This is a genomic window from Cohnella suwonensis, assembly GCF_042655365.1.
GTDB classification, from domain to species: domain Bacteria; phylum Bacillota; class Bacilli; order Paenibacillales; family Paenibacillaceae; genus Cohnella; species Cohnella suwonensis.
This window is the reverse complement of sequence record NZ_JBHSMH010000030.1, coordinates 57672-115342: the sequence shown is the minus strand read 5'-3', so window position 1 is coordinate 115342 and position 57671 is coordinate 57672. Positions and strand designations below refer to the sequence as shown.

Sequence of the window (57671 nt, the reverse complement as noted above, 5' to 3'; positions counted from 1 at the left end):
CTCCCTGCTGTCCGTCGTCGGCGACGACCAAGCCGGTCAATGGGTGCTGAAGGAAACGACCCGGGCGGGCGTCGACGCCGCCCTCTGCCAAGTGCTTCCCCAGGAGAAAACGGGAACGTATACCGCCTTCCTCGACGTCACCGGGGAGATGTACGTCGCCTTCGCCGACATGGACATCTACGATAAGTTCGACGCGCGTCTCATTCAAGAGAAATGGCCGCATATCGCCGCTTCGAAGCTGGCGATCGCGGACGCCAATCTCGCCGCCGACGGCCTGAACGAGCTCGTCGCCCGTTGCCGGGACAACTCGCTTCCGTTGTTCATCGATCCCGTCTCGTCGGAGAAAGCGAAGAAACTGCCCGCCGATCTGACCGGCGTCACCGCGATCTTCCCGAATCTGGAGGAAGCGGTCGAGCTCGCCGGCTTCAAGAACGCTCCGACCGAAGCCGCAACCGCCGATTACGCCGCCCTGGCCCGTGCGATTCGCGACCGAGGCGTCAGACACGTTTTTATTACCGCCGGAAGCGCTGGCGTCTTCTATTCCGGCGACGAGGGCGAGAAGCTCGTTCCCCCGATCCCGACGGACGTCGTCGAAGTGACCGGCGCCGGAGACGCTTTCGTCGCGGGCGTCGCCTACGGCATTTTGCAAGACGCGTCTTACCTCGAGGCCTGCCAATACGGCTTGGCCGCCGCGCACCTGACGTTGCAAACCGCCGAGTCCGTATCCGCCAGCTTAAGCGAGCAATCGCTACAACTTACAGCCAAGGAGAGATTATGATGAACAAAATCGCAAACGAACTTTCCAGCCGATACTTGACCTTTACCGACGAAGTCCGGGAAGCGCTCGAGAACGGCCGCCCCGTCGTCGCCCTCGAGACGACGATCATTTCCCACGGCATGCCGTATCCTCAGAACATCGAGATGGCGAAGACGGTCGAGCGGATCATCCGCGAGCAAGGCGCCGTGCCGGCCACGATCGGCATCATGGACGGCAAAATCAAGATCGGCCTGAACGAGCAAGAGCTCGAAGCGTTCGGCACGACGAAGAACGTCGAGAAAGTGAGCCGCCGCGACTTCCCTTATATTCTCTCCTCCGGCAAAATCGGCGCGACGACGGTCGCCGCCACGATGATCGGCGCGGCGCTCGCGGGCATCGAAGTGTTCGCCACCGGCGGCATCGGCGGCGTGCATCGCGAAGGCGAGACGACAATGGACGTCTCCGCGGACTTGACCGAGCTCGCTCGCACGAACGTCGCCGTCGTCTGCGCCGGCGCAAAATCGATTCTCGACATCGGCCGCACGCTAGAATTCCTGGAGACGCACGGCGTTCCCGTCGTCGGCTTCAAGACGAGCGAGTTCCCGTCTTTCTACGCCCGCGAGAGCGGCTACGGCGTCGACTTCCGCTTGGACGAACCGTCCCAAGTGGCCGACGTTCTGCGAACGAAGTGGGCGCTCGGCCTCGAAGGCGGCGCGGTCATCGCCAATCCGGTTCCGGCCGAATCCGCCCTGCAGCAGAACGAGATCGAAGGCGTTATCCAGCAAGCGCTGAACGAGGCGAAAGATCAGCACGTTACCGGTAAAAAAGTGACGCCGTTCCTGCTCGCCCGCATCAAAGAACTGACGAACGGACGCAGCCTCGAGACGAACATCGCCCTCGTCTACCATAACGCGAAAGTCGCGGCTCAGGTCGCCGTGGCCCTTAAAGCGGAATAAATCCCGACAACCGCCATATCCCGCAAGTACCGCCGACAAGCGGCCGCCGGTCTCCCGATTACGTCGGGAGCACCCGGACGGCCGCTTGTTTGCCGCTGAGCTGAATGCCGGTTTCCTTCTTGCCGCTCGCGGCCAGATCCTTCAGCATTCTCTCCAGCAATTCCTTCGCTCGCGGCCCTTCTTTGCCTTGGATCTTCACGACGAGCCGCACCGCGTTGCCCGAAGCGAGCAGCTTGTCCGCTTGCCTCGTCTTCGTCTCGTAATCGTGGTCCTCGATGCTCGCGGTCAGGCGGATTTCCTTTTCCTTGAGCGGCTGGTCTTTCTTCCGATCGTCCAGCTTGCTCTTGGCCGCGTCCTGCTTGGCCATTCCCCGCGCGACCAGCTTGCACGGCGGCGGACTGCTGAACAGCGACGCGCATACGAGATCGGCTTTCGCCTCCCGCGCCAATCGAAGCGCTTCGTCCCGCTTCACGACGCCCAGGCTTTCTCCGTTCAGCCCCGTAAGCAGCACTTCGGATGCTTTGATTTTCTCGTTCATGACGATCATGCGATCGAACCTCCTTGTTATTGAAAAAGCCTGCCCCTCATATGATGAAGGCAGGCTAACGCGCGGCAATCGAGCGAACGGCTCGCGAATGCTCGGCAAATTCGTCTCTACGCTGGCATTACCCAGATCAGATCGACGGTCGGCGGCATGCGGCCGCAATCTCAGCCCGACTTCATCGAGCACCCGTTTGATATTCGATTCTACTCTATTTAAGTTAACCCTATGGCATCCGGTTTGGCAATGCCTAGATTGACATGCTTAGATTGTTATCCGTTCGCCTTGTTATGAATGTCCAGCCAACCGGAAAGCTGGCGGAAGCCGTCGATCGAGAACGGAATGGTTTGCTTTTCTCCGTCACCGTCCTTTCGTTCGACGAGCAGCCGGTTCTCGCTTCCCGTACAGACGGCGGAATACTCCACCGTAACGCCGTCCCGTTCTTCTTGCCACTGGCACATGTAACTGCTGACGAAGCTTTTCAATTCATTTTTCCCCCTTTTCGCGTTTGCGCCCTCGCTAGCAACCTCATTGGCGATTCCCTCGGAGTATTCGGATTCCCCAGGTTCCTCTGGTTCCTCTGGTTCCTCTGGTTCCTCTGGTTCCTCTGGTTCCTCTGGTTCCTCTGGTTCCTCTGGTTCCCTTGGTTCCTCAGGTTCCTCTGGTTCCCCTGGTTCCCCCGGTTCCTCTGGTTCCTCTTGTTCCTCTGGTTCCCCAGGTTCCTCGGTTACACCCGATTGTTCCGTATCCTCCGATTCGCTCGTCCCCGCGAATTCCGCCGTCCTTGCGGACCGCTCCGTCTCCTCCGATCCCACAGCCAACTCAGCTCCGCCCGCTTCAAATTCCTCGCGAGGCCGTTCTTCCTCTTCCGCCGCCGCAGCCTCCATCGAAGCCGAGATAACCGGAACAAGATGCGGCTCCGCGTATTTGCGAATGACCTCGAGCAAGCGATTGGCGCCGAAAGGCTTCATCAAGTACCCTTTGGCGCCGGCGTCCATCGCCTCCAAGATGAGCTCCCTCTGGTTGCTTGCCGAGCAAATGAGCACGACTGCCGCCGGATGAATCGCCAAAATCGCTTTGATGGCCTCCGTGCCGCTCATCTCCGGCATCGTCAAATCCATGAGTACGACGTCCGGCCGCAACTCTTCATACAGCCTTACCGCTTCCTTGCCGTTGGAAGCTTCTCCGACGACCTCGTAGCCGAACTCCCGCAAGTGGTCCGCCGCCATTCTGCGCATGAAGCTCGTGTCGTCGACGACCAAAAACCGGTAAGCCATCCCCTCGTCCACCTTTATCCGTCATTTAACCGCGTGAAGCGCCTCTTCTACCGTCGTCAGCCCTTCGCGGGCTTTGACCATACCGTCTTGCAGCAGGCTTCGGTGGCCGTTCTGCATCGCGTGCTTCTCGATTTCGGCAAGCGGCCTGCGCGCCGCGATCATCTCGCGAACCGTAGCGTCGATCGACAGCACCTCATGTAAAGGAACGTGCCCCCGATAACCGGTTTGACCGCACACGCGGCAGCCTTCCCCTCGGGTCACCGCCGGTTTCCCGCTCACCTGCGTGAACAGGAACGACCTAAAGTTTCCGATCGGTCCGCCTCTTCCGCCCTTTTTCCCGTCCCCGGCGCTTAAGAGGGATGCCGAATCGAACCGGCTGATTTCCTCGTCCGTCGCGGGCACGGTTTGCGCGCATTGCGAGCACACCCGCCGCGCGAGCCGCTGGGACGCGACGCAAGCAAGCGACGAAGCGAGCAGGTCGGCGTCGCGGACCATGGCCATCAGTCGGCCTAGCGCGTCGAAGACGCCGCGCGCCTTCATCGTGCCGACGATCTGCAGTCCGAAGCGGGATGCCGCCAACGCCGTCTCCGCCGTCTCCGCGTCCGATAAGCCGTCGATCGAGACAACGTCCGGTTGATGCCTCAACGCGCCGCGAAGGGCGATCGGCGTCGTAAGGCAGGAATGCCCGTTCGCTTCCGTCTGCGTAATGCCGGGCATCACCCGCGCGATCGGATCCTCGATGCTAATGATTTTGAACGCTTCCGCCCGCTTGCGCTCCAAGAGGGAATAAGCGGTCGTCGTAATCCCGGCCCCCGGCGGGCCGGAAAGAATCATCAATCCGTCGGTCCGTCCGGCCGCCTTCTCGATCGCCTGCAGTTGGTCGTCCGCGAAATCCAGCTCGGATAGCTTGAGCAGCTGCGAATAAGGATCCGACAGCCGCAATGCCAAGCTTTCCCCGTGCAAGGTCGGCAACGTCGACGCATGCACCTCGACCGGCCGATGATCGACGTCGGTTTGAAACCGGCCGGACTGGGGAATCGACCGCTCCTCCACCCGAAGGCCCGCCATCCGCTTAATGCGATCGACGAGAATAGGTTGCATTAGCTTCGTCACGTGCCCGTCGTCCTGCAACTCCGACGCCCGAACGGGTCTCAGCCGGATGTTCAGTCCCCGTTCCGCCGCTTCGAGATGAACGCAGCCAGCCTTGTTTTCCATGCCGCGCCGCAAAATCCGCTTCAATTCCTCGGCCGATTCATCCGATCCGTAGTGCCGGGCGATCGCATCCCCGAGCTCCGTCCGGGTCGCGAGCATCGGCAGTACGCGGAGTCCGGACACCGCCTGAATTTGCTTGATCGCCTCCTGGTCGAGAGGATCCAGCATCGCCAGCCGGAGCCTTCCCCCGTCGCGTCCGACCGGAAGGACGCCGTGCTTGCGCGAGAGCGATTCCGGAACGAGGTGAACGACGGCCGGAGAGAGCGCCGCTTCGGCCAAGTTCACGACGGGAACGCCAAGCTGAAATTCGAGCGCTTCCGCCAGTTGCCGTTCGTCGATGTAACCTTTGGCGACCATGAGTTCCCCGAGCTTGACCGGGTTTCGTTGCTGCTCCGCCAATGCCTTCTCGAGCTGTTCGACCGTCACGAGGCCGTTCTTGACCAGAAGCTCGCCGATACGCACGCTAAGTCCTCCTTCGCAATGCCCGTTCTATCTATTTGGAGAACGTTTCTATCATCTGAATGACCGCAGGACCGAGAAGCACGATGAATAGACTTGGAAAAATAAACAAAACGAGCGGAAACAGCATCTTGATCGGCGCCTTCATCGCTTCCTCTTCCGCCCGTTGCTTGCGCCGATCGCGCACTTCCTGCGACTGGATCCGAAGCACCTGCACCATCCCGATGCCGAGCTTCTCGGCTTGCAGGATGCTTCCGATCAGCACCCGAAGCTCCTCGAGTGCGAGCCGCTCCTTCACGCCCCCAAGCGCCTCGCGTCTCGTCTTTCCTAACCGGATTTCCTCGAGGCAGCGCTTGAACTCCCCGGCCAGCACTCCGTCTTTCTTGGAGATCAGCTTGCTGAGCGCGGCATCGAAGCCGAGCCCCGCTTCGAGACTGACGGTCAGCAGATCCAGCACGTCCGGCAGCTCGCGAAGCGCCGCCCGGCTGCGGCTTTTCGTCTTCAAGCCCAAATAATAACCGGGGAGCATGACCGCGATGACCAGCCCGATAAGCGCCATCATGATCGCGCCGCCCGTGCCGACGTTCAGCACGAGGCCGTAGAACCCGAAGCCCGCCGGAAGAACGAGAAACATCAGCAGTTGGATAATCCTGTAATCGACCGGCGACATGTTGAACGGCCGGCCCGCCTGCAACAGCCTGAGCTCGATTCGCGCTTCCTTGCGTTCCTGCAGCGTACGGCTGAAGCCCTTCCGGAACTCTCTCCATACGGGGATCATCAACCTGCCGAGAAGCGAGTTTTCCTTGCCCGTCGGGTCCGGAACCGCCAAGCCAATGCCCGCGCTATCCACCGCCAGACCTCCCGTAATATGGGCGAGCCGGCGCTTCACGAGCTTCTGCCTTTCTTCCCGAAGGACGAAGAACGAATAGACCGTCAGCGTGACCGTCAAACAAAAAGCGACGTAAAGCATCCGTTCACACCTCGATCGTCGTGATTTTGCGAATGAACATGAAGCCGATGATGCCGGAGAACAGCCCCGCGGACACCATCGCGATGCCGATCTTATTCGAGAACAGGGATCCGATATAAGACGGCTGAATCAAATAAAGCAGGAAGCTGAGCACGAACGGAAGAAGGCCGATGACGGCGCCGGACAGCCGCCCTTGCGCGGTAAGCGTCGTGACCTGCCGCTGGATCCGGTTGCGGTCGCGGATCGTCTGCACGATCGTCTCGAGGATGACCGCAAGATTGCCGCCGATTTGCCGCTGAATGAGAATCGCTTGGATCATCAAGTCCAAGTCCTCGCTCGGCAGCCTTTCCTTCCACTCGTTCAGGGCGTCCTCCATGCTCGTCCCGTACTGCATTTCCCGGAGCACGATTTCCGCTTCGTCGTGTACCGTCCCTTCCGATTCGTCGACAACCGTCTTGAGCGCCTGGGTGAAGCTGAAGCCCGCCCTGAGCGAGCTGATAATGGTCGTGAGCAAATCGAGCAGGCCGTCGTTGAACTCGGTCATGCGCGCCTTCCGTTTCTTCCCGATCCACCAGCGCGGCAGCATGAATCCGATCGCGACGCCGACGATCAGCATAAGGAACTGGCCGGACAGCAGGAACAGCAATCCGCCGCAGATGGCCATGCTGATCCACTGGAACAGAATGTATTCTTCCGGCTTCAGCGGAACGCCGGACAGACTAAGCATCGTTTCGAGGCGCTTGCCTTTTTTCTTCGTCAACACCTTGTCGCGCACGGCGCCTTTATATAACTGCAGTTGGACGAGCAGGTTGAACTTCTTGCGGCTTAGCTGCTTCTTGTCGTTCAAATCCAAGAAATGCTTCATCCGCTTGTCCATTCGCTTCGACGTCAGGAACATGAGCTGCAAGATCGCGAAAAAGATCAAAAAGCTGCTGAGCGCGAACATGCCGACGACGATCCATGCCATGCCCTCACCCCCCATCGACGAATACCGAGGCCGGAATGTGGATGCCCGACGATTCCAACCGCTCGTAGAACTTCGGCCTCACGCCGGTCGGCAGCAGACTGCCGACGACCCCGCCGCGCTCGTCGACGCCGTACTGCCGATAAGCGAATATATCCTGCAGCACGATAATGTCCCCTTCCATTCCGAGCACCTCGGTGATGTTCGTGATTTTGCGGGAGCCGTCCTTCAACCGCGACTGCTGGATGATCAAATCGAGCGCGCCGGCGATTTGCTCGCGGATCGCCTTGACCGGAAGCTCGATCCCGCCCATGAGCACCATCGTCTCCAGACGCGAGATCATATCCCTCGGACTGTTCGAGTGACCGGTCGCGAGCGAACCGTCGTGGCCCGTATTCATCGCCTGAAGCATGTCCAGCGCTTCGCCGCCGCGAACCTCCCCGATAACGATGCGTTCCGGCCGCATCCGCAGCGAATTGCGCACGAGATCGCGAATCGTGATCGCGCCTTTGCCTTCGATGTTCGACGGCCGGGACTCCAGCGACACGACGTGATCCTGTCCGAGCTGCAGCTCCGCGGCGTCCTCGATCGTCACGATCCGCTCGTCGCTCGGAATGAAGGAGCTCAGCACGTTCAGCGTCGTCGTCTTGCCGGAGCCGGTACCGCCGCTCACGAAGATGTTTAACCTTGCTTTCACGCAGGCTTCCAGGAAAATCGCCATATCGCGGGTCACCGTGCCGAAATCGATCAAGTTGTCGATCGTATACGGATCCTTCGAAAACTTACGGATCGTAATCGTAGGCCCGCCCAGCGCGAGCGGCGGGATAATGACATTCACGCGGGACCCGTCGGGAAGGCGGGCATCGACCATCGGGCTACTCTCGTCCACCCTTCTGCCGATCGGGGAGACGATCTTCTCGATAATGTGCATCACGTGCTCGTCGTCCCGGAATTGCACGTAGCTCAGCTCGATTTTGCCGCCGCGCTCGACGTACACCTGGTTCGGGCCGTTCACCATGACCTCGGTGATGTCCGGGTCAAGTAAAAGCGGATTGATCGGACCGAATCCGGTCAGATCGTGAATGAGCTCGTCCACGACCTTCTTGCGGTCGACCTTGCCCCGGAACGATTCATCCTCCATGATAAGCTCGACGGCCATCGCGTCGATCTTGGGCAGAATGCTCTCCACGTCATCGTCCATGAGATCGTTCAGCACTTGCTTGTGCAGCTTGTTCTTTAGTTCCTGATGCTTTGAAATGTGGGCGGTCTGATCCTTCGGGCGCGGATCCGTGCCTCGAATTTGCCGGAACGTCGACAACAAATCCTTCTTGTTCGCCGACGGCTGCTGCGCCCGATCGACGGCTTGCTCCTGCTCGTTGTCCGGCGTCGCCTGAACGGCTTTGGCTTGTACTTTATCCAGCAAACTCATCGGATGGCCTCCTCAGAAGATCGAGGTGATATTTTTAGACGTTTTGTGGAACAGCTGTTGAATGAACGACGCTTGCTTCGGCTGAAACAAAGAAATTTCCCGTCGGGAAATAAGCTGCTCCGCCATTTTGAATATCGCCTTCGCCGTCTCCGTCTTCGCTTGGTTCATGACGAAGGGAATGCCTATGTTAAGCGATTGCGAGACGAGGTGAAAATCGTTAGGGACATAGATCGTCGATTCGACCCCTAGGATATCCGGCACGTCAGGCGCCTTGATCACGCTATCCATCGTTGACCGATTGATGATGAGCTGCACCTTATCCTTGTAGCCCAGCACTTCCAGCGTCTCCAGCATGAGCTTCGTGTTCTTGATCGCCGTCATCTCCAGCGTCGTCAGCACGAAGATTTGATCCGCCTTCTCGATGAATTGGAGCGTCTTCTCCTGCAATCCGGCGCCCGTATCGACGATCAAATAATCATGATGCGAGAGCAGAAGATCGCATGCGCGGTCGATGAGAGCCGGAGTAACCAAGTCTGCGTATTCGGGCCGCTCCGGCGCGGCAAGCACCTTCACTCCGCTGCTATGTTGAATAAGAAACCCGGCCAGCGTATACCGATCCATCGACTCGATGTTTTCCGCGATATCCTTAATCGTAAACGTAGGATGGAGATCCAGCGCAAGCGCGACGTCTCCGAACTGGAAGCTGCCGTCCAGCAATCCGATTTGAATGTTCTTCTTCGTCAGGGCGACCGCCAGGTTGACCGCCATGACGGTGCGCCCGATGCCTCCCTTGGCGCTGCAGACGACGATCATCTCGCCCCGCTTGCCGCCCGGCTGGTCTTCGTTCCTCGTGTCCCCTTTGCCCATTGCCCGTTCCTCCCGTAACCGATTCCCGCTTGCCGTTCGCCGTTCGCCGCTAAGCGGCTTCGCCGATTATTGCGCCGCCTTGACCTTGTCCTCCTGCACGATCCGGCTGTTCAGCATGAGGCTGATCATGCCGTCCCCGTCCTCGTCCGCATTGATGATCTTCACTCCGTCCGCGGGCTGAAGCTCCAGCGTCACTTGGGCATATTCCTCGTAAGGCGTATCGGCCTCCGCTTCGACCATCCGTCTGCCGATCGCGAGTACGTGCACGTTCTTCAGCAGCTCCGTCGATACGACTTGCTCGGTGATTTTCTCCTTCTTCGTGAACACGACGTCGACGTAATCGCCCGGTTCGATCAGGTTCGATACCGATTGGACGATGTTCACGCCGATCGATACCGCGCGATAGCCGCTTCGCACCTTCTTGGAGACGAATTGAGCTTCTTCCTTTTGATCCTTCAGATGATTGGCCAGCAGTACCTCCCCTGCGACGAGATTGGAAGCCGTCACCTTGCCGTCGGCTTCCGTCGGGCTCGTGAGCGCATGCGCGTGCGCCCCGGACATCGGCACTTGAATGATCTCGAGCATCCCGGAAGACAGCTTCGTGTTTTCCCTGACGTCTTGCTTGACCGCCACGACGTTGACGAACTCCGTGTCGTCCGCCGGCGCTTCCTTGTACTGCTTCATGTAATTGAAAAATAATAGCGTCGTCGCGACTCCCATCAGGAGCGCGGCTATTAATATCAATTTCGATCTCATCGGATGTCACCTGTCCTCAGGGTAAATGTTGGGCTACTCGACCAGCTTGATCCCGAACGCGCCTTTGTCCACCGTGCCGGGCTTCGTATAACCGGTCGCGGTTCTCTCGATGAACATGCCGGTAATCGAAGTGTCCTTGCTGGACATCGGCTCCGAGATATAGAAGTAAGCGAACCCGGTCACTTTGATTTGCTTGAGTTGTCCGTCTCCGTAGTCATACGGCTTGTATACCGGAATGAGGATCACTCGGGGAGAATCCCGATGCGAGTAGTCGCCCGGCGGATAAGGGTCCGAGTCGATGCGAAGCTGCACGCCGTCCCTCGTCTTGCCCGCGATGTTCCCCGTCTGCGTATCGATAACGTCTCCGATCTCGATTTCGTCCTGGTAGCCGTATTTCAAGTTGCTTTCGTATGTATTGGCGCCGGGACCGCCTAACGCCAAGATGCCGAAGTAGCCGGTATCGACGCCGGAGCTATCAACCTTAAGCTTGTAAGGTTTGTTGTATTCGAGAGGAATGGACTCGTCGATGCCGAGAGGAGCCGCGCCCGCCGCTGCCGCCAGCGGCAAAATCCGTGCCGACGCTTGGACGTCCACCGATACGCTTTTCTTGCCGAACAGTCGGCTGAAACTAAGCGGAATTTGCTTATGCAAGCTGACGCGGACGTTCGATTTCATTTCAATGTTCGATTCGGCCAAGCTGTCCCGTTCATGGTGCTTGTTCAATATGTCGTCGATTACCTGTTCTACGGTTGCTTGCTGACCCGTTAATTCCTGCGCTCCCGATAGCGCCGCCGCATTGGCAACCTTCTGCAGGTGACTCTTGGCGGCATACATCGTGCCTCCGTCGACGACGAGTCCCGCGACGGTCAAGAGCAACAGCAGGGACATCCCCATCAATACGATCGAGCTGCCCTGTTGTTCCCGTAAGAGCTTCTTGGCCTTCCGCAACATTCTGCCCCCTCCTATTCCACCCGGATCGTCGAATTCGCGGACAGTACCGGAGCCGGGATGATTTCCGTCATTAATGGCGTAATCAGCGGCAAGGAATAAGTTAATTTGACGGTAATATCGTCTCCGTTTTTTCTGGTCGCCTGTCCCGGCGTGATCGTCACCTCTAAGTCGGAGGCGTCTCCCACGCGAAGATGATTTTTGGCGTAGTCCGCGATTTCCGCGTCCCCCTTGCCGAGTCCCCCCAGCCTAACCGCTTCCTGCGTCGTCATATTCAAGCTGGCGTAAGCGAACATGAGCCGTCCGATATCGACGACCCCGCAGATTAGCAGCAGCAATAGCGGGAGCAGCAGGGCGAATTCGACGAGCGACTGCCCTTTCTGTTCCTTGATCATCCCGCTCCCCATCCTCTCAACCACAAGCATACGGCGGATCCGCCCGCGATGGCGACGCCGTAAGGATACGCTCCCGAAGTCCAAACTCCATGGATGGCGGGCTTAACCCTGAGCCTTAGACACAGCAACACGTAACCGACGAATCGGATCCGGTCTCGGAAGCCGTTCTTGAACAGGACGATGCCCAGCGCGATCAATCCGCCGATCAACGCCATGTACACGGACGTCGCCGCGACGAACGCGGCCCCCTTAAGCGTTCCGACGAGCGCCAGAAGTTTCACGTCTCCCGCGCCCATTCCGCCGAGCATATAAGGAATAAGAAGGATCCCCAAGCCGAGCGCGAAGCCGAGCGACGAGAATGCGATACCCGCCCAGCCGTCCGCGAAAGCATGTATGCCGATTCCAGCCGCGAGCGCCGGGAAAACGACGGCGTTATAAATTTTCCTGTTCCTGAGATCGGTTACGACGCACGCGATTATCGCCATTAACAGAATTGCATTGGCCCACACGACGGTTCCTCCGTTTCGGGGATTAAAGAAGGCCATACGTTCTCGACGTATGGCCTTCCGGGCATCCGCAGACGCAGCCGCTTACGGGGTCGTCGTTGTCGTCGACGTCATTTGGGTTTTGGCGTCGCCGACCGTATCTTCCGCGTTATCGAACAAGGCGATAATGTGTCCGCGCAGAGCGATCAAAGCCGCTACGACCGCTACCGCGATTAGGCCAAGCACCAAGCCGTACTCCGTCATCCCTTGACCTTGCTCGTCTTTCACCAGTTGTTTGAATTTGTTCATCATTTTTAATTTCCTCCTAATAGTGGGTTTAATGGCTTTCTCGTTATTCAGAATTCATAAGTTTCACGCTTATCCCTCTCTGAATAACCTCCGCAAAGCTACTCTGTCGTCGCCTGGGACGCCAGAGGCGTGTTTGCTTGAAACACTGCCTTCTGTCCTAGCCTGACGCATGCACGTTCGAGCGTTCCCGCCGGGAGCTCCACGACGGAGCGCGTCCCCCGGAAAGCCGTTCCAAGCTTGCCGGGATCCAGCCGCAGCTGAATACCGACGATGCGATCCTCTTCGTCCAGATGAAGGACATCGATCGGATACTTCATGAAAAAAGAATGCACTCCCCGGCACGGTCGAATGTGCAAGCCGGACCCTTCCGATAGCGAACCCGTCAGCATAAGCCCTCTGAATCGCCGCGGGAAGGAATACGCCTCCGCGATTCGATGGCCGACGAGCTGTCCGCTCTCTTGAATGATCAGCTTCATTCGACTGAAATCCCCCCTCCATACGCAAAATAACCCACCTTTTCCCGAAAGGAGGGTTCATTAAAGAAACTCCCCTTCATCTTTCGGCAGCTGGCTGGCATCACGCTCTCGCGTTTTAGCCCCTATAGCTTTGCGTCGCCGACTTTCGTCGGCTTTGCCTTTATCGAGATTCAGCGGAGCGTGTCGTTCGCTGGTTCGATGTGTCTAATCATAAGCGGCGAAACGAAGTTCCTTGAATCCATCTAATTCCTCAATTTTCTGAATATTGCGTCATGCCGAACGGCACGGATCTTATCTAGTCCGAATGAACGAGTGCCGATAACTTAATAGGCTAATAGATCAATCTCCAATAAGTCGCAATGCTCTTGAACCGCTCGGCGTTCGACTTTTTCCTTCATGCGCGAGTCGAATGGAAGAATAAACCACGATTAGTTCTGGAAGCGCTTACCTGCATCTTGCGAACCATGATGCGCGCCATGTAAAAAAGGCTAGTCCCCGGCATCGGGACTAGTCTTTTTGTCGCGTATTCGGCGAAAGTCAAATTCGCTCGAGCGAAAGCTCGCCCGTTTCCGCCTTTTTCAGCACGATGATACCCTCGTAAGCTTCGCCTTCGGGAGTCTTGAATTTCAATTTGCCCGTCTTTCCTTTCTCGACGAGCGCCTTGACCATCGCGTCGGTTAACGTCCGGTCGAAGCTCTCTTTCCAGATGACGAAGCCGCACCCCGTCTTATAATGGCTGCAACCGTATCCCTTGCGTCCCATGAAAATATGGCCGCCGCACCCTGGACGCGGGCATACGCCGATCGTGCCGGGCTGTCCGCCCGCCGCTTCCGGCTTGGCGGCTGCCGCTTTGGCGTTCTTGCCGGGCGTCGCGGCGGATGACTTGGCGGCTGCCGCCTTGGAGGACTCCCGAGCCTTCTTCCGGTCGTCCGCCCCCTCCTTGCCTTTGCCGCCTTTCGCGGACGGCTCGGGCTTCGCGAACGCGTTCCTCGCCGCCGGCCGTTGAACGCTAACCTTGTCGATGATCAACCTCGTAAACCTTTTGACGTTGCCCATGAACGTGTCGGCCGACGCTTGTCCGCGCGAAATTTCCGTCAGCCTGCGCTCCCATTGGCCCGTCATCTCCGGCGACGTGAGCAGCTCGACGCCCGCTCCGCGGATGAGCTCGATCGCCGTCCGTCCCTTCGGCGTGATCATGATCTTCTTGCCTTGCATGTCGACGTAACCGACGTTCTTCAGCCGTTCGATCGTCGCCGCCCGCGTCGCCGGCGTACCGAGTCCGGAATCCTTCATCGCGTCGCGAAGCTCCTCGTCCTCGATCTGCTTGCCCGCGCTTTCCATCGCCTTCAGGAGCGTGCCTTCCGTATAGTGCTTCGGCGGCTGCGTTTCCTTCTCTTTCACTTCGACGTCGGAACAGACGACCGACCCGGCCGGATCGATCTCGAAATGCGCGTCCGTCTCCAGCGTCTCGTCTTCCGCCGATCCCGCTCCGTCTTCCTTGTCCTTGCCGCCGTCCTTGGAAGAGCCGGACGAAGACGGCTTGGACGACGGCGCATCCGCGGCGTAAATGACCTTCCACCCGAGCGATAGCAATTGCTTCACCGTCGTCTTGAACGTTTCCTTTTCCACCTCGGTGAGAACGGTATGTACTTTATACTCCGCCGCCGGATAGAAGTGAGAAAGGAACCGCTTGGCGATCAGGTCGTACAGCTTGCGCTCGTCCGGGGAAAGCCCCTGCGGCTTCTTCATCGTCGGCATGATCGCGTGGTGATCCTCGACCTTGGCCGGGTTGCACACGTTCTTGTTGTTCACGTGAACGAACCGCTTGTTAGCGCCCTGCACGAAGTCCCCATAATCCGGAGAGCTTCTCATCGCGTCCAGAATCTTGTGCATCTCCGGGATGTTCTGCTCGTTAACGTAGTTCGAGTTCGTCCGCGGATAAGAGATGACCTTGTGTTTCTCGTACAGCGCCTGCGCGACGTCGAGCGTCTTCTTCGCCGAGAAGCTGAACTTGCCGTTCGCTTCCCGCTGCAACAACGTCAGGTCGTATAGCTTGAACGGATACTCCTTCGTATCCTTGACCTCGTAGCTCGCGATCGCTCCCGTCTTGCCCCGGACCTTGTTCGCGATCGCTTCCGCCTTCTCCGGATCGGTCAGCCTGTCCCCTTGCCAGATGCCCTTATACGGCGCGGCGTCCCCTTGAGCGAAGATCCCGGTAATGTCGTAAAACTTCAGCGAATCGAACGCTTCGATCTGCTTCTGCCTGTCGTAAATAAGCGCGAGCACCGGCGTCTGGACGCGCCCGACGGACAGCAATTCGTTGTGCTTCGTCGTGAACGCGCGCGAGCCGTTCATGCCGATCAGCCAGTCCGCTTCGCTTCGCGCCCTGGCCGCTTGAGTCAGGTTGTCGTATTCCGTATTGTCCTTCAGCTGATCGAAGCCTTTGCGAATCGTCTCCGCCGTAAGGTCGGATATCCATAGCCGCTTCACCGGTTGCTTCAGCGACAAGTGCCTGACGATGAGGGAGAAAATATGCTGCCCCTCGCGCCCGGCATCGCACGCGTTAACGAGCTCGCCGCTTCGGGCCGCCAGCTCTTCGATGACCTTCAGTTGATCCTTCGTATTCGGGTTCGGCAGCAACTTGAACTGATCAGGGATGATCGGCAAGTCGCCGAACCGCCATTTCTTGTATTTCTCGTCGTAGAGGTCGGGCTCCGCCAATCCGATCAAGTGCCCGATCGCCCACGTGATGATATAGTTTTCTCCTTCAAGATAGGAGCGTCTATTCTGAGCTTTGGGCTCGATAACGGAGGCGATATTGCGGCCCATATCGGGCTTCTCCGCGATGACCAACGTCTTCAACAGCGCTCTTTCCTCTCCGTTCATAGTCTTCCGAATCATACCATGACGGCGCGGGTTGTGCTATATTTCGCTCGAGCCCGCAGGGCAATCGCGAACGAACGAATTCTGTCGGCGCAGCGCAAAGAAGGCTTGAAGTGGATCATGTACATTCTCTTCTCGATGACGCGGTTCAAAAAAGTACGTCCTCTCCGTATCCTGCCGCACCGACCAAGGACGCCGTTTATTCGCTCAAGGGCTCCGTTCGTTCCGAAGAAGGTCGTTCGCCTCTATGGGCGGATCTAACGCCCTGTTCTCTCCGAGAACGACGCCCGTGCCTTATCCGCTGTTCATTATCGTCGGAGAGCACGACTTGAATCTCGCGCGCGATGCCGCAACGGAACTGCATCGGCTAGAGCCGAGCTCGCGGCTCGCCGTTATCCCCGGAGCCGGTCATTGCGCGAACGCGGACGCCCCCGACGCATTCAACGGCATCTTGGATGCCTTCCTCTCGGATTCCCGCTCGTCAACTCGGCCGCGATTATGCCGCCGGCCAACCGACTCCGTCCGGTATTTGGCGAATATTTGTCCCCCACCCCGGGAATCTCTAAAAAAGCAATATCCTGCAGCGGCATGCGACGGACCAGCATCTGAATATGCACGCGCATCGCGTGCCCGACGGGTAGCCCGTTCGCGCGCCGGATGACCATGAAAGGCGCCGGGTCCGGCGCGGCGGGCGGCACCGCCGCCGAGCGTTAGATGCGCGACAGCCTCGGCTCCGGCGCCGACGTGCGCACCGTGACTAGCCTGGAAGCCGTCGCGCTCATCGACCGTCTCCGCTCGGGTGCCGAATGCTCGCCTACGTCGATGTCCCGCGATCTTCGTAAACTGCTGGAGCTTGCGAAGAAGTAAGTATGCAAGGTCCCTATGATCATTTCGCAGATGCATCAGGAGCCCCCGGCTAACTAGCCGAAGGTCTTACGTTATCTCTACAACTTTATTCGCGCGAGCACGAGGATCGCCGACAACAGCATGCCGCGATGCCGCGCGCGAGGAACGTTTCGGGCGGCGACCGTCAGCGCTAATATGAGCAATAACACGCCGCGACGACGATTTTCGCGCCCCTGCGCCCTGCTCGCTTACCTTGCAATCGCGAATGCCGCTGTTAAAATCTACATGGCGCCCAAAGCGCCGATAACGGGAACAATCTTCCCCATCCCTGCGTCTATTGGATAACGCGAACGGAACTTTAACGCCAGGAGTGAACGCCCATGATTTTCCTTCGTATCGGCCATGCCTCGCTGATCCGCGTAGCCGCCTTGTTGTCCGTCGTTCTCGGCGCTCTGTACATGCCTTCCGTGTTCCATATTCCGTCCGTTCTCTCCGGTCTAAGCCAAGAGATCAGCTCGGAAGAAAGGGCCGTGAAGCTGTGGGCGGTCTGCTCGCTATACGGCGGAATCATCATGTTCGCGGGAACGTTCGTCTCCCGTCTATCGGGTTCCCCCTTATTCCGCCGCCTCCTGTGGGGCTTGACGTTGCTGTCGGCGGTACTGCTCATCGTCGCGCAGCTCCCGCCGCTTTTCTGGTGGATGTACGTGGGGAGCGCCGTCCTCTCTTGGCACAGCGGCGCCGGCATGCTCTCCCACATGCTCGTGCTCTTGATCGGCTTCTTGGGTGGGCTGTCCACGATTCAGCCGGCCGGCCGCCATTCCGCTGAATGATGAGGCTAAAACGATATGATCGTGCGCTATTATAAAGCCTGCGAATATGCAGGCTTTGATTCTTTTCTAGCCCTAAAAAAAGATAAAACCTGCAAAAGCGCAGGTTTTGAATCAAGCAAAATTGTCTTATCGCCCGGCTGGAACTAAAAACTGCACATTTGCAGGTTTCGCCTGCCTCAAGCGCGCGGCAATCGAGTTATTCCTGCACTTTTGCAGGAATATCGATTGCGCTCGAGGAGGGGGAGTCGGAGGCCGATCATCTTCCCCTCCGTACTCTATTTGGCAGAATCTCAACATGAACCGCGCGGTTATGTTTAGTATCCTAACACCGAAGAGTAAGGGCACCGGGGAACAAAGGTAAAGCCAAGCGAACGATTAGGTAAAAACTACACTTTATGTAGTTTTAGCTGCTTCGCGGAAATGCGAGATAACTTCGGTCAATATATCGTAGGCTTCTTGCAGCGTTTCAACCCCTGCGCCGTCGTTATACTTCGTAATCAGTTCGGCAGCATAGCGTAGGTCGTTTGCAGTTCCTTCGTCGGGTGCGATGGTGGCGGCTTCTACGTATATTTGCGGTTCAAGGTCGGCGGTCATTAATTGAACGGGCGTAAGTGAATCATAGTCTTCTACGAACCTGCCTAAGTGATCGGCAGCTTCGGCTATGCGGGTTATAGGCGTCGTATCGTTAACCGTCCTAGATACCCAAGTAACAAGGAAGACAAGCCCGATAACCGCCACTGCTAGGACAAGGGCGATAACATCACGCTTTAGATCTTTCACTTCGCGGCTAGTCATTGGCTAGTCCCCCTCAAATGGGCTGGTCATTTATTATTTTTCTCGAATAGGAAAATATAAGTCAATCTCCGAGTTCGGATCGTCCGGCTTCGTGTAGCGCTGGTCATAAAACTCGAATTCGTATTTACCGGTTCGTGTCCCTCCGTCGTACTCGTATGGACTGTTCGGAAGCCAATGCCCCCAGAAATGTCCAAACGCTTCACTTATTCCGTCTAGAGGACCGCGATGAGTCAGCACGATATAGCGCGCAGCCGGCACTTCAATCCGCGTCATACCCTCGGGGATGTTGCCATCCTGATAGATTTGCACAGCTGCGGTATAGTCGAATGGCGCGCCGGACGAATTGTCCTGATTTTGAAGCATGAGACCGAAGCTTCGCCAACCGAGCAACCCCGTAATTTCCGGTATTCGCTCGCCGAATCGGCCCCACAGATTGGCAATGGCATTCTCGGAAGGAGGCAAAGACGAATTAAAATGAATCGTTTCGGTGATGCCGACGACAATGAAGGCTGGTTTTTCGATGATTTTGGTTTCGATAATCATTAGCGATCACGCTCTCTCCAAATAAATAAGGTCCGAAGGCATTAGAGCCCCGATTTCTTGCGTACCGGGTATAGCATAGTAAAATCGAATGTCTCGATTTCCGAATAGGGGATTGTTAGAGCGTTCAACGGGTGGAGCGGAACCGTCTCCATTCCGAGTACTCCTTCGCGCCGATCGAGCTCATAATCCTGCGACTGCTCTAGCCATGCAAACATCGCATCATATACGCGCCACATATGCGCCTCATTCCCGCATACGCGGGCGCGGGCGCAGAGCCCTCCGCGTACCTCCAGAGTCTCAATGCCCTCCGGTGCGTCTCCGAACTCGCGAACCGCCAGTCCGACCCAGAGTGTATCGACTTGCTTGCTCCATTGCTCCTGCGGAATGAATACATAGGCGGAAGGCTCATCCGTGAGTCGCGCATCCTCAAGGGGGACCTGCTCTGTAAGCATGCTCCATGCCGTCCGCGTCCCGCTCTTGTCCGGTGTCGTTCCCGTCCGTACCGCCAAGGCCTTGAATGGCGCTACTTCAATTAAATCAATCGCTATCGTCGTCTGCAAAATACCCTCTCCCGCCTCACGATTATCGATGATGAAAATAACTCCTTAAAAATATTCGATCATTTCCATAAAAAACCTTTTTCCCACACTGTCCTTCACAATCCCGCCGCAGCTTTAATTTGTGATCTCTGAGACATGTTAATACTTTCAACTTTTCCGTTCCAAAGGCTCCTGCCGTAAAACCATTCGCTTTAGGATAGTAGACCATCCGAAATGATGTGCCGTCTTGAAGGTGCACGCGCAGGAAAATTCCCGCTTCATGTTTGGCTTTCTCGTAGACTGCATCGAAACCGACATAAGACAAAGGTAGAAGTTCGCTTATGAAATAAGATGACGCTTCTTGACTGAAGTTGCCGATTGGACTGCCGTCTTGGCCGCTTTCCAGGCTGACTATCTCCACCTTGCCTTCAATGTCCATGAGATCCCCCATCGTTGCGGCATTCGGATTTTCTTTTACTTCGTAAGCCTTGTTATTCGCTACGACTCGAAACTCCGATTTGTAACCCTTCAATGCATAAACAACGGTACCGATCGGAAGGAATGCCGCATCCCCGTTCTTAGTCGCGTGATCCGTACAAGCATGCCCATTAAGCATGTAGGAGACTTTCCCTACCTTTTTCCCAAGTTGCTCTGCCGTTATAACCTTGGTTCCATCGTCGTTTTGATAATACGTAACGTTATTGATCATCAGGAAATCGACCCAATCAATGTCAGCGTTACATGATCCTTTGCCCAAATTACCGCAGCTGGCCGCAACCATCATCATAATGAGTACGAACGAAATCCGTCCCCAATGTTTGCACCGTCTCATCGTCAACACCTCAATCTATATAGACGGTCTTGCGTATGTAAATGTTTCCCACAACTTCATTTTCCTTAGACAAGCGGCACGCAAAAAAGCTTGCCCGAGGGCAAGCTTTTTTGCGCGATGCTTTCATGCGATCGTCGGGCGCCGCATCCGTTCACCAAGTCAGCAGCACCGCGATCCACGCCGCGAGCGCCGGGATGCCTTGCGCGTACAGAATCGATTTTTTCACCGACCAACCTCCGTACAAAGCGGCTACGAGCACGCAGACGAGGAAGAACGTCTGAATCTGATACCCGGCGGACGCGTTCGGATACATGAGCCCCCATACGAGTCCCGCCGCCAGGAAACCGTTATACAACCCTTGATTCGCGGCAAGCGGTTTGGAATCCCGGGCGAAGCTCGAGGACGTCCCGAACCGCTTCCGCGTACCCGGAGACGTCCATAGGAACATCTCCACGATGAGGAAGTAAGCATGCTGCAACGCGACAATCCCGACCAAGATCGCAGCGATCATTCTCGGCGGCCTCCCGTTTCGAAATGGCTACCTTATTATTTATTCGTCGCGGGGACCGATTTATCACTCCGTTTGGACGATTTCCCTTTCTCCGAAGCCGCCGTTGCCGCGCGGCCGGGGAACCACCAGCTCGCCCGTCCGAGCAGCTTCATCGTCACCGGCACGAGCATCATCCGGATGACGGTCGCGTCGAGCGCGATCGCCACCGCCATGCCGAAGCCGAGCATCTGGATCGGCAGCACGCCGGAGAAGGCGAAGCCCGCGAACACGGCGATCATGAGCACCGCGGCTCCCGTGATGAGCGGACCGGTCTTCTCCATCCCTTCGGCGATGCTTTCCTCGTGCGCCCCGGTCCGGTCGTACTCTTCCTTCACCCGGCTGACGAGGAACACCTCATAGTCCGTGCTGAGACCGAAGAGCAGCGCCAGCAGCAGCATCGGCACGAAGTGAATGATGTACCCGTTCGATTCGACGTCGAATATTTCCGAGCCGTAGCCGAGCGCGAACACGGTCACGAGAATGCCGTACGTCGCCGCGACCGAGATCAGGTTCAAGACGATCGCCTTCAGCGGCAGCAGCAAGCTGCGGAACGTCAGCACCAGGATCAGGAAGATAAGCACGAGCATAATGCCTAGCGCCGGCAACAGGCTATCGTTGATCGCCTTGGACGTATCGATCCCGGCCATCGTCTCCCCGCCGATATGGAACGTCGTTCCCGCCGGCAGCGCGAACGACGGCAGCACGTCGTCGCGCAGATGCTTCACGACGTCCCTTCCCGTGTCGCTGGAGCCGTACTGATCGAGCATGACTTCGAGCAGGGCGGTATGCCGCTCGTCGCCGAGGTAGCGGTCGAGCATGAATTTGACGTCTTTGGGCAGCGCCGCGCCTCCGGATTGGAGCGCGCCGGACACGGCCGCGGGCTCCATGCCCGGCAGGAACGACGTCGGAGCCGTGACCGCCAGCACGTGCTCCTGCTTCGCCAATTCGGCCCGAAGCCCGGCGATACTCGCGATCGCGTCCGGCGAGCTTAAGTCGCCGGACGGGTTATGAAGCACGATCGCGATCTGATTGGCCGCGCCGACGCCGAACGCTTTCTCCATGAGCACGAAGCCTTGCCGAACCGGCGTATCCGCCGGCAGCGTGCGAACGTCCGGCGAATCCAGCTTCATGTCGAGCGCCGGCGACGCGAACGCGCCGAGCGCGATGACGGTAACCGCCGTGATCAGAACCGGACGGCGCATGATCGCTCTCGTCCACCTTCTCCACGCGCTGACTTTGCCGGTTTCGCGGGGCTTCAGGAAAGGCAGGCTCCACTTGTTGATCCGCTGGCCGAGAATGACGAGTACGGCCGGAAGCAGCGTCAAGCTGGCCAACCCCGCGACGAAGACGACGGCGATTCCGCCGAAGGCGATCGCCTTGATCGCGTCGAGCGGCACGATGAACAGCGCGGACAGCGCGGCGATGACGGTGAGCGCCGAGAAGAACACCGTATGTCCGGCCGTTTCAAGCGTCTTCGCGATCGCTTGCTGCTTCGTGTTGCCCGCTTTGGCGAGCTCCGCCTTGAACCGGCTCACGATGAACAGCGAGTAGTCGATGCCGACGCCGAGCCCCAGCATCATCGCGGAGTTCGTCACGAATACCGACAGCTCCACCTCCCTTGCGACAAGGTAGATGATGCCCATAGCCGAAAGCAACGAGGCGATCGTCACGATGAGCGGCGTCACCGTCGCGACGACGGAGCGGAACACGATGAGCAGGATGATGATAATGAGCGGGAACACGATCATCTCCGCCTTCGCCAATCCTTCCTGGCTTTGCACGCTGCTCTCGCCCCAGAACGGCGCTTCGCCGACGAGATACGCTTCGACGCCGAGGTTCTTCGCCTGTTCGACGACGCGATTCTGGTAATCCGGTACGTTATTGATGACAAAATCAATCTTCAAGTTCATGTCCACGAAAGCGATGCTCATGTTCGGATCTTTGCCGACGAGGCCCGCTCCGATTTCCGGAGACGAGTCCAGCACGCTGAACACGCCGGATACGCCTTTTTCCGTCTTCAGACGGTCGACGATCTGCTTCAGCTTCCCGTTATATTCCGGCGTCCCGACCGCATGCTGCGGATCGCGCAGCACGAGCGTCATCGAACTCTCCGCCCGGCCTTCGAACTCCGAAGCGAGTAGCTTGCCGGCCTCCAGCGATTGGGAGCCCGGTACTGTCCATCCGCCCCCGCTCAGCAGCGGGGTCAGCTTGCCGAACGCGGCGCCCCCGAGCAACGCCACGACGATCCAGAACGCGACGACGAACCATCTCCCTTTATAAAGCGCCTTTCCCCAGCCATTCAGTAAACCATGCATGCCTCTCCACCGTCTTTCTCTGTTTTTTGATCGCGCGGCGCCGTCGATGACTCTTGTTGCGAATGCCGTCCGCGCTTGAACCTGGTATTTCGCGACGTCAAATATCTATGCCCTTTATTGTTTGATCGTTCAAACAGGACAAGGGCTAAAAAAGGAGATCCGCGTATTCACGGCTCTCTCTTTTTCGTCAAACTTTCGTAGTAAGCGCCGTACATCTCGGTCACCATCGCGTAGGCTTCGTCGTACTTGAAATCCGGGTCCGCGACTTTCTGCAGGCCCAAGCCTTCGAAGATCGAATATATGATCGAGGCGAAGACGTCCATCTGCTCGCGCGGAAGTCCCGTCATCTCGGTGACCCGCTCGCTGATGTGCTTGCGCTCAGAGGAGAGCATCTCCTTCAACGTTTCCTTGGCCGATTCGTTCCTGAGCCCGATGGCGAACAGCTCGTAACGAAGGCGGAACCAGTCGCGTTCTTCTAGCACTTTGTTCTTGGACAGCTCGAGCAAACCCGCGATCGATTCTTGCGTCAGTGCCCCTTCGCCTTTCGGGAGCCGGCTGTCGAAGGACGCGCAGTAGTTCTCGGTTTCCCTGCGGAACACTTCAGCGAACAACAGGTCCTTGCTCGAGAAATAATAATTGATCAAACCTTGCGCCACGCCGGCTTCGCTCGCGATTTCCTTCGTCGACGCTTTGTCGTAGCCTTTCTCCGACAAGACGGCATAGGCGGCGGCGATTATTCTGTCTCTTTTATCAGCGTCTGTCATCGGCACGCACCTTGCCTTAATGGAGTTGGGATTGCTTGTTGCGGATCGCCGGTCTTTGCGGATCGCCGGTCTTTGCGGATGACCGGTCGTAGCCGGCCGTTGCGGATGGCCGGTTGCACCGGATTCACTCGTTTGAATGAACGTTCAAACAAAGGTTAACACATGAAACAGATTGATGCAAGCGACGGTTACAAATGGTCTCGCATCCGTCCACTCGCTCGCCCTCCTCTCTAGTTTGGACGCCGAATTACTTACCCAAACACACTATCTCGCCGCCCCTCCACCGCGCGCACAAAAGCCGCACCTCGCGCGAGATGCGGCTTCCCTCCAACGTACTATTCGTCCATCCCTCTCAACCAGCGTTCGACTTCCTCGAACGTTCCCGCGTTCGACAGAATGCCGTCGTGGTCGGCGTCCAGAATCTGCTTCACCTGCGCCCCGTTGTGCTCGGAGAACAGCGGCGCGTATTGCCCGGGAATGAACACTTCTTCCTTCTCCCCGACGAGCACGAGCGTCGGCTGGCTCATCGCCTTCAGGTTGCGCTCGTACTTGGCCTTCGGCGTCCGGGACATGAGCAGCCGGTAGCTGAGCTCCAGCGTCTCGCGGCCGTGCCTTTGAGCTATCGGCTTATCATTGATCATGACCGTCATTCCGTTCATGAGACGGATGCCCGCCGCGTTGAGCATCGTGAGCGCGACCAGTCTCGGCATGCGAAGCTGGATCGTGCTCCACGGGTTTTTCTTGTGGTTGATCGGCGCTTTCGGATGCACCGCGGGGGCGAGCAGCAGGTAGGCGTGCGTCTCCCTTGCGAGCTTCTTGTGCAAGGCCAGGCGAATGACGTTGGCGCCTCCGCCCGAATGGCCGGCCAGAATAAGCCGGCTCGGGGCGCCTTCCTCCCGCATCAACCTTTGCACCAAATCCTCGATATCGTCGTCGTGTTGACCGATATATTCGACGTCCCCCCGGCGAACCGGGTGCAGTCCGTAACCCCTAAGGTCGGGAACGACCACCTGAGCCAGATTCCGCCGGGAAACGAATTCCGCGAGCGGATGCAAATATTGTCCGTCCTCCGAAATGCCGTGCAGCAGTACGATCAGCTTATCCGAGTCCGCCCGATAATGGCGGTAGCATAACGATTTTCCGTCTCTGGCTTCGTAAGTCCGAATGGGGGGCAGCATTGTCGAGTTCATATTTTCACGGGGCCTCCGGCGAGCGACTTAAAGGGTTACGTTCGCGCCGCGCGTTCGTTCTGCCGGGCCCGATTGTAAACGCTATATTCGTGAATTATATCATAATCCGATATACTCGACTTGAAAAGTTATTCTAGCGATTATCGGAACGGATTCGAGAGGGGATAGGACGAATGACCATCTATATCGCGCTGCTGAGGGGCATCAACGTCGGCGGGCATAACAAAATCAAGATGAGCGAGCTCAAAGCCATGTGCGAAGCGCTCGGACTAGCCCAAGTACAAACCTACATTCAGAGCGGCAACGTTCTGTTCGCTTCGGACGAACAGCCCGCCCAACTGCGAGCGCGAATTGAGAACGCGATCCAGTCGACGTTCGGCTTCCGGATCAGCGTCATTCTGAGGACGCAGGCGGAATTCGAGAGCATTCTCGCCCGCCTGCCCTTCTCGGAAGAAGAAATCCAAGCGGCCACCGGCCCGCTCGGCAAAGAAGTGCTCTACGTCACTCTTCTGGACGAGGCGCCGAAGCCTGAAGCCGTGGACAAGCTCGGCACCTACGAGAAAGACAAGTACGCGATCGACGGGCTTTCGGTCTACTTGCTGTTCGACCAGACGATTCTGGACTCGAAGCTCGCGGCCAACCTGCAGAAGCTGGGCGTGACGATGACGATGCGCAATTGGAAAACGATGACCAAGCTCGCCTCTCTCGCCAAGGAGATGTAGCGGGCGTCACTTTTCCTCCCCCGTCGCCTCCGGGTGCACGACCTCCGACGCGTACCGGGCCAGCCGCACGCTGATCTCCGACCGCAACGTCTCGCGGACGATCCCGAACCGGTCTTCGTAACCCCTGCACACGTAACGGTGATAAATAATGCCGTCCGCCGTCTCGTCGTCGAACACTTTGATGTTCCGGTTTTTCAGCTCGCGGCGCAGGGAGAACAGGTCCTTGCTGATCTTGTTCATGATCAGTTGGACGACTTGCTCGAAAGTCCTTTTAAACAAATTCGGGACCCGCTTCACTTCCTGCAAGCTCTTGTCGCTCATCGTCAGCATATGCGGGAGCATGATAACGTCGCGGATCATCTTCAATTCCTCGTTCGTCGCCCGTCCCGCGAGCGGCTTCTTATGGCGCTCCTGATATTGCTCCTGATGCTCGGTCAGCAGCATTTTGGATTTCCACCTCTCGTTCCCGTCCAGTTTGCTCATTTGTAATGCCCCCCGATCTGCTCGGACCGCTCTTTGGCCACGCCGGAAGCAAGCAGCGACGAGGCGCGCATGATCGCGTCGCTCCCGTAGCGGTCCTTGATCCCGTCCGTCGCCCGCTCGATGTCGTAAGTCGCGGCCCGGTCTTCGAAAAGAGTCAGTTGATACGTGCTGTCGTCGGAAAGCTGCGTAAGCGAAATATAGAGATGGCTGACCGGCAGGCCCTGCCAGTGATCCTCGAACAGCTTCCGGGCCGCCGCCGCCACTTCGTGCGTGAGCGACGTCGCATGCGGCAGCGTCGTCTGCCGTCCGAACCCGGAAGCCCTTTCCCCGTCCGTCTCCGCGGCGCCCACGGATACGACCCGCCCTTGATAGCCGAGCCGGCGCGCCCTCCGGCACACCTCGACGACCAGCTCGAGCAACACGACCTCGATGTCCGCCAGCTTGCGGTACAGGCTGCTGCGTAGCGCCTTCCCGTGGCTGACCGACTTCAGGTCGCCGCGAATGGACGACACGACCGGGCTCGGATCGATGCCCCGCGCCGTCTGCCAATAATACTCCGCCTGAATGTCGCTTTGCTTGCCCATCCGCTGCCTCAGCCGTTTCTTGAAGTCGGCCAGCGGCAGGCGCGCGATGTCCCCGATCGTATTGAGCCCCATGTATATGAAATGCTTGGTCATGCGGGAGCCGACCATGAACATCTGGTGGACGGGGAGCGTCCACAGATCCTTCTCGATATTCTCGTAGCCGAGCCGGAACACGCCGTTTTCCCGTTTTTTCGCGAAGTTGTCCGTGGCCATCTTGGCGAGAATTTTCGTCGGACCGATGCCGACTCTGGACCACACTCCCGTCGACAACAAAATACGCGACTGAAGCGACTCGGCAATCTCCGCCGCGCTGCCGAAAGTCGCCATCGACCCCGTCACGTCGAGAAACTGCTCATCGATCGAATACGGCTCGACTTGGTCCGTGACCGATTCGAAAATTTCCGTGATCAGCAACGAAACGGTAATGTACCGTTGCATTCGCGGTCGGATGACGACCAGATCCGGGCACTTGACGAGCGCTTCGCCGATCCTCTCCGCCGTCGTCACTCCCTTGGCTTTCGCGATCGGGCACGCCGCCAGAATAATGCCTGATTTCCTCTCGGGATCGCCGACCGCGATCGGCTTGTCGCGATACTCCGGATGCGCGGCCTTCTCGACCGACGCGTAGAACGATTGGCCGTCGACCAAAAAAATCGTGCGTTCGGGAGGCATGCCGTTTTTCACCCCTTAATGCGAACGTCTGTTCTTGTATCATATTACGAACAATTGTTCCCGTGCAAGTGGCAATTTATCCTTCATGTCCGAAAAAGGGCTCGGCGCTTTTTTTTTGGATTTTCGGCCGGAATGGGGTTATACTTGTGGCATTGGGAGGGACGGGCGATGTGCGGAAGATATACGGTCGTGGTGTCCATGGAAGAGCTCATGCTGCGGTATTTAAGCGAAGTGCCGACCACCTATTACCGCACGCCGAAATATAATTTGGCGCCGATGCAGATGGTGCCGGCCGTCGTGAACGACGGCACCGCGAACAGGCTCGGCGAGCTGCGCTGGGGGCTCGTCCCCTCGTGGGCGCAGGACGACAAGATCGGCAGCAAGATGATCAACGCGCGCGCGGAGACGATTCTCGAGAAGCCGTCGTTCAAGACGCTGATCCGCCGCAAAAGGGCGATCGTGCCCGCGGACGGTTTCTACGAGTGGAAGAAGAGCGGGAACGCGAAGCAACCGATGCGCATCACGTTGAAAGACGGGGCCGTGTTCTCGATGGCCGCGCTGTACGATACATGGATGTCGCCGGACGGGCGCAAAATAAGCACTTGTACGATCATCACGACGACGCCGAACGGCCTGATGGCCGACATTCACGACCGAATGCCGGTCATTCTGCGTCCGGAGGACGAGGCGGAGTGGCTCGCCCGCGGCAACGAAGACGTCGCGCGGTTGACGGGACTGCTCGTTCCTTACGATGCGGCGAAAATGCGGGCGTATCCCGTTTCCCCGCTCGTCGGCAACGTCAAGAACGACTCGCCGGAGCTGATCGAGGAGCAGATGGCTTTGTTTTGAAGGCGGGGGCGCAGGGAGTTCGACCAAACCCACTTACAGCTCGCCAGGCCTCCGATTCCGCCCATTTAGTTCGACCAAACCCACTTACAGCTCGCCGGATCGCCGATTCTGCCCATTTAGTTCGACCAAACCCACTTACAGCTCGCCGAACCGCCGATTCTGCTCAGTTAGTTCGACCAAACCCACTTACGGCCCGCCGGGCCTCCGATTCCGCCCATTTAGTTCGACCAAACCCACTTACGGCTCGCCGAACCTTCGATTTCGCCCATTTAGTTCGACCAAACCCACTTACAGCTCGCCAGGCCTCCGATTTCGCCCATTTAGTTCGACCAAACCCACTTACGGCTCGCCGAACCTCCGATTACGCCCATTTAGTTCGACCAAACCCACTTACGGCTCGCCGGACCACCGATTTCGCCCATTTAGTTCGACCAAACCCACTTACAGCTCGCCAGGCCTCCGATTTCGCCCATTTAGTTCGACCAAACCCACTTACGGCTCGCCGAACCTCCGATTCCTCCCATTTAGTTCGACCAAACCCACTTACAGCCCGCCGATTCCGCCCATTTAGTTCGAAAAGAACTCTGCGAACCCCCTTGACACTCCCTCGAAAGATCGGGTATAGTGAACGACACAACCGGATCTTACCGTAAAATGTAAATCCCTTACGAGGAAGCACCCGTAAGCCACGGCCCATGACGGCCTTGCTTGCGGGTGCTTTTTGCGTTCGGCGACGACTTCATTCCGAAGGAGGAATTCCCCCATGCCATTCCGAACAACCGCAACGCAGCTCAAGCTCGTCCTGCTCGCCATCCTGCTGTGCTCCTGCCTCGCGGCCGCTGTTCCCGCGCCGTTCGCGTCCGCCGCGGCGGTCGAGCTGACCGCCCCGATCAAAGCCGCGTTCGACGCGACCGTCAAGGCCGCGGACGCGGGCAACGCCGCCAAGCTGACCCGGCTTTACGCCGATCTCGCCGCCTTGCTGGCGCAGGACGTCGCCCTCGAGGCGAGGATCAAGACCGCTCATTTCGCCAACGAAGAAGCGATCGGAGCGGCGCGCAAGCGAATCCGCGACATCGACGCGGACAAGCTGGCCAAGCTCGACGCGCAGGTCAAGCAAGCGAAGGAGCGTTACCGGCCGCTTTTCGACGCCTACGCCGGGCTGAACAAGCAGATTACCGCCGCCAGGCTGCTCAAGAACAAGACGCTCAACTCTCTGCTACGAACGCAGGCCGACGCGATGAAGCTGCCCGTCCAGCTTGCCCGCGAGGATATCCGCGCGAAGACGGAGGCCCACCAGGACGCGAAAGCCACCGCCGCGCGCAAAATCAAATCCGCGCGGGATTGGCTCTCCGCCGTCGAGCCGCTCCAAACGCAGATCAAAGCGCACCGAAGCGCCGCCGGCCTGCCCCGAAGCAGCCGCTCTCCCGCGTGGACGAACTTCAAGCACGCCTCGAAGAAATCCGAGGTCCGAGGGACGCTCGACTCGCTCGGCATGCTGACGACGCTCTCCCGGCAGATCGTCGAGCGGCAACAGAAAATCCTCGCCCTCGAGGGCAAGATCGCCGAGATCGTCGCCGAGACGAAGGCCCGCTATGCGTAGCCTCCGCGGTCGCGACCGCCACTACGGCTGGAGCCGGCGCCGGTTCCGGTCCGCCGGCTAACGGGTCGCTCTTGATGGATTCGAGCATCTCCGCTCGCTTCGGAAGTGCCTTCCCGGGCACGTTGCGGTATAATAGACTCCATCCAAAGAGACGGGAGGGCGGTATGCCGCGAAATCGCGACGACCGCCCTCCCGGCGCAAACAAGAAGGAGCTACATGATCCGATGGCATTGAACATCCGGTTGCTGACCGATCCCGATTTCGAGGAAGCGATGCGACGCCAGGCGCGCCTGCGCGTCTTCAAGAACGACCATATCGTCGATAGCGGCGGAACGATCGTCCGCTACGACGGGAATACCGTCGTCGTCCAGTCCGGCGTAGGCGACTTCGCCTACCACTCCCGGACGGATTGCGACTTTTACGAGGTGAGGCAGCGGTAAGGCAACTCTTACGCTCGCCCTCCCCCACCGCGCCGGCCCGCCAGCCATCACGGCATCTTGATTTTATTCGTACCGACTCCAACAAAGCATGACTGAAGAACCCCCGTCAAAACCCTCCCTCCTGATTATTGTACGGAAACTCTATCGCCGACCGGACTCAAAGTGTATTCAGCATGCGAGAGCATCATTTCTTCCTAATAGAAGGACTGCCCTATGCAAACCTAATGGGACAGCCCTTCGTTGTCTGTTGAGTCTTCAAAAATGGCTGTTTCACTTCTTATCGATGCTGCCCTTCGTACTCATTAACTTTGGCAAAGGCATGGTCGGCGGAGCCGTAAAAACCGGAAATAAGCAGTGCTGCAGCCAGCAGCAGGCAAACCGTAACCTTTTTCATCGTAAAACCTCCTTCCTGAATCGACTTGCGTCATTACTTGCGGCCTTTTCACCGGCACAATCCTTATCTTAAGAAAGAAGCGTTTCTTAAACGTTTCAAAATCAATAGAAATCATTCTTATCAGCTGATAAGAATGATTATATAGGAGGGTAACGCGGACGACAGTCGGATCAATTACGTAATGTTTGTCGGTTGAACGACGTAATTTGAACGTATTAAAGAGACTGCCCGCCGATTCGGCTTAACGCCTCGATCACAAGCGCCGCTGCCACAGTCAACAGCTCTTCATCCGCGTCGTCGAAGGCGGTGGGTCGCTCTCTCCACCGTTGGTATTTACTTACTTTCCTAAGTAAATATGCTACAATACGATTTAAGAGAGGTTCCGTAATACAACCAGCGAAGAACGTCTTAGTCCGTCATCCGGTGGGCCAGAGACGTTCTTTTTTTGAAATTTCATCTTTTTACACTTGAGGTGCGGTGTGATCAGAATTCATTTATTGGGCAATTTCAAACTACTATATGAAGACAAACCCATAACTTCAATTACAGGCGGTAATGTTTTATTGCTGCTCGCTTACTTGCTTCTGAATCGGAACTCCCCGCAAAGCCGTAAATATGTTTCTTTTTTATTTTGGCCGGATTCGACCGAGAAACAGGCTTTGACCAATTTGCGCAATCTGTATCACCAGCTTCGCAAATGTCTTCCCGATGCGGACCGATATTTGGTTGCAGATGCGCTTTCCTTGAAATGGAACCCAGATTCTCCTTATCTTTTGGATATGGAAGATTTCGAACGTTCCGCCGAAGGTTCTTCCCTTCATGATTTGAAACGTGCCATCGAATTATATGCCGGACCTTTGCTTCCCGGAAGCTACGACGATTGGATCGAATCGGAAAGGGAAAGACTGCAACGGTTGTATCAAGCTTCGCTCGAACGTCTGGTGTCCAAATTGGAAACGAACCGTCTTTATCTAGAAGCTATCTCGTACTCGGAACGTCTAATCTCCTCGGATAATCTGAAGGAAGAATATTATCGGATTCTAATGAGGCTGCACGCCCTAAACAATGATATTACCGGACTCGCCAAAATTTACAACGACTGCACTAATACATTGAAGAAAGAACTTGGGATTCAGCCTTCAGATGTTACATACAAGCTGTATCATTCCTTGATGCAGGAAGAAACGGATCCAGCTTTCCATCAAATGGCTGACGCGGCTCCTTTTGTGGGAAGGCATCGGGAGTGGGAATCGCTGCTCTCCGTTTGGCGATCACCGCTTGCGAACCCTAGTTTCGTATTGCTGGAAGGCGAACCTGGAATCGGGAAAACGAGGGTTGCCGAAGAATTTAAAGCTTGGCTCGTCAAACAAGGGATTTCGGTTGGTTTTGCCAAGTGTTACTCTGCCGCAGGGGGGCTTGCGTTTGCGCCGATCACCGCCTGGTTGAAAAGCCGAAGCCAGCGGATTCAAAACTTATCCCCCGTCTGGTTAACTGAAATCGCCCGATTAATGCCAGAGCTATCGGTACAGCATCCGGAATTGACGGCGCCGGGACCGCTGACGGAGAATTGGCAAAAGGTAAAAACTTTTGATGCGATTGAACATTCCCTTTTCGACCATGACAAGCCTTGTGTATTATTTTTGGACGACATTCAGTGGTGTGATGCCGAAAGTCTTGAATGGCTGCAATACTTGTTCCGGCAGGATGGCAAGTCTAAGATCGTTCTGGTTGCCACGAAGCGTTCCGGCGAAGAAAAGAAAGAATTGACCGCGCTGCTTGCGTCCTTGCATAAAGCAAATATGCTGACTAATGTCAGATTGCATCCGCTATCGAATGATGAATCGAAACAGTTGGCCTCTGCGATTTCGGAACGCAAGCTTTATTCCCGTCTGTCGGACAAGTTTTTCGAGGACGCCGGAGGCAATCCTTTAATCGTTGTCGAAACGATGCGGAGCTTGCAAAATACCCTCCATGATACAGCTAACCTGCATTGGGCGCCCGTTATCCATAAGATCATCTCTACCCGTATCCTCCAACTTCCGGAGCAAGCGCAAAATTTGCTTCATCTCGCTTCCGTGATTAATCGGCCTTTTACACTTGAACTGCTAAAACAATCATCGGGATCAGATCCCGATACGATTCTGCATCAAAGCGAGCTGCTTGTGAAACAACATATTTTTCGCGAACTCGGAGACGGTTGGTTCGAATTCTCGCACGATCGGTTGCGGGAAACCGCTTATCAAACGTTAAGCGAAGTGGCTAGGCATCGGTATCATGAACAAGTGGCGGTCGCCCTTGAATCGAATCATGAAGGTGAATTGGATTCCGTCGCCGGTCAAATAGCACATCATCTGGATTCTGCGGGAATGAAGCGGCGTGCCGTACCGTATTACAAACAAGCTGCCAAAGTCGCCGAGAAAGTCCATGCGTTGGATAAGATGTCGAGTTATTACGGAAGGCTCTTGGAAATTGTTCCGGAAACGGATAAGCATCCGATTGTTCTGGAACTCGGAAGGCTGCGGGAAATAGCCGGCAGACGGGACGAAGCACAAGCGGTTTATGAGAATTGGTTGGCGACAAACGGTTCCCATCTGAGCATGCAGCAAAAAGCGCAGTGCAAAACGGCACTTGGGAACTGCCTCATGCTGAAATCCGATTATAAAGAAGCTTTGGCCTACCTGAAGCAGGCTCATTTGGAATTCGAATGGGCCGGAGACTTGCAAGGCATTAGCTCCGTTCTGTCGGTTATGGCGATCCTCCATTACTATAAAGGCGACAGTCAGGAAAGTCTGAAATGCTTCGATCGACGGATGGCTATGGATTCGAAATTCGGGGATATGAAAGACGACAGTCGTATCGCAGGGTTAATCGGCAACATCTTCTTGGAGCAATACGATCTGGATAAAGCCCTGTATTGGTACAAAGAAATGATCCGGCTGGCTAAAGACGATAAGATACTTGTAAGTCATTCCTTGGCCGGACTATCTCTGGTGTATATCCATTTGGAGCAATATGATAAGGCGACCTTCTGCATCAACGAAAAGCTTGCCCATGCACGAGTGTTGGGAGAGCGTTTGGGGGTGAGCAATGCGGTTGGTATGCTTGGATTCATCTACTCCAAGCTTGGTGATTATGAACGGATGAAAGCTTGTTATGCCTATGCAATCTCTGAAGCATGTGCGGTTGGGGACATGCGGGTTGGTGCCTATATGCTAGGCCGTTTCGGGTTTTCACTGACGCGGCAGCCGGACCGGGAAACATCGGATACGTTGATCGAACTGTCGGTCCGGTATATTCGCAAGATAAATGCGCCTTCCTTTTTGTGCGCTATTCTTCATCTTCAAGCCTTAACAATGTCAGAGAGGAAGGGCAATGACCTTGTGGCGCTAGAGATTACCGAGGAGGCATTGGACCTCGCGATCCGATTAAAACGGACTCATTATATGTTTCGGTTCACCCTTCTGCAAGTTTGCCTGAATTACAACTTGAGGAGGATAAGCGAACAAGAGGCTTGGAAGCAATACCAAGATCTTCGCGAGATACAGCCCTATCTGCAGGATCAGGCTGCCATAGATTATGAATGCTGGAAACGCGGGCTCATTCTTGGAGAACAAGTAGAAGCCGCTGCACATAATTATTTAAGCTTATATCATACTACACATAATGAGGATTACCGGCTGCGGTTTATGGAGATGACGGGACAGGAATTGGAACGTGAGCATGATTTTCCGCCGCTACCATCCGAAGTAGAGCCTGTTCGAGTGGATATGAAAGAGCTGGAAAAGAAATTTCAATCCATGTTTTCATAATAATATTACGATTTTTCGTATTTTATCGGCACTTCCTTTCGGGAAGTGTTTTTTGTTGTTCGTAAGAAACGTTTAACAAACGCCGGACTCTTAAAATTGAAATTGTCAGACTGACAAACCAAATAAATAGTAGGAGGATGTTTTACAAAATGAAAAAGGTGTTGTTGTTTATCGTTTGCCTATTTCTGGCAGCAGTCGGTACGGTTTCCGCCCATGCCGGCCATGAAACCAAGCACGTATCCGTTCTTGTGAATGGCGTGACGGTTGATTCCGGGGCCAATCATATCTCCAGCGGAAAATTATTTATCTCTCTCCATTCTTTCGCTCGGGTTTTTGAGAAAGATGTTAGGGTGGCGAAAGACAATCGTACCGCCGTATTTAACGGAAAAACGTTGAAAGAGATCCGTATGTACAAGGGAGAGCCGACTGCTCCGATCCGGGATCTGGCGGCAGCCGTTGGCGCTCAGCAGGTGTCTTGGGACGCGAAAACACAAGAAGCGTACGTTCTGGCGCTGCCGGGAGGAACCATCAAGTTGACACCGGTCGTTCCCATGATGGGTGAACATTGGGCGAACCTGCAAGACATGCCGATCGGGCCGATCTACGGCGTGTACAAAGGGAAACTGGTGTTTATCGAGTATATGGTCGCGCAGGACGATTTTATCAAGGGAGTCTCTCATCCTAATTTGGGCGGCATGAAAGGATTGCCTTCTCCTTCCGTCATTCAAACGGATATCGAGTTCCAAGAACACGGGCATGAAGGCTTCGAAATTCCCCACTATGATATCCATGCCTATTTCATTACCGATGAAGAGCAGCAGCTAATCAAATGACAAAGGAGTGTATGTCCATGTATAACCGTTATGATCTTTACGGACCCGTTCACAAGGGACTCCGGTCTGCGTTAAGCGGCCTTTGTTTTCAAACGGGATCGATCGATATCCTATCCGACGAACAGGGGCTGAAGTCGTTTCTTGAAGAATTCAAACGGGTCGTCATCATCTTGGAGGCTCATGCCCATGATGAAGATCTGCATCTGAACGATCCATACATGCAATATGCGCCGGAGACGGCAAAGCGGTTGGAAGAAGAACACCAAGTGTTGGATCTGAAGCTTGATAACATCGTTACCATGGCCAATCAACTCGAACAGGAGATTTCATCGGAAGAACGCCGCCGTTTGTGGTATCAGCTGGGTAGAGACTTAACCCGCTTCACGGCCGAATATTTCATGCACCTGCAGAACGAAGAAGGGCCCGGAATGGACGCGTTGTGGGCTAATCTGACCGATGAACAACTCCATGAATATTCCGACAAAATACGCTCTTCCATCCCGCCTCACGCCATGATGATATTCCTTCATTATATGATTCCCGCAATCACACATACGGATCGTTTCGCGATGTTAAGCGGCATGAAACGCTTTGCCCCGCGGGAAGCTTATGAGGCCGTTCTTCGTTTGGCGGAAAACCGTTTAGATTCGAATAGCTTGATGGAATTAAAGTCAGCGTTAGAAGCTGCATCCTAAAAACGTGAGGAGATAGAAACATGAATATTCTTGTGATAGGCGGTACGGGTACAGTAGGGAGTCTAGTCGCTGCAAATTTGGCGAAGCAAGGAGCAAGGGTTCGGGTGCTGACCCGGAATCCCGATCTTGCAAACCGCTTGCCCGACTCTGTAGGAACATGCCCGGGAGATTTGGAATCGCCTGATACACTGGCAGGGGCTTTTTATCAAGCGGATGCCGTATTTTTGCTAAATGCCCTTTCTCAAACGGAAACCGCTCAAGGTCTCGCAGCGGTTGAGGCAGCCAAAAGAGCCGGCGTAAAAAAAATCGTATATTTATCGGTGCCGATGCCGGAAGGCTCCAAACATATTCCCCATTTCAAAAGCAAAATCCCGATTGAAGAGGCCATTCGTCAGTCCGGAGCCATGTATACCATTTTGCGTCCCAATAATTTCTATCAGAACGATTATTGGTATCGGGATGCGATTCTTGATTATCGAATTTATCCGCAACCGATCGGTTCTATCGGACTGAATCGCGTAGATGTAAGGGATATTGCGGATGCCGCCGTTAATGCGCTCCTCCGGAATGGTTACGCGGGCAAAGAGTATCCGATTGTCGGTCCGCACCCATTGACGGGAAATGCGACCGCAGACATCTACAGCCGCATCTTAGGGGAGGAAATCCGCTATGGCGGAGACGATTTGGACGCGTGGTTTGAACAATCGCGATCCGTCCTGCCGGAATGGATGGCTAAAGACTTTAAAATAATGTACCAGTATTTTCAAGACAAGGGGCTTCAAGCGACTGAACGCGATTTCGAGCTTCAACGCGAAATCTTAAATCGGGAGCCGCGTTCCTTCGAATCGTTCGTTAGCGAAACTGTCGCTCATTGGAAGAATAGTTGAAAGATAATCCCTCTAGTAGTCAATCTTATGGGGAAAGGGCTATCCCTGCTGCAGCAACGGGGATAGCCCTTCGATCATTTGATTTGCTGCTGTTCTTCGTCGGTAATAAAATACGCGTGAATGTCGTAGTGCGGAGCTTCAAAGCCCGGATGTCCCTGAGGCTGGAACTCTGCATCCAGTTGGACGACAGCGGGTGACGGAACGCCTTTCATACCTCTGAGATTGATAAGGCTTTTTCCTTTTACAAAATCGTCTTGCGCAATCATATATTCCAGAAACACGAGCTTTCCGTCGTACACGCCATAGATCGGCCCGACCGGAAGCTCGCCTGCTTGAGGATTCGCCCAATGTTCGCCCATTGCAGGCACAACCTCGGAGATTTTGACCGATCCTTCCGGCAATGCCAGCACATACACTTCCTGGTGCGCTTTATCCCAGCTTACGTTCTGTGCGCTTACGGCGTTTGCCAAGTCTCTGATCCAAGCCGTCGGTTCGCCTTGCTTCATCTGAATATCCGAAATCGTTTTGTCGTTAAATTGGACGGTTCGGCGTCCCTCGCTTACGGTAAACGTTTGGCCGAACAAATCGGCGAATGCTTTCACAGAAACATATACTTTACCGTTAGGCGACTGATGGTTCGCCGATGATTTCACTTCAACGCCGTTGACGCGAATCGTAATGCCGGCGTTCTTCTCCGGATGGACTGTCGTTCCATGCGCCGATACGCTGCCGCTCAACAAAATAAACATGCCAACTGCCATTGCAAGCATCTTTTTCATATGAAATTCGCTCCTTTTATTTCAAAATCATAGATTCGGGTTTACACGCTCTCTACGGAGAAAATCAAACGCTCCCGTATTTCCTCGGCTTTCATGCGCAACTTCTCGAATGAATGTCCGGACAATTTCCCATTTCGTTTTACGATTTTTCCCGCGACGACAACGGTGTCCACATTGTCGATCCCGGCTTCGAGCACCACTTTGGCGGCCGCGTAACCGAGCGGACAGGGCCGGGTTTCGGGGAACCGAAGCAGAACCAGATCGGCGTCCTTGCCTGGCGATAAAGAACCGACCTTATGATCCAACCCGAGAGTCCGCGCTCCATCGATCGTGGAGAGCTTCAGGATATCCCGTGTCGTCATGGGAACCCGCTCCGGCATTTTACCCTCTTCGATCAGCAGCTGGTTGGAACGCGCCCTATCCGCTTGAAGCGCAATCTTCATCTGCGTGAACAATTCCGGGCTTGCCGCCGTCACGACGTCCACCCCCAGACCGGGGCGCAATCCGCAGCTTATAGCGCGTCCCGTAGCGGGATTTCCAAGACCCATCTGCATTTCGACTTCCGGGGTGACGGACAAGGAGCCCCCGGTGGCCGCAATCCTCTTGAAATCCTCCTCCGTCAGTGTGCAGCCGTGGGCAAAGTTGAGATCGTCTCCGAGCAGGTTCGCCTCGTCCAGCAGCTTGATCGGCTGGTAATGGGGACCGAACGTTCCTCCCCCCACGTGCATACTCGCTCTTAGCCCAAGCTCTCTCGCGAGGTAAATGTCTTGCTTCGTTACATCGAAGGTGGAATACTCCGGGCCTCTGATAGCCATGGCCATGGTAACGAGTTGATCATCCGAAGAAAAATAAGTTTGTCTCACGCGACGAACGTCATCCGGATGGGAGAGACGGCTTTCGTAAAACCATTCCATGAATCCGTTGCCGGGATTGCCATGGCCGAATACAGCCCGCGATCCCGAATCCCGCAGCCCGTTTACCGCCGCGTCGGCATGCTCCGGCGTATTCAGAATATGACACCAATCCAATACCGTCGTTATTCCCGCATTTATCGATTGGACGGCGCCGAATAAATTCCCGACGTAAACGTCCTCGGGACGATAAACCGAACCATACCGCCCCATATTCTGAAGATACTCCATGAGCGTCCAGTCAGCCGCGATGCCTTGCAAGGGGGATTGCCAGACATGCCGGTGCGTGTCGATCAGGCCGGGAATCGCAATCATGCCCTGGGAATAGATAGTTTCGCAGCCCTCTATTTCCAAGTCGGGACCGATCTCTATAATTTTCGAATCCTGAATGAGGATATCCGCATTCTGGAAATTTCCCAGCTTCTCATCCATAGTTAAGACGACGGCACCCTTAATCAATATTTTCATCAAAATTCATCTCCTTTTCCTTATTTGTTAAATATCAGGCTTTGCGATCATCATCATAAAGAGGACAAATCCGAGCACGCAGGCCACGACAAACCACTGGCGAATTGCTGTATGAAGGCTGTTCTGGATGGCAGCCTCTCCCTCAGTACCTGATAACAAGGCATGAAGCTCCTTGACTCTGGGCGCAATCAAGCCGATGACGACGATCTGGATCAGGACATACAGCAGAAGCGATCCGAACAGCCACAGTTGCATGAACGAACCGTAAGAACCGAGAACGACCAGGGCAATGCCGCTGAGGACGGCAAGCGTCCCACCGATTTTAGGAAAAAAATCGAGCTTGGCGGAAAGTCGAACCGAATAACTTAATTCGTTTGCCGTTTGGTTCTTCCTGAACAATACCAAGTAAAAAAATACCGGACCTACCCCAACAATTGCGGCCAAGACATGAACAAGAACAAGCCATTCCATGCGCTAACTTCCTTTCAGTTCTTAATTGTTATCAGCTGATAAGAATGATTATATAGGAGGTTAACGCGGTCGACAGTCGGGTCAAATACGTAATGTTTGTCGGTTGAACGACGTAATTTGAACGTAAAAAAAGAGACTGCCCCGCCGCATCGCTGCGAGACAATCTCTTATTCAGTCGGACGAAATCCGTAATGGGAGACGATATAATGAGTCAACGCGCTCCGGGAGTGAACATCCAGCTTCCGGTAGACCCGTTCCAGATGAGTCGAGACCGTGCGTTGACTGACGACAAGACGGGCCGCGATTTCCGCATTGCTGATTCCTTCGGCCGCAAGCAGCGCTACTTCCATTTCCCGTGCGGACAGGATTGCCGGTTCCGGTAATGGATCGGGTTCCTTAGGTTCCATTTCCACGCTGGTATACGCGATTTGAAGTTCATGTAACGCCTCGATCACGAGCATCGTTACCACAGTCAACAGCTCTTCATCCGCGTCGTCGAAGGCGTTGGGTCGCTCGCTCTCCACGGATAACGTTCCGATCGTACGTCCCTTTCTTTTTATAGGGACAACCATTTGACTGTTCATGGACGGAGAAGATCGAAGGGTTGAGTCGGAACCCTCGGGACGCTGCTCTTCCATTCGAGTCCTGATCGTCTGAGAGTAACGAATGATGGAGCCGATGTTGTTTATTCTTATCGCCCTGCCAAGCTTCACTGCCATGCCGATGACCCCTTGGCCTACGGGGAAATCATGCAGCTTCTCGTCGGCGCGAAACCCGCGTCCCGAAACCGAATGCAGCTTGCCGTTATCGGGGCGCAACGACAGGATAAGGGAATGTTGATATCCCATTGCTTCTTCAAGAAAACGGAGCACATAACGCAGCAATTCGACCGGCTGAAAATCGTACTGTTGAATTTCCGCCACCAGGTCGTGCAAACAAGTAAACGCCTTGGCTCTTTTCCGATCCATCATTTTAATCGACTACTCCCAATCTTCCATGCATTCGTTAACGCTAACAACTCTGTATATATCCGCGCCCTTCAGATGAAAAACTCCCTCGAATCCCATTAAGGTGGCGATCGCTTCCAGCTTGACAGTCATCTCCTGAAAAATGCTGCCTTCCGTTTCCGTACGCAAGTAGACGACCTCCAGATCCCAATACATAAAGGAGTCGGGGTCAAGCACTTTTACGAATGCCAAAGGGTTCTCTCGAAGATTCTTGCTTGTTTTATTAAAAAATTGATGGGACAGCGCAATATGGGTCTCGTCGACATACCATACTTGGGATAACGAAGCGATATTCGGCATGCCCTCCATCGAACAAGTGACGATATGGGCCGGAAATACTCCTTGCAAAGCCGGTTTGATTCGCTCGGGGATCATATTCTTATTGAGCCTCCGTTGTAAGAACGATCCGCTTGCCGGCATCCGGTCCCGGGGTTTGATCGAAAGCTTCCGTGATCTGGATCCGCAACGAGAGAGCCGGCTTACGGTTGATTTGATAATATTTCTCGGGGAAGGAATGTCTTCTCATTCTCAGAAAGTACAAATCCTGAATCCGGTAGTCCTCTTCCGAGCAATCCGTCATTCCCAAGTAGAGTCCTTTGACTAGCAAGGAGTGATAAGCCTCGGGATCGATTAGCAGAACAGCCACTTTCTTATTCTGCTCCAAATTCAGCAGCACCCGTTCGGAACTTTTAGTCGGAATAAAGACGGTTAATTGTTGATCTGTTCTATCTGCATACCCCCCCACAACTCTATTTGACAGGGGAATGCCTCCCGGACTGGAAGTACCTAAATGCATTATAGCCGACTTATCGATCCATTTGAGCAGCGCATCCATCGCATGCAAATACGTTCCTCCTTTTATTCTTAATATGACTATGCTAGTACCTATCATACACCAAATAGTACCGGGAACATGAGATGTTATGGGAATTCTATAATTTAAGCAGGAGTTAGGGGATATTCTACAAAATGAAAAAGGGCTATCCATGCTGCAGCTTAACGGCAGCGGGGATAGCCCTCGATTAGATTCTCATCAATGCTGCCCTTCGTACTCATTGACTTTTCTGGCAAAGGCATGGTCCGCGGATCCGTAAAAACCGGAAATAAGCAGGGCGGCAACCAACATTAGACATACAGCAATCTTTTTCATCGTATAACCTCCATTTCGCTTGATGTCTGTAACTATAAGCGATGGGGGCGGGATAAGAAATTATACAAAGGTATACATTTACATTTTGCAAGCTACTCCGGGCGCGGACCTTCCAACCACTTTGCCATTAGCTCGACTTTGTTTTTTACGCCAAGCTTTTGATAGACATGCCCTAAGTGTTTTTTTACGGCGATTTCCGAAATAAAACTGCTCTGTCCAATTTCTTTGATGGTCCTGCCCGCAAGCATCAATGAGGCGATTTCCTGCTCGCGCGGGGTAAGCCGCTGCAGCTGTTCCCATTGCGATATCGTAGCGGGTACGGGGATCCCCATTTTTTCCATCATGCGCTTCATATAGGATTTCAGCTTCTGGCCCGTTAAGTCCAAGACGAAAGTAGGAGCCGGGAACCGTTCTCCGAAATCGTAATGAATGGGTATCTCCGGGTGTTCGATGAAGCCCATGCTCTCGAGAAATCTGCGGAAGCTGCCGGTAGAGATAGATGATGCAGCGTTCCCGCCATTGTTGGTGCGTTTGCGGCTTGCGTTTATGGAAATCTTCGTACACCGCTTTTCGCAGGACATCATGGATATACCATCCCCGGGCGTTTCTGCGAATAAATGAAAGCTGAGTGAATCGGTTAAATAGCTCCGAGGTTACAGGTTCCCCGATAACAAACTCGAGAAGATCCTGAGTGATAACCCGGTTAAGCGACGATGCTTCCACCAATCGGATCAGCCCTTCATCGGGCACTTCTTTGAGCCAGCGAGCGGTTAAGAGTTCTATCGCTTCTTCGGGCAAATAGGGATCGGAATCTTCCAACAATCCCTCTCCGGAGAAGCCGACGAGTAATGACAAGGTGAGCGGATGACCTTTGGACAACGAATACATCTTACGAATCGTCGATTGTTCGGGGAGCTCGAATTGGGCGGCATATTCCTCGCAGGTTTCGTATTCGAAAGGATCGAGTTGAATTCTCTTGATGGTTGTCTTCCATGAAGGGCGGAGAACCCAATCTCCCGAAAGCGGATGACGCCCGGAAAAGATCAGATGAATTCGATCATTCAACTCAGGGATCAAGGATTCGCGGATAAACCGGTCCAGCTTGTGCCATTCTTCGTACGTATCGAATGCGATGTACAGACCGGAAGGCTCGGCAAATCGATTCAGTTCATCTATGCAGGTTGAAAGGGTCGGATGGGTGGAATCGGAAAAGTCTTGTGAGGGTTGCAGGCTGTTTAACAGCTGTCTCATCAACCCTGCCTGAGTATGAGGAAACTCCTTGCTTTCAAGCTGAATGAAAGGGATCCCCCGTTTTTTCGCCATGAATCTATATTCATCCAGCAAGGTGCTTTTTCCTATGCCGCCTGTACCGTAGATGTTAATCAGTTTTTCTTTATTTTGCGTGGAGGAGAGATGATCCTCGAACCACTGCGTTTCGTTGCGGCGGCCTACAAAGTAAAAACGCGTCATGATCAAACCTCCTCCCTGAATGAATACACTCATTGTAACAGGGATATTATTCACCGTCAGTGCAACAGTCAAGGTTAGAATTTTTAAAAAGAAAACAGGCCGGGAGCCCTTCTCTCATGAGGGTCCCGGTCTGTTTCTCGTACATGCTGCTGTAGCTCCTAAGTTATTGCATGGGTTTCCAACTTCTTGACAAGTGCTCCGGTGAGAATGATGATCAACGCTTGTATGACGATGTAAAGGATTAATGAGCCGATAATCCAAAAATCAAGGAACCGCCAGTCGGATATAGCAACCATAGCGATTCCGGTGGAAACTGCAATCAAAGCACCAAGCGTTCCCAATCGTATACAATCCTGCATCGAACGAATAGTATACATCCGTATACTTCTGACTTCCTCGCCGCCATATTCCCCCGATCCCGCGCATATATAATTGTCAGTACTCTAGGGGGGGAGGCGCGACGGATGAAAGCTCCGCTATGGCACCGCGTCGGCATCGTTCTGCTCGCGTTGCTGCTCCTTATGCCGGCTATCGCCGCCGCGCGCACGGAAGCGGCAACGTCCGCCGTACATCTGGCGCAGAAATACGCGAAGTACGAGCAATTTATCATGATCGTCAAGTCGACCAACAAGCTCTATTACTACGAAGAAGGCAGGCTCGTCAAGTCGTTCCCCGTCGCCACGGGAAAGAGGCCCTCCTATACGCCGGAAGGCTTGTTCACCGTTCACGAGAAAATCAAAAACCGCCCCTACTACAAAGAGAAGATCAAAGGCGGCGATCCGCGGAATCCGCTCGGCGACCGTTGGCTCGGCCTCGAGGTGAACGTCGGCGGCAAGACGTCCTACGCCTACGGCATCCATGGCAACAACAACGAGAAGTCGATCGGCAAATACGTCTCCGCGGGCTGCATCCGGATGCACAACAAGGACGTCCGCTGGCTATACGACCGGATCAAGACGTCCACTCCGGTGCTCATCGCCAAAAAAATGTAGCCCGCTTTCGCCGATTTTAATAATAGACAGATTTGGACAAGATTGATAGAATCCCGAATGGAACTAAATTATCCAATTCCGAGGTATTCTAAAAAGCTTGTTATATTCAGGGGTATAATCTTCTCATGCTTATCCACTGGCGTCTCACGTCCCGCCTTTTTGTTAATTTTATATAATTCTATGTCAATATTGTCTATCCTTGCAACGCTTCATGATTGGTACAATAAGCATGAAAAAAAATACCGATATCATACGTTGGGAGGAAGACCCGTGGAGTTGGTGCTCGAATTAGCGGCAAATAAGTTAGGATGGAAGCCGGAACAATTGGAGATGAAATTTCAAGAGAGCGGATTGACGAACCGGAACTATGTCGTATCAAAAGGTTTGGAGAAAATAGTTGTCCGTGTGAACGGTGTTCATACCGGATCTCTGGGGATTAACCGACAAGCAGAATTAGCTGCGTTGGAGGCCGTGAGCGTTTTAGGGATTGCACCTGAACTTTTGTATTTTGACACCGAACATGGATACATGATTACTCGTTTCATCGAAGGGCGTACATGGGCGTCGGGCGACCTGGCCCTGAATATTGACCGTATAAGTGCTTTGCTTAAGAAGGTGCACGCCGTTTCTGAGATTGATTTCGAATTTTCACCCTATAAGGACATTGAAAGATGGATTCAAAAAGCGAAAAATCGCGGCCAGTGGTTGCCCGAATCCCTGGACAAAATGATGGAACGGCTTCACCAAATACAAGCCTTGCGGGCAGCAGTTTCGGACAACTTCCGGGGACTCTGCCACAATGATCCTTTTGCCAATAATTTCATGGATGACGGATCGCTTCGGCTATTGGATTGGGAGTTCGCAGGGATGGGCGATATCATGTACGATCTTGCTTGCATCAGCCAATCTATGGAACATGAAAAGCAGTTGGAGCTCTTACATGCCTACTTCGGCTATACGTCTCCTGAACTTTTGCGAGCACTTCACGATATGGATTATGTGGTTTCTTTGTGGAATGCCATGTGGGCTGTAACTTTACTTGACACATCGTCACACCAGGGCTTTGATTATTCTAATCTGGCCAAACACCTTTTTCAAAAGATCGAGAACATCTTAGAACAGCGATGAACATTCAGTTGGAAACGGTAGCATCCCCTCAAGTGTCGTGCTTCAACGAGCTCCACGTTTTAATATAACTCTGACCGTTCCACGTTTAATATGGTTTATACGAATTCAATCGGGAAGTGACTCAGGTAAACCTATAGTACCAAACTGCCTTTATAAAAGAATTAACCAAAAAACTTTCCGTTACTTGTGATACGGTTCACCGCGCTGTTTGAAACGGCAAGTTTTCACGCTATACTTCTTTCTCCAAGCGCTGCAGCCATTCTTCCGATAAAGCATGAACTAGCTTTTCTTGCTCTAACTGCGGAAAGTGCCCAGCTCTGTCAAGTATTGATAACGTGCACCTAGGATAGCTTTCTATCAACTGCATAGCATCCTTATATCCGCTAATGGCATCTTGATGACCAAGCAAGATCAATGAAGGTTTATCGAATGTTTTTCCAGAAAGCATGGACTCAAAAGAATATGCGTATCCTTTGGTCCGGAACTCGGAAGACAAAAATGTCCGATCAGCCTTTTGAGCTCCTGTTAAAATATCCTTCTGGAATTTTACCCATACCTTTTCAGTTTGAACGACTGTGAATTTTTCAAAACCTGTAGGCTCTTCATTTTGTAAGCGAGCTAATAAACGATCATCTTTTTCGATAACGACATGCGAAGGCAGTACGCGATCGACAGTTTTTGCCTTAATCATTGGAGATATGAGCAAAGAATAGAGTCGATAAATTTGAGGATGACAGCGAGGATATCGTCAGAACTCTTCATCCAATTTTCTGCTTTTGATTCTCCCATTCCAGGAAGATCCACATATATGCGCTTCCAACCTAATCGGCTAGTGAATAGTGGTTCAAATACATTTTTCATGGATTGGAAATCTAAACTTAAAGCATGCAAAAAGATGATCGGTCTTCCTTCGCCATACATTTCGTAATGAATGGAGGCATTCGATAATTCACATTTCATATCGTTACTCCTACTTTATTTTTTCTTGAAACCCACGATACTAAAACTTGCCGTTACTTATGATACGGCTCTCCGCGCTAGCTGATACGGCAAGTTTTATTTCTTTGTTACTTCCATATTTAAGAGCCTTGTTCTCGTCACCATGCCTCCGCTTTCCAACGTTCGCTTGGAGGCTTCGTTATAATACCAGCAACCGCTTACAGGTATGATGCCGTTCTGGTTGCACCAGTTTCGTAATTGAATGATAATTACTTTCCCTACCCCTTGTTTCCTGTAGGTATCATTGGTAAACATTCCTATACTGGCTAGTCTATCGAACATTTTGGACATTCCGATCAGTCCAATTCCAAGCAAATCAGCGTTTCTGTAATAGACAAATAACTCCCCTCTTGCAATCCACTGATCATACTGGTCGAGAAAATCCCCGCATACCTGTTGTATCTGTTGAAGATCGCCTTGCGTTGCAAGACGAAATACTTCGCCATCTCCCAATCCGGCTGAAACGCTTACTAGACTATCCTGAAAAAAGTAAGCTTGTTTGTTTATTGCAAAATCTTGATCTACTGCCAAGCTAATTAATAATTCGTCGCAGGTCGGAACGAAAAGAAATTTGATCGAATGACGTTCAAGCGCTTGAAGAAATAATTTTTGTGCGTGCATTTGATAAGAGCGGCGGATATAAAACTGGGTAAGCCGTTCTTTGTTATGTATGGCCAAATAACCGACATCATTCGAATCGTCTTGAATCAAATAATAGGTCGATGAAAGAATATGTTCCTCTAAAAAGGAATCGAAAGGCGAAGACAAGCCTTGCAGATATTCCTTAACGAGATGCTGAATCTCAGCTAACGTGCATTCTTTTACTATCATCCGATCACCCTCTTTGTAATAGTTAAACTTCATGTCCAGATGGAATGGAAATGGATTTGTTTCATGATTGAAATACTTGCCGTTACTTATGATACGGCTCTCCGCGCTACCCCTTAATGGCGGACGTCCAGCCCCAGTAGAAGGCGTCCCTATCCCATGCGGCCTTGCCGCCGTGGAGCTTCTTGAACGCTTTCTTCACTTCCTTGTCGATCGACGCGTGCCCGTTCTCGTTAACGAAGACGAACCGCTCGCCGTAGTGCTCGCGAATATGCGCGACCGCTTCCTCCTGGTATAGCACGCCCGCGTCCCGCATTCTATCAAACATCCACTTCGCCGCTTCCTCGGCTGTGCGCGCTTGCTCCATTCTCGATTTCCCTCCTTCCTTTGTACTCTCCGATTCCCGAATCCCGGCCGCTCCGACGGACGCTCTCGAATCCCGGAACTCCGGGCACTCCGAGCACTCCCGGCTCTCATTCCCCGCTGCTTCTTCCGTCAGTGCAACTGCGCATAGCCGTGGTACAAGTCGCTGTACAAGCCTCGCTTCTCCAGCAGCTCTTCGTGGGAGCCGCTCTCGGCCAGCCTGCCGTCCTTCAGCACGAGGATCCGGTCCGCCCTGCGGATCGTGTTCAGCCGGTGCGCGATGACGAAGCTCGTGCGTCCTTCCATCAACCGCTGCAGCCCTTCCTGAATCTTGATTTCCGTCACCGTGTCGATGCTGCTCGTCGCCTCGTCCAAGACGAGAATCGCCGGATCGGCGAGAATCGCCCGCGCGATCGCGAGCAATTGCTTCTGCCCTTGGCTGATGCCGCCGCCGTCTCCCTGCAGCACTTTATCGTACCCGCCCGGCAGGCGAACGATAAACGAATGGGCGTTGGCCAGCTTCGCCGCCGCCTCCACCTGCTCGTCCGTCGCGTCCAGCTTGCCGTAGCGGATGTTCTCCCGGATCGTCCCTTCGAACAGGAACGAATCCTGGAGCACGAACGCCATCTGCGACCGCAAGCTTTCCCTGCGTACCTCGGAGATATCCTGCCCGTCGACCGTAATGCGTCCCGAATCCGGCTCGTAAAACCGCGACAGAAGCTGGATCAACGACGTCTTGCCCGCCCCCGTCGGCCCGATGATCGCGATCGTCTCCCCGGGGCGCGCCGAGAAGCTGATATCCCTCAGCGTCTGCTCTCCCGCGTTGTACGAGAACGACACGCCGCTGAACGCGACGGCGCCCTTCGCCGTCCCGAGGTCCTTCGCGCCTTCTTCGTCCTTCGTCTCCGGGTCTTCGTCCATTATCTCGAATACCCGCTCCGCGCCCGCGATCGCGGACAGCAGCGTGTTCCACTGGTTGGCCAAGTCGTTCAGCGGCCGCGTGAATTGCCTCGCGTATTCGACGAACACGACGATGACGCCGACCGTGACGTGGCCTCCGATCGCGAGCAGCCCTCCCGCCCCCGCGATGATCGCGAAGCTGAGGTTGTTCAAGCTGTTCATGACTTTGGGAATGAAGCCCGAGATGCTCTGCGCCCAGAAGCCGGAATGCCGGATGCGGCCGTTACGCTCGCCGAATTCCCGGATGACGCGCTCTTCCTGGGAGAACGCTTTGACGAGCCGTTGCCCTGAAAGCGTCTCTTCGATATAGCCGTTGATGTCGCCCAGATTGCGTTGCCGTTCCTTGAACAGGACGCCCGTTCGGCGCGTAATCCAGCGCATGCCGATCATCATGAGCGGCACGACGAGGAACGTCAGCAGCGTGAGCAGCGGGCTGAGCAACAGCATGACGACGACGGTGCCGGTCAGCATGAGCGCGCTGGAGAACAGCTGGATCGCGGAGCTGTTCAACGTGGAGCTGACGTTGTCCATGTCGTTCGTCATGCGGCTCATCAATTCCCCGCGCTGGCGCTTGACGTAGAACGGAATCGGAAGCCGGTGCAACTGGGCGAACAAGTCCATCCGCATCCGGTACACCGTCTCCTGCGCGATGCCGATCATCCAGACGTTCTGCAGCCAGCCGGCGACGGAGCCGAGAACGTAGACGGCGGCGAGTCCAGTCAAGAACAACGTCCAATCCGCGCCTCCCGAACCGCCCAAATACCGGTCGATCGCCCGTCCGATCATGTACGGCCCGAGCAGGGCAAGTCCCGAGCTCAGCAGCACCATGAACAGAACGAGGCCGAGCCGGCCTTTCCGTCTTGCGAGATATTGCCAGACGCGCCTCAGCGTCGCCCGCCAATCCTTCGCCTTCTGCGCCTTCTTCGCCTTGCCTCCGGGCTGGACGCCGAGCCCGATCGCCCCGCCGCCCTTCGGCAGCTCCATTTTCGGTTTCCGGTATCGGAAAGGTTCACGTAGCGCTTCCCACATGAGAATCCTCCTTCCCGTACTGGGATGCGTAAATACGGCGGTACAACGGGCTCGTCTCCATCAGATGCCCATGATCGCCCTGCCCGATCAACCGTCCGTCGTCCAGCAGCAGAATGAGATCGGCGTTCATCGTCGAGCTGATCTTCTGCGTCACGAGGAACGTCGTGCACGCCGTCTTCCCGATCTCCGCGAGCAGCGCCGCCTCCGTCTTGACGTCGAGCGCGCTCGTGCTGTCGTCCAGAAGCAGAATCGCGGGACGCCGGACCAACGCCCTGGCGATGGACACGCGCTGCTTCTGTCCGCCGGACAAGTTGATGCCCCGCTGCCCGAGGAGCGTCTCGTAGCCGTTCGGCAGCCCGGCGATCGCGTCGTGAATCTGCGCCTGCCTGGCCGCTTCCACGATCCGCTCCATCGGCACGTCGTCCAGCCCCCAAGCGATGTTGTCGCGAATCGTTCCGGTGAACAGCACGACCTCCTGCGGCACGTAGCCGATCGACTCGTGAAGCTGATGCGCGTTCCACTCGCCGGCGGCCTTCCCGTCGATGCGGACGACGCCCTCGGTTTCCTCGTACAGACGAACGATCAGCTGCACGAGCGAAGATTTGCCCGAGCCCGTGGCGCCCAGTATGGCGACCGTCTCTCCCGGCTTCGTCCGGAACGTGACGTCTTCCAGCGCCGGAGAGGACGTTCCCGGATAACGGAACGTGACGCGTTCGAACGCCACCGCGCCTTCCCGGATGCCTTCCGGCGAGCGCGAAGCGCGGTCGGACGCGGCATCCCCGTCCGCGCCCAGCGTATCGCCGATTCGGTCCGCCGAAGCCCGCGCCCGCGAGAAAGCCGCGACGAGTCCGGATAACGTCGCCAGCGCGCCCGACGTTCGCAGCGAATAGTTGACGATCGCGACGACGACGCCGGTCGTGGCCGTCCCCGCGACGATCTCGAGATGCCCGAACGCGAGCACCGCGATAATGCCCGCGTTCATGATCAGCACGATAAAGGGCTGCGTCATCTCCGTGAGCCGCAAGGCGGCCGTCGTCGTCCGCATCAGCTCGCCGCTGCTGCGGGCGAATCGTTCGCCCTCCGTCGTCCTGCGGACGAATACGCGAATGAGCCGCATGCCGCTTAGATTTTCCTGCATGACGCCGTTCACCGCGTCGAGCTTCTGCTGAACGGTGCCGAACAGCGCCGCGGCCTTCCGCACCATCCAGACGATGAACCAGACGAGGAACGGAACGGCGAGGAGCAGCAGGAAACCGAGCTGCGCATGGACGACGAGCGCCATGGCGATGCTTCCGACGACGACAAGAGGCATGCGCAGCATGAACCGCAGCCCCATGAACGTCGTGTCCTGCACTTGCGTGACGTCGTTGGTGAGCCGGGTAATAAGCGACGACGTCGGAAACCGGTTGAACGCCGCGTAAGCGAACCCTTGGATTTTGCCGTACAGCCTCTCGCGCAGGTCGTAGCCGACGCTCTGGCTCACGTGCGCCGCGTAGAAGGAGCTAAGCACGCCGGCGCCGAAAGCGATTACCGAGCCGCCGACGAGAATGCCGCTCCAGAGCAGGACGACGGACCGATCTCCGGGAACGATGCCGTCGTCGATGATCCGGGATATCAGCAGCGGCTGCGCGAGCTCCACCGCGAGCTCGACAAGCATGAGAAAAACCGCCATCCAGGCGGCTGCTCGGTATTTGTTCAAATAATGGAAGACGAGCTTCATGGGCGTTCCTCCGGCGAAGTGGCTCCTCGAAGAAGGGGGGAGCAGTAGTAGGTCCGATCGCGTACTCGCCCTCTTATTGTACTCCCATTTTCCTCCTCAAGGAAACCCGTCAGTCGCCGTCCATCCGGATCCGCGGATCGTAATCGGCCACGACAAGGACGTCCATGCGGCGTCCGCGTCGAAGAATCGCGCCCACGACGGACGCGCGGAACAACGACGCCCAGAAGCCTCGGGCCGATTGTCCGACGATCATCTGAGTACTGCGGCATTGCCCGGCCTTCTCCAATATCGCTTCCGCCAGCTTACTTCGCGAAGGAGCATGCCCGACCTCGAATTTACCGCCGAGCCGTTCCGTCAGGTCGCGCATCGCTTCGATTCGTTTCCGTTCCTCTTCGCTCAGCTTGCCGCCGCAGTGAACGTACATCGCATGCCATTCCGCCTTCAACCGATGCGCGATCCGGAAGCCTCTGCGAATGAGCCGGTCCGCGTTGCGGCTCGTCGTCACGCAGACGAAGATGCTTTCCCGCCTTCGCCATGGCCCGCGCAGCGAACCGGTCCGATCCCATGCCTCGAGCCGTTCGTCGACATCGTCCGCGATCTCCCTGAGCGCCAGCTCCCGAAGCGCGATCAGATTGCCCATGGAGAAAAAGTTGCCCAGCGCCTGCGCGACCTTCTCCATCGCGTACACTTTGCCTTCGCGCATTCTTTGCTGCAGCGCCTTGGGGGCGACGTCGATCAGCTCGACCTCGTCCGCCAGCCGCAGAATGCTATCCGGTACCGTCTCCCTGACGCGCACGCCCGTGATCTGCTCCACGGCGTCGTTCAGGCTCTCCAGATGTTGGACGTTCATCGTCGAGATGACGGAGATGCCGGCTTCGAGCACTTCGAGCACGTCCTCGTACCTTTTCTTGTTCTTGCTGCCCGGGACGTTCGTATGGGCCAACTCGTCGATCAGAACGACTTCGGGATTTCTCGCGATAATCGCCGGCACGTCCATCTCTTCTAGTGCAGCTCCTTTATAGACATGCTTCGCGCGAGGGAGCGTCTCCAGTTCTTCTACCTGCGCAAGCGTCTCCGCGCGCCCGTGCGTCTCTAGCAGTCCAATGGAAACGTCGATGTTCTTGCGCCGTATATCGTTGCCTTCCCGCAGCATCATATACGTCTTCCCGACGCCCGGAGCGGCGCCGATATACACCTTGAACTTGCCCCGGCGGATCCGTTCGATCTTCTTCTCGATTTCTTCCTCGCTCAGCCGTCGATAGTCTTCATTCGCCGCGCGCGTTCGGGCGGAAGCGGATTTCGTCGGCAGCACGCGCTCTCCGTCGTAATCCGCGCGGTCCGCCATGAAGAACACGTCGACGTTCTTCGCCTTCTTCAGGATGCCGCCTGCGATCGAGCCCTTCCAGAAATCTTGCCAGAAGCTCATCTTGGAATGTCCAAGCACGATGCGAGTCACGTTATGCCGCACGGCGTAGCGCACGAGTTCTCCAGGCAGCCGGCGGCGGCGCAGCGGCAGCTCTTCGAATTCGGCGCCGATCTTCTCGGCCAGCTTCTCGATGGATCTCTTAAAGGCGGCCGTTTCCTTGGACGGCAGCTTGCCCGGATTCGGCTTCGCGAACGTGACGATCCGAAGATCTCCCCCTAGACGCTTGGCGATCTGCTGGCCGCGGCGAATGTGGATCGAGCCGTTCCAATGGTATTGCGCGGAGACGAGAATCCGTTCCGCGGCCCCCGACGGCCCGATGAGACCCATCATCTCCCGGTAACGCTCCAGCGAATCGTTCACGTCCTCGGCCATGAGCCGCAAGGCGAGCTCCCGTAGCTTGCCGATGTTACCCCGCTTGAGCAGCGTCGGATCTTTCAAATTCAAATTCGGCAAGTGGCCTTCGTTCAGCCGCTTCAGAATCGTCTCCGGGCTGACGTCGATCAGGCGAACTTCGTCCGCCAGCTCCAGCGTATGGGCCGGGATCGTGGCCTCCGCCTCGATGCCGGTCAGCCTGAGGGCAAGCTCCTTCACGCCTTCAAGCTCGTAGACGTTTACCGTCGCGATGACGCTGATTCCCCGGCCGAGCAGGTATTGAATGTCCTCTAGCCGGGTAGGGAACCTCGCGCCCGGACGATTGCGGTGCGCGAGCCCGTCGACCAGCACGACCTCGGGATTGCGCTCCAGCAGCGCCTCGAGGTTCAGATCCTTCTTCTCCGCCTCCCCGTTCGTCCAATGAAGGCTCGGGATACGCTCCAGCCCTTCCAGTTGCTCTACCGTCTCCGGCCTGCGCATCGTCGATACCGCGCACGCCACGACGTCGATGCCTTGCCGCTTCAAAGCCTGGCCTTCCCGCAGCATGTGATACGTTTTCCCCGAGCCCGTGACCGCCCCGATGTACACCTTCAGCCGGCCGTTCCGAATTTTGACGATCGAATATAAAAGCTCTTCGGGCGTCTTTCGACGAAAACCGTCCATTCCCGGCCTCCCTCCCACTTACGCGAGATATCCAGCCTACCGGGAAGGCAGGCGGGACGCGCTCTCATTTCAACAAAGTTTGCAAATCGAGGTTCAGCTGCAGCACGTTCACGCGCGGTTCCCCGAATAAGCCAAGATCCCGGCCTTCGGTATGCTTATCGACGAGTTCCCGAAGCCTCTCTTCGGACACGCCGGTCAGCTTGCCGATTCTCGGAATTTGCACTTCGGCCGATTCCGGCGAAATATGCGGATCGAGACCCGAGCCCGAGTTCGTCACGAGGTCGATCGGAAGTTGCGAGATCGGCACGTCCGGATTGTCCTTCTTCCAAGCTTCGATCGAATCGTTCGTGCGCTTCAGCATGTCGGGATTCGACGGCGCGTAGTTGTTGGAGCCGGATCCCGCCGCGTTGTAATCGATGCTCGACACCCGGCCTTGGAAAAACTTCGGATCGTCGAACTTCTGGCCGATCAGCTCGGAGCCGACCGCTTGACCGGATGCGTCCTTGATGATGCTGCCGTTCGCGTTGCGCGGCATGAGCATTTGGGCCAAGCCCGTGCAGACGAGCGGATAGATGATTCCGCATAATAAAATGAATACAATGCTGGCGCGCACCGCAATCGCCGCATAGGAGGTGCCCGTAGCGCCGCGAGCCGTCGTAACCGTTCTGTCCATGGAAAATTCCCCTTTCTTCAATATAAGTTGAACTTAAGAACCGACATATCGTGCATGAAGTCCATCTTGGAACTGGAGCAAAATAAGGCTACGGCATAACGCTATTCACGCTGATTTCGGTTATTGACGGAAAATAAGATGATGCAGTAACGTTAAATCCCGATTATGGAGCTAATTCAGGCCATAGAGGAGAAATTAGCGTTATAGCAAAGCTCTATTTTCTTGAAAGCGAAGATAACAATCACAATAGGGTGATCCCATAACGTTAAGCTGTTCCAACACCAGGTAATCTTTGGTTCAACCTATATAGTAAAAGCCGACTGCGTTTTTGCATCCCGCGTGCGCTCTTACACCCACAAATGCACGATCAGATCGATCAGCTTGATCCCGATGAACGGCACGATAACGCCGCCGAGGCCGTAAATGACGATATTGCGGCCGAGCAGCTTCGACGCGCTCATCGCCTTGTAGGCCACGCCTTTCATCGCGAGCGGGATCAGGAGCGGAATAATAACGGCGTTAAAGATTAAAGCCGATAAGATCGCCGACCTCGGGGAGCCCAGTCCCATGACGTTAAGGACGCTCATCTCCGGAATCGCCAGAATGAACATGGCGGGGATAATCGCGAAATATTTGGCGATGTCGTTCGCGATGCTGAACGTCGTCAAGGCGCCGCGGGTCATCAGCAATTGCTTGCCGATGGATACGACTTCGATGATCTTCGACGGGTCTGAATCGAGATCCACCATGTTCGCCGCTTCCTTGGCGGCGACCGTGCCGCTGTTCATCGCGAGGCCCACATCCGCTTGGGCGAGCGCCGGCGCATCGTTCGTGCCGTCGCCGGTCATGGCGACGAGCTTTCCTTCCGCCTGCTCGCGCCGAATGAGCGCGATCTTGTCTTCCGGCTTGCTCTCCGCGACGAAGTCGTCGACGCCCGCTTCCCGGGCGATCGTGGCCGCGGTCAACGGGTTGTCGCCGGTACACATGATCGTCTTAATGCCCATCTTGCGCAATTGATCGAATCTTTCCCGCATTCCGGGCTTTACCGTATCCTTCAAATAAATCAGCCCGTAAATCCGGTTATCGACGGCGACCGCCAGCGGCGTGCCGCCTTCCCGGGCGATGGAGTCGCTGCCGGCGTCCAAGTCGGCCGGAATCGTCCCGCCTTGCGCCGCCACCCACTTCTTCACGGCGTCCACGGCGCCTTTGCGCACTTGGCGCCCGTCTGTCAGATCGACGCCGCTCATGCGGGTTTCCGCTTTGAATTCGATGAATTCGCCGCCCGCGGCGATCGCTTCGTCATAAGCGAGCCCCAGCTTCTTCGCCAACTCCACTACCGAGCGCCCTTCCGGCGTCTCGTCCCTCACGGAGCCGATCGCCGCCAAAGCGGCCAGCTCCCCGACGCTCTCCCGGCCAACCGGAACGAACTCGCTCGCCATCCGGTTTCCGTACGTGATCGTGCCGGTCTTATCCAAGATCATCGTATTGATGTCTCCCGCCGCTTCGACCGCTTTGCCGGACATCGCCAGCACGTTGAATTGGGTAACCCGGTCCATCCCGGCGATGCCGATCGCGGACAACAGCCCGCCGATCGTCGTCGGGATCAAGCAGACCAATAAGGCGATCAGCACGGGCACTTGCAATTCGATATCCAAGTAACCCGCGATCGGTCCCAGCGTGACGACGACGATAAGGAATATGAGCGTCAAGCTCGTGAGAAGCGTATTGAGCGCGAGCTCGTTCGGCGTTTTCTGACGTTTGGCGCCTTCGACGAGCGAGATCATCCGGTCGATGAACGACTCCCCCGGATCGCTCGCGATGCGAACGACGATCCGATCGCTAACGACGCGGGTACCGCCGGTAACGGAGCTGAAGTCTCCGCCCGCTTCCTTGATGACCGGCGCGGATTCGCCCGTAATGGCCGATTCGTCGACGGAAGCCAAGCCTTCGATGACTTCTCCGTCTCCCGGAATCATCTCGCCTTGCTCCACGACGACGATGTCGCCCTTGCGCAATTCGGTCGAAGCCACGATAACGACGCTCTGGGCGCCGACGCGTTTTCTCGCCTGAATCTCCTTCTTGGCGTTCTTGAGCGAATCGGCTTGCGCTTTGCCCCGCCCTTCGGCCAGCGCCTCCGCGAAGTTCGCGAACAAGATCGTGACTAGGAGAATGAAAAAGACAGTCAGGTTAAATCCGATATCGTCTTTCGCCGCGAAATACCCGGGGAGCAACGTCATCAGCAGCACGACGACCGTCCCGACTTCGACGACGAACATGACCGGATTTCTCATCATGCTCTTCGGGTTTAATTTAATGAAGCTATCCCTGACCGCGCGATTCACGATCGCGGCCGTCAGCATCGATTTGCGATTGGCGTTCATGCACGTTCACCTCATCATTAGCCTAGTTTCAAATGTTCCGCGATCGGTCCGAGCACGATGGCCGGCAGGAAGGTCAACGCCCCGATGATCAATACCGTCCCGATCAGAATGCCGTAAAAGAGCTTGTTATCCGTCCGGAACGTGCCGACCGTCTCCGGTACCCATTGCTTGCGGACGAGCGATCCGGCGACCGCCAGCATGGCGATCATCGAGACGTATCGGCCGAGCAGCATAACGAGTCCCGTCGTAATGTTCCAGAACGGCGTGTTGTCGGCCAAGCCTTCGAAGCCGGAGCCGTTATTGGCCGCGGACGACGTATATTCGTATAGCACCTGCGTAATGCCGTGGGCGCCCGGGTTCGTAATGGAGCCTTGCCCCAGATCGGTCAGGAACGCGATCGCGGTCGGCGCCAGGATGATGAACGGGTGGGCGAGAATCGCCACCGCGATCAATTTCATTTCCCTCGGTTCGATTTTGCGGCCGAGGAATTCCGGCGTGCGGCCGACCATTAGACCGCATAGGAAGACGCCCAACATCGCGTACATCAGCATATTGATCAGCCCGACGCCCTTGCCGCCGAACACGACGTTGAGCATCATCTCGCCTAGCGCGCCGAGGCCGCCGAGAGGAGTGAGCGTGTCGTGCATGTTGTTGACCGTCCCCGTCGTCGCCGCGGTCGTGACTGCGGTGAACAACGCGGACTGCGGAATGCCGAAACGAACTTCCTTCCCTTCCATGCTGCCTTGCGAGGAATCGATTCCCATCGCGTTGATCGCGGGATTGCCGCGCAGCTCAGAGAAGTAGATGAGCGCAAGGAACGCCAGGAACAACGTCATCATCGCGCCGAACACGACCCAGCCTTGCTTGCGGTTCTTCGCGAAGCGGCCGTATACGTAAGGAAGGGCGGCAGGTAACGTCCACATGGACAAAATCTCGACGACGTTCGTCAGCGGGCTCGGGTTCTCGAACGGATGCGCCGAGTTGACGCCGAAGAAACCTCCGCCGTTCGTCCCCAGATGTTTGAT

At 55.5% G+C, this 57671-nt stretch carries 55 protein-coding genes and 1 riboswitch (2 of these 56 cut by a window edge); of the genes, 13 read left to right on the top strand and 42 right to left on the bottom strand.

The annotated features are described in order from the left end of the window. Positions 1–778 carry the 3' portion of a carbohydrate kinase gene (locus tag ACFPPD_RS11485; protein ID WP_209750535.1) on the top strand. 326 nt of this gene lie to the left of the window's left edge, so the window shows 778 of its 1104 coding nt (coding positions 327–1104); its start codon lies off the left edge, out of view; the stop codon is at positions 776–778. Further along, positions 778–1713 (top strand): pseudouridine-5'-phosphate glycosidase, encoded by a 936-nt coding sequence (locus tag ACFPPD_RS11480; protein ID WP_209750533.1) that lies wholly within the window; start codon positions 778–780, stop codon positions 1711–1713. The genes ACFPPD_RS11485 and ACFPPD_RS11480 overlap by 1 nt, the downstream gene beginning before the upstream one ends. Positions 1714–1771: 58 nt before the next feature. Here ACFPPD_RS11480 and infC read toward each other — a convergent pair whose 3' ends face one another. The 14 genes from infC to ACFPPD_RS11410 all read right to left on the bottom strand — a co-directional run bounded on the left by infC (position 1772) and on the right by ACFPPD_RS11410 (position 15663). Continuing rightward, positions 1772–2260, bottom strand: a complete 489-nt coding sequence (gene infC, locus ACFPPD_RS11475; protein ID WP_209750531.1) for a translation initiation factor IF-3 — start codon at positions 2258–2260, stop codon at positions 1772–1774. A gap of 266 nt (positions 2261–2526) precedes the next feature. Further along, the gene (locus tag ACFPPD_RS11470; protein ID WP_378082261.1) at positions 2527–3531 is read right to left on the bottom strand and encodes a response regulator; all 1005 of its coding nucleotides are present in this window, start codon (positions 3529–3531) and stop codon (positions 2527–2529) included. 21 nt (positions 3532–3552) lie between these two features. Next, the gene (locus ACFPPD_RS11465) at positions 3553–5205 is read right to left on the bottom strand and encodes a GspE/PulE family protein (protein WP_209750528.1); all 1653 of its coding nucleotides are present in this window, start codon (positions 5203–5205) and stop codon (positions 3553–3555) included. A 31-nt stretch (positions 5206–5236) separates the two neighbouring features. After that, the gene (locus ACFPPD_RS11460; protein ID WP_209750526.1) at positions 5237–6172 is read right to left on the bottom strand and encodes a type II secretion system F family protein; all 936 of its coding nucleotides are present in this window, start codon (positions 6170–6172) and stop codon (positions 5237–5239) included. Positions 6173–6176: 4 nt separating this feature from the next. After that, positions 6177–7139: a type II secretion system F family protein gene (locus ACFPPD_RS11455; protein ID WP_209750524.1), complete on the bottom strand. Its 963-nt coding sequence runs from the start codon at positions 7137–7139 to the stop codon at positions 6177–6179. Between the two features lie 4 nt (positions 7140–7143). Then, entirely contained in the window at positions 7144–8565 is a 1422-nt protein-coding gene (locus tag ACFPPD_RS11450; protein WP_209750522.1) for a CpaF family protein, read from the bottom strand. A 12-nt stretch (positions 8566–8577) separates the two neighbouring features. Then, positions 8578–9432 carry an AAA family ATPase gene (locus tag ACFPPD_RS11445; RefSeq protein WP_209750520.1) on the bottom strand — a complete coding sequence of 285 codons (855 nt, stop codon included), beginning with the start codon at positions 9430–9432 and terminating at the stop codon, positions 8578–8580. Positions 9433–9498: 66 nt separating this feature from the next. After that, on the bottom strand, positions 9499–10188 hold the full coding sequence (gene cpaB / locus ACFPPD_RS11440) for a Flp pilus assembly protein CpaB (protein ID WP_209750518.1): 690 nt from the start codon (positions 10186–10188) through the stop codon (positions 9499–9501). 33 nt (positions 10189–10221) lie between these two features. Further along, entirely contained in the window at positions 10222–11139 is a 918-nt protein-coding gene (locus tag ACFPPD_RS11435) for a pilus assembly protein TadG-related protein (protein WP_209750516.1), read from the bottom strand. An 11-nt stretch (positions 11140–11150) separates the two neighbouring features. Then, positions 11151–11531, bottom strand: coding sequence for a TadE/TadG family type IV pilus assembly protein (locus tag ACFPPD_RS11430; RefSeq protein WP_378082255.1), 381 nt, complete (start codon positions 11529–11531; stop codon positions 11151–11153). After that, on the bottom strand, positions 11528–12040 hold the full coding sequence (locus ACFPPD_RS11425; protein ID WP_209750515.1) for an A24 family peptidase: 513 nt from the start codon (positions 12038–12040) through the stop codon (positions 11528–11530). The genes ACFPPD_RS11430 and ACFPPD_RS11425 overlap by 4 nt, the downstream gene beginning before the upstream one ends. 81 nt (positions 12041–12121) lie before the next feature. Continuing rightward, complete coding sequence (locus tag ACFPPD_RS11420) at positions 12122–12328, bottom strand: Flp family type IVb pilin (protein ID WP_209750513.1); 207 nt, start codon at positions 12326–12328, stop codon at positions 12122–12124. A 95-nt stretch (positions 12329–12423) separates the two neighbouring features. Continuing rightward, complete coding sequence (locus ACFPPD_RS11415; protein ID WP_209750511.1) at positions 12424–12801, bottom strand: DUF192 domain-containing protein; 378 nt, start codon at positions 12799–12801, stop codon at positions 12424–12426. A gap of 82 nt (positions 12802–12883) precedes the next feature. Continuing rightward, a riboswitch (cyclic di-GMP riboswitch) is annotated at positions 12884–12970 on the bottom strand. A 368-nt stretch (positions 12971–13338) separates the two neighbouring features. Continuing rightward, positions 13339–15663, bottom strand: coding sequence for a type IA DNA topoisomerase (locus ACFPPD_RS11410; RefSeq protein WP_209750509.1), 2325 nt, complete (start codon positions 15661–15663; stop codon positions 13339–13341). A 1247-nt stretch (positions 15664–16910) separates the two neighbouring features. On the opposite strand from ACFPPD_RS11410, the gene ACFPPD_RS11405 reads away from it, so the two are divergent. After that, a complete protein-coding gene (locus ACFPPD_RS11405; protein ID WP_209750507.1) occupies positions 16911–17360 on the top strand; it encodes a hypothetical protein in 450 nt (149 codons plus the stop codon). A 393-nt stretch (positions 17361–17753) separates the two neighbouring features. Here ACFPPD_RS11405 and ACFPPD_RS11400 read toward each other — a convergent pair whose 3' ends face one another. The 8 genes from ACFPPD_RS11400 to ACFPPD_RS11365 form a co-directional block, all read right to left on the bottom strand. After that, a complete protein-coding gene (locus ACFPPD_RS11400; RefSeq protein ID WP_209750505.1) occupies positions 17754–18155 on the bottom strand; it encodes a hypothetical protein in 402 nt (133 codons plus the stop codon). A gap of 33 nt (positions 18156–18188) precedes the next feature. Continuing rightward, positions 18189–18698, bottom strand: a complete 510-nt coding sequence (locus tag ACFPPD_RS11395; RefSeq protein WP_209750503.1) for a GyrI-like domain-containing protein — start codon at positions 18696–18698, stop codon at positions 18189–18191. Positions 18699–18739: 41 nt separating this feature from the next. Further along, on the bottom strand, positions 18740–19258 hold the full coding sequence (locus ACFPPD_RS11390; protein WP_209750500.1) for a GyrI-like domain-containing protein: 519 nt from the start codon (positions 19256–19258) through the stop codon (positions 18740–18742). A 22-nt stretch (positions 19259–19280) separates the two neighbouring features. After that, positions 19281–20069, bottom strand: coding sequence for a hypothetical protein (locus ACFPPD_RS11385; RefSeq protein WP_378082249.1), 789 nt, complete (start codon positions 20067–20069; stop codon positions 19281–19283). 151 nt (positions 20070–20220) lie between these two features. Further along, positions 20221–20580, bottom strand: a complete 360-nt coding sequence (locus tag ACFPPD_RS11380) for a DUF1304 domain-containing protein (RefSeq protein WP_209750497.1) — start codon at positions 20578–20580, stop codon at positions 20221–20223. Between the two features lie 35 nt (positions 20581–20615). Then, positions 20616–22934, bottom strand: a complete 2319-nt coding sequence (locus tag ACFPPD_RS11375) for an MMPL family transporter (protein ID WP_209750494.1) — start codon at positions 22932–22934, stop codon at positions 20616–20618. A 167-nt stretch (positions 22935–23101) separates the two neighbouring features. Then, positions 23102–23698: a TetR/AcrR family transcriptional regulator gene (locus ACFPPD_RS11370; protein ID WP_209750492.1), complete on the bottom strand. Its 597-nt coding sequence runs from the start codon at positions 23696–23698 to the stop codon at positions 23102–23104. A 335-nt stretch (positions 23699–24033) separates the two neighbouring features. Continuing rightward, entirely contained in the window at positions 24034–24888 is an 855-nt protein-coding gene (locus tag ACFPPD_RS11365) for an alpha/beta hydrolase (RefSeq protein ID WP_209750489.1), read from the bottom strand. Positions 24889–25061: 173 nt separating this feature from the next. Between ACFPPD_RS11365 and ACFPPD_RS11360 the strand changes: the two genes are divergently transcribed. Then, positions 25062–25610, top strand: a complete 549-nt coding sequence (locus ACFPPD_RS11360) for a DUF1697 domain-containing protein (RefSeq protein WP_209750487.1) — start codon at positions 25062–25064, stop codon at positions 25608–25610. A gap of 6 nt (positions 25611–25616) precedes the next feature. Here ACFPPD_RS11360 and ACFPPD_RS11355 read toward each other — a convergent pair whose 3' ends face one another. Continuing rightward, positions 25617–26093: a YhjD family protein gene (locus ACFPPD_RS11355; protein ID WP_209750486.1), complete on the bottom strand. Its 477-nt coding sequence runs from the start codon at positions 26091–26093 to the stop codon at positions 25617–25619. Next, a complete protein-coding gene (locus ACFPPD_RS11350) occupies positions 26090–27349 on the bottom strand; it encodes a DNA polymerase IV (RefSeq protein WP_209750483.1) in 1260 nt (419 codons plus the stop codon). Before ACFPPD_RS11350 ends, ACFPPD_RS11355 begins: the two co-directional genes overlap by 4 nt. 168 nt (positions 27350–27517) lie before the next feature. Between ACFPPD_RS11350 and ACFPPD_RS11345 the strand changes: the two genes are divergently transcribed. The 7 genes from ACFPPD_RS11345 (at position 27518) to ACFPPD_RS11315 (ending at position 36856) form a co-directional block, all read left to right on the top strand. Then, positions 27518–28198, top strand: a complete 681-nt coding sequence (locus tag ACFPPD_RS11345) for an SOS response-associated peptidase (protein WP_209750481.1) — start codon at positions 27518–27520, stop codon at positions 28196–28198. Positions 28199–28961: 763 nt separating this feature from the next. Further along, positions 28962–29798, top strand: a complete 837-nt coding sequence (locus tag ACFPPD_RS11340; RefSeq protein ID WP_209749360.1) for a hypothetical protein — start codon at positions 28962–28964, stop codon at positions 29796–29798. A 224-nt stretch (positions 29799–30022) separates the two neighbouring features. Then, entirely contained in the window at positions 30023–30238 is a 216-nt protein-coding gene (locus tag ACFPPD_RS11335) for a hypothetical protein (RefSeq protein ID WP_209749359.1), read from the top strand. Positions 30239–31111: 873 nt separating this feature from the next. After that, positions 31112–34441 carry an AAA family ATPase gene (locus tag ACFPPD_RS11330; protein WP_209749358.1) on the top strand — a complete coding sequence of 1110 codons (3330 nt, stop codon included), beginning with the start codon at positions 31112–31114 and terminating at the stop codon, positions 34439–34441. A gap of 149 nt (positions 34442–34590) precedes the next feature. Next, positions 34591–35274: a hypothetical protein gene (locus ACFPPD_RS11325; RefSeq protein ID WP_209749357.1), complete on the top strand. Its 684-nt coding sequence runs from the start codon at positions 34591–34593 to the stop codon at positions 35272–35274. 17 nt (positions 35275–35291) lie between these two features. After that, entirely contained in the window at positions 35292–35969 is a 678-nt protein-coding gene (locus ACFPPD_RS11320; RefSeq protein WP_209749356.1) for a hemerythrin domain-containing protein, read from the top strand. Positions 35970–35989: 20 nt separating this feature from the next. Next, entirely contained in the window at positions 35990–36856 is an 867-nt protein-coding gene (locus tag ACFPPD_RS11315; RefSeq protein ID WP_209749355.1) for an SDR family oxidoreductase, read from the top strand. A 74-nt stretch (positions 36857–36930) separates the two neighbouring features. On the opposite strand, the gene ACFPPD_RS11310 is transcribed toward ACFPPD_RS11315, so the two are convergent. From ACFPPD_RS11310 to ACFPPD_RS11275, 8 genes are all read right to left on the bottom strand, one after another. After that, a complete protein-coding gene (locus tag ACFPPD_RS11310) occupies positions 36931–37635 on the bottom strand; it encodes a hypothetical protein (RefSeq protein ID WP_209749354.1) in 705 nt (234 codons plus the stop codon). Positions 37636–37676: 41 nt separating this feature from the next. Further along, positions 37677–39014: an amidohydrolase family protein gene (locus ACFPPD_RS11305; protein ID WP_378082237.1), complete on the bottom strand. Its 1338-nt coding sequence runs from the start codon at positions 39012–39014 to the stop codon at positions 37677–37679. A gap of 27 nt (positions 39015–39041) precedes the next feature. Next, entirely contained in the window at positions 39042–39485 is a 444-nt protein-coding gene (locus ACFPPD_RS11300) for a DUF2269 family protein (RefSeq protein ID WP_209749353.1), read from the bottom strand. Between the two features lie 167 nt (positions 39486–39652). Next, a complete protein-coding gene (locus ACFPPD_RS11295) occupies positions 39653–40456 on the bottom strand; it encodes a LuxR C-terminal-related transcriptional regulator (RefSeq protein ID WP_209749352.1) in 804 nt (267 codons plus the stop codon). A 9-nt stretch (positions 40457–40465) separates the two neighbouring features. Beyond that, positions 40466–40867: a pyridoxamine 5'-phosphate oxidase family protein gene (locus ACFPPD_RS11290; protein WP_209749351.1), complete on the bottom strand. Its 402-nt coding sequence runs from the start codon at positions 40865–40867 to the stop codon at positions 40466–40468. Between the two features lie 4 nt (positions 40868–40871). Beyond that, positions 40872–41336, bottom strand: coding sequence for a pyridoxamine 5'-phosphate oxidase family protein (locus ACFPPD_RS11285; protein WP_209749350.1), 465 nt, complete (start codon positions 41334–41336; stop codon positions 40872–40874). A gap of 398 nt (positions 41337–41734) precedes the next feature. Then, positions 41735–41890, bottom strand: coding sequence for a response regulator transcription factor (locus ACFPPD_RS11280; RefSeq protein ID WP_378082277.1), 156 nt, complete (start codon positions 41888–41890; stop codon positions 41735–41737). Between the two features lie 1380 nt (positions 41891–43270). After that, the gene (locus tag ACFPPD_RS11275; protein ID WP_378082275.1) at positions 43271–43471 is read right to left on the bottom strand and encodes a DUF2269 family protein; all 201 of its coding nucleotides are present in this window, start codon (positions 43469–43471) and stop codon (positions 43271–43273) included. 105 nt (positions 43472–43576) lie between these two features. Between ACFPPD_RS11275 and ACFPPD_RS11270 the strand changes: the two genes are divergently transcribed. Beyond that, entirely contained in the window at positions 43577–44104 is a 528-nt protein-coding gene (locus ACFPPD_RS11270; RefSeq protein WP_378082234.1) for a L,D-transpeptidase, read from the top strand. Positions 44105–44374: 270 nt separating this feature from the next. Further along, a complete protein-coding gene (gene gntI / locus ACFPPD_RS11265; RefSeq protein ID WP_209749347.1) occupies positions 44375–45232 on the top strand; it encodes a guanitoxin biosynthesis pre-guanitoxin N-oxide kinase GntI in 858 nt (285 codons plus the stop codon). A gap of 229 nt (positions 45233–45461) precedes the next feature. Here the strand turns inward: gntI and ACFPPD_RS11260 are convergent, their stop codons facing one another. The 10 genes from ACFPPD_RS11260 to kdpA all read right to left on the bottom strand — a co-directional run. Continuing rightward, on the bottom strand, positions 45462–45923 hold the full coding sequence (locus ACFPPD_RS11260) for an alpha/beta fold hydrolase (RefSeq protein ID WP_209749346.1): 462 nt from the start codon (positions 45921–45923) through the stop codon (positions 45462–45464). Beyond that, entirely contained in the window at positions 45920–46192 is a 273-nt protein-coding gene (locus ACFPPD_RS11255; protein ID WP_209749345.1) for an alpha/beta fold hydrolase, read from the bottom strand. Before ACFPPD_RS11255 ends, ACFPPD_RS11260 begins: the two co-directional genes overlap by 4 nt. 96 nt (positions 46193–46288) lie before the next feature. Next, complete coding sequence (locus tag ACFPPD_RS11250; protein ID WP_209749344.1) at positions 46289–47062, bottom strand: GNAT family N-acetyltransferase; 774 nt, start codon at positions 47060–47062, stop codon at positions 46289–46291. A gap of 106 nt (positions 47063–47168) precedes the next feature. After that, on the bottom strand, positions 47169–47426 hold the full coding sequence (locus ACFPPD_RS11245) for a DUF6953 family protein (RefSeq protein WP_209749343.1): 258 nt from the start codon (positions 47424–47426) through the stop codon (positions 47169–47171). A 128-nt stretch (positions 47427–47554) separates the two neighbouring features. Beyond that, on the bottom strand, positions 47555–49411 hold the full coding sequence (locus tag ACFPPD_RS11240) for an ABC transporter ATP-binding protein (protein WP_209749342.1): 1857 nt from the start codon (positions 49409–49411) through the stop codon (positions 47555–47557). Then, positions 49392–51131 carry an ABC transporter ATP-binding protein gene (locus tag ACFPPD_RS11235; protein WP_209749341.1) on the bottom strand — a complete coding sequence of 580 codons (1740 nt, stop codon included), beginning with the start codon at positions 51129–51131 and terminating at the stop codon, positions 49392–49394. Before ACFPPD_RS11235 ends, ACFPPD_RS11240 begins: the two co-directional genes overlap by 20 nt. Before the next feature lie 109 nt (positions 51132–51240). After that, positions 51241–53592 (bottom strand): histidine kinase, encoded by a 2352-nt coding sequence (locus ACFPPD_RS11230; RefSeq protein ID WP_209749340.1) that lies wholly within the window; start codon positions 53590–53592, stop codon positions 51241–51243. Between the two features lie 64 nt (positions 53593–53656). Then, complete coding sequence (kdpC, locus tag ACFPPD_RS11225) at positions 53657–54265, bottom strand: potassium-transporting ATPase subunit KdpC (protein WP_209749339.1); 609 nt, start codon at positions 54263–54265, stop codon at positions 53657–53659. Positions 54266–54612: 347 nt separating this feature from the next. Continuing rightward, entirely contained in the window at positions 54613–56646 is a 2034-nt protein-coding gene (kdpB, locus tag ACFPPD_RS11220) for a potassium-transporting ATPase subunit KdpB (RefSeq protein ID WP_209749338.1), read from the bottom strand. A 17-nt stretch (positions 56647–56663) separates the two neighbouring features. Beyond that, a protein-coding gene (gene kdpA / locus ACFPPD_RS11215; RefSeq protein ID WP_209749337.1) for a potassium-transporting ATPase subunit KdpA crosses the window boundary here: on the bottom strand, positions 56664–57671 show its 3' portion. 672 nt of this gene lie beyond the right edge of the window; the window shows 1008 of its 1680 coding nt (coding positions 673–1680); its start codon lies off the right edge, out of view; its stop codon occupies positions 56664–56666.

Excerpts from the sequence above, each read along its gene's own strand:
- cpaB (WP_209750518.1), bottom strand. The coding sequence starts at position 10,188 with ATGAGATCGAAATTGATATTAATAGCCGCGCTCCTGATGGGAGTCGCG.
- ACFPPD_RS11300 (WP_209749353.1), bottom strand. The coding sequence starts at position 39,485 with ATGGAATGGCTTGTTCTTGTTCATGTCTTGGCCGCAATTGTTGGGGTA.
- ACFPPD_RS11230 (WP_209749340.1), bottom strand. The coding sequence starts at position 53,592 with ATGGACGGTTTTCGTCGAAAGACGCCCGAAGAGCTTTTATATTCGATC.
- kdpC (WP_209749339.1), bottom strand. The coding sequence starts at position 54,265 with ATGGACAGAACGGTTACGACGGCTCGCGGCGCTACGGGCACCTCCTAT.
- ACFPPD_RS11350 (WP_209750483.1), bottom strand. The coding sequence starts at position 27,349 with ATGCCTCCCGAACGCACGATTTTTTTGGTCGACGGCCAATCGTTCTAC.
- ACFPPD_RS11385 (WP_378082249.1), bottom strand. The coding sequence starts at position 20,069 with ATGAGACGGTGCAAACATTGGGGACGGATTTCGTTCGTACTCATTATG.
- ACFPPD_RS11340 (WP_209749360.1), top strand. The coding sequence starts at position 28,962 with ATGCCATTCCGAACAACCGCAACGCAGCTCAAGCTCGTCCTGCTCGCC.
- ACFPPD_RS11370 (WP_209750492.1), bottom strand. The coding sequence starts at position 23,698 with ATGACAGACGCTGATAAAAGAGACAGAATAATCGCCGCCGCCTATGCC.
- ACFPPD_RS11275 (WP_378082275.1), bottom strand. The coding sequence starts at position 43,471 with ATGCAGGATTGTATACGATTGGGAACGCTTGGTGCTTTGATTGCAGTT.
- ACFPPD_RS11480 (WP_209750533.1), top strand. The coding sequence starts at position 778 with ATGAACAAAATCGCAAACGAACTTTCCAGCCGATACTTGACCTTTACC.
- ACFPPD_RS11255 (WP_209749345.1), bottom strand. The coding sequence starts at position 46,192 with ATGAAATGTGAATTATCGAATGCCTCCATTCATTACGAAATGTATGGC.
- ACFPPD_RS11240 (WP_209749342.1), bottom strand. The coding sequence starts at position 49,411 with ATGTGGGAAGCGCTACGTGAACCTTTCCGATACCGGAAACCGAAAATG.
- ACFPPD_RS11335 (WP_209749359.1), top strand. The coding sequence starts at position 30,023 with ATGGCATTGAACATCCGGTTGCTGACCGATCCCGATTTCGAGGAAGCG.
- ACFPPD_RS11250 (WP_209749344.1), bottom strand. The coding sequence starts at position 47,062 with ATGATAGTAAAAGAATGCACGTTAGCTGAGATTCAGCATCTCGTTAAG.
- ACFPPD_RS11375 (WP_209750494.1), bottom strand. The coding sequence starts at position 22,934 with ATGCATGGTTTACTGAATGGCTGGGGAAAGGCGCTTTATAAAGGGAGA.
- ACFPPD_RS11430 (WP_378082255.1), bottom strand. The coding sequence starts at position 11,531 with ATGATCAAGGAACAGAAAGGGCAGTCGCTCGTCGAATTCGCCCTGCTG.
- ACFPPD_RS11345 (WP_209750481.1), top strand. The coding sequence starts at position 27,518 with ATGTGCGGAAGATATACGGTCGTGGTGTCCATGGAAGAGCTCATGCTG.
- ACFPPD_RS11320 (WP_209749356.1), top strand. The coding sequence starts at position 35,292 with ATGTATAACCGTTATGATCTTTACGGACCCGTTCACAAGGGACTCCGG.
- ACFPPD_RS11395 (WP_209750503.1), bottom strand. The coding sequence starts at position 18,698 with ATGATTATCGAAACCAAAATCATCGAAAAACCAGCCTTCATTGTCGTC.
- ACFPPD_RS11355 (WP_209750486.1), bottom strand. The coding sequence starts at position 26,093 with ATGAGCAAACTGGACGGGAACGAGAGGTGGAAATCCAAAATGCTGCTG.
- ACFPPD_RS11470 (WP_378082261.1), bottom strand. The coding sequence starts at position 3,531 with ATGGCTTACCGGTTTTTGGTCGTCGACGACACGAGCTTCATGCGCAGA.
- ACFPPD_RS11305 (WP_378082237.1), bottom strand. The coding sequence starts at position 39,014 with ATGAAAATATTGATTAAGGGTGCCGTCGTCTTAACTATGGATGAGAAG.
- ACFPPD_RS11245 (WP_209749343.1), bottom strand. The coding sequence starts at position 47,426 with ATGGAGCAAGCGCGCACAGCCGAGGAAGCGGCGAAGTGGATGTTTGAT.
- ACFPPD_RS11380 (WP_209750497.1), bottom strand. The coding sequence starts at position 20,580 with ATGATCGCTGCGATCTTGGTCGGGATTGTCGCGTTGCAGCATGCTTAC.
- ACFPPD_RS11445 (WP_209750520.1), bottom strand. The coding sequence starts at position 9,432 with ATGGGCAAAGGGGACACGAGGAACGAAGACCAGCCGGGCGGCAAGCGG.
- ACFPPD_RS11290 (WP_209749351.1), bottom strand. The coding sequence starts at position 40,867 with ATGATCCCCGAGCGAATCAAACCGGCTTTGCAAGGAGTATTTCCGGCC.
- ACFPPD_RS11360 (WP_209750487.1), top strand. The coding sequence starts at position 25,062 with ATGACCATCTATATCGCGCTGCTGAGGGGCATCAACGTCGGCGGGCAT.
- ACFPPD_RS11295 (WP_209749352.1), bottom strand. The coding sequence starts at position 40,456 with ATGATGGATCGGAAAAGAGCCAAGGCGTTTACTTGTTTGCACGACCTG.
- ACFPPD_RS11420 (WP_209750513.1), bottom strand. The coding sequence starts at position 12,328 with ATGATGAACAAATTCAAACAACTGGTGAAAGACGAGCAAGGTCAAGGG.
- ACFPPD_RS11415 (WP_209750511.1), bottom strand. The coding sequence starts at position 12,801 with ATGAAGCTGATCATTCAAGAGAGCGGACAGCTCGTCGGCCATCGAATC.
- ACFPPD_RS11310 (WP_209749354.1), bottom strand. The coding sequence starts at position 37,635 with ATGAAAAAGATGCTTGCAATGGCAGTTGGCATGTTTATTTTGTTGAGC.
- ACFPPD_RS11405 (WP_209750507.1), top strand. The coding sequence starts at position 16,911 with ATGATTTTCCTTCGTATCGGCCATGCCTCGCTGATCCGCGTAGCCGCC.
- ACFPPD_RS11450 (WP_209750522.1), bottom strand. The coding sequence starts at position 8,565 with ATGAGTTTGCTGGATAAAGTACAAGCCAAAGCCGTTCAGGCGACGCCG.
- ACFPPD_RS11435 (WP_209750516.1), bottom strand. The coding sequence starts at position 11,139 with ATGTTGCGGAAGGCCAAGAAGCTCTTACGGGAACAACAGGGCAGCTCG.
- ACFPPD_RS11365 (WP_209750489.1), bottom strand. The coding sequence starts at position 24,888 with ATGAACTCGACAATGCTGCCCCCCATTCGGACTTACGAAGCCAGAGAC.
- ACFPPD_RS11280 (WP_378082277.1), bottom strand. The coding sequence starts at position 41,890 with ATGCTTGCGGGCAGGACCATCAAAGAAATTGGACAGAGCAGTTTTATT.
- ACFPPD_RS11455 (WP_209750524.1), bottom strand. The coding sequence starts at position 7,139 with ATGGCATGGATCGTCGTCGGCATGTTCGCGCTCAGCAGCTTTTTGATC.
- ACFPPD_RS11460 (WP_209750526.1), bottom strand. The coding sequence starts at position 6,172 with ATGCTTTACGTCGCTTTTTGTTTGACGGTCACGCTGACGGTCTATTCG.
- ACFPPD_RS11325 (WP_209749357.1), top strand. The coding sequence starts at position 34,591 with ATGAAAAAGGTGTTGTTGTTTATCGTTTGCCTATTTCTGGCAGCAGTC.
- ACFPPD_RS11400 (WP_209750505.1), bottom strand. The coding sequence starts at position 18,155 with ATGACTAGCCGCGAAGTGAAAGATCTAAAGCGTGATGTTATCGCCCTT.
- kdpB (WP_209749338.1), bottom strand. The coding sequence starts at position 56,646 with ATGAACGCCAATCGCAAATCGATGCTGACGGCCGCGATCGTGAATCGC.
- ACFPPD_RS11235 (WP_209749341.1), bottom strand. The coding sequence starts at position 51,131 with ATGAAGCTCGTCTTCCATTATTTGAACAAATACCGAGCAGCCGCCTGG.
- ACFPPD_RS11315 (WP_209749355.1), top strand. The coding sequence starts at position 35,990 with ATGAATATTCTTGTGATAGGCGGTACGGGTACAGTAGGGAGTCTAGTC.
- infC (WP_209750531.1), bottom strand. The coding sequence starts at position 2,260 with ATGATCGTCATGAACGAGAAAATCAAAGCATCCGAAGTGCTGCTTACG.
- ACFPPD_RS11270 (WP_378082234.1), top strand. The coding sequence starts at position 43,577 with ATGAAAGCTCCGCTATGGCACCGCGTCGGCATCGTTCTGCTCGCGTTG.
- ACFPPD_RS11260 (WP_209749346.1), bottom strand. The coding sequence starts at position 45,923 with ATGATTAAGGCAAAAACTGTCGATCGCGTACTGCCTTCGCATGTCGTT.